This is a genomic window from Kibdelosporangium aridum (genome assembly GCF_900176515.1).
Lineage (GTDB): Bacteria > Actinomycetota > Actinomycetes > Mycobacteriales > Pseudonocardiaceae > Kibdelosporangium > Kibdelosporangium aridum.
Genome location: NZ_FWXV01000008.1, coordinates 287,645 through 345,103 on the forward strand (window position 1 = coordinate 287,645; position 57,459 = coordinate 345,103).

At 66.4% G+C, this 57,459-nt stretch carries 51 protein-coding genes (2 of these 51 only partly in view); 32 read left to right on the forward strand and 19 right to left on the reverse strand.

Annotation, left to right across the window (positions count from 1 at the left end):
• A protein-coding gene (locus B9C43_RS37180) for an MBL fold metallo-hydrolase (RefSeq protein ID WP_033384754.1) crosses the window boundary here: on the reverse strand, nt 1–290 show its 5' end (the start). 328 nt of this gene lie to the left of the window's left edge; only the first 290 of its 618 coding nucleotides appear in the window; the start codon lies at nt 288–290; the stop codon falls past the left edge of the window.
• Between the two features lie 83 nt (nt 291–373).
• Nucleotides 374–562 carry a hypothetical protein gene (locus tag B9C43_RS55945; RefSeq protein ID WP_143446866.1) on the reverse strand — a complete coding sequence of 63 codons (189 nt, stop codon included), beginning with the start codon at nt 560–562 and terminating at the stop codon, nt 374–376.
• A gap of 476 nt (nt 563–1,038) precedes the next feature.
• On the opposite strand from B9C43_RS55945, the gene B9C43_RS37185 reads away from it, so the two are divergent.
• The 3 genes from B9C43_RS37185 (at nt 1,039) to B9C43_RS37195 (ending at nt 3,649) form a co-directional block, all read left to right on the forward strand.
• Nucleotides 1,039–1,506 (forward strand): DUF5994 family protein, encoded by a 468-nt coding sequence (locus B9C43_RS37185; RefSeq protein ID WP_084431529.1) that lies wholly within the window; start codon nt 1,039–1,041, stop codon nt 1,504–1,506.
• Between the two features lie 20 nt (nt 1,507–1,526).
• Nucleotides 1,527–1,844, forward strand: coding sequence for a hypothetical protein (locus tag B9C43_RS37190; RefSeq protein ID WP_143446867.1), 318 nt, complete (start codon nt 1,527–1,529; stop codon nt 1,842–1,844).
• A 263-nt stretch (nt 1,845–2,107) separates the two neighbouring features.
• On the forward strand, nt 2,108–3,649 hold the full coding sequence (locus B9C43_RS37195) for a B12-binding domain-containing radical SAM protein (RefSeq protein ID WP_084431533.1): 1,542 nt from the start codon (nt 2,108–2,110) through the stop codon (nt 3,647–3,649).
• An 8-nt stretch (nt 3,650–3,657) separates the two neighbouring features.
• Here the strand turns inward: B9C43_RS37195 and B9C43_RS37200 are convergent, their stop codons facing one another.
• Nucleotides 3,658–3,858, reverse strand: a complete 201-nt coding sequence (locus B9C43_RS37200; protein WP_084431535.1) for a hypothetical protein — start codon at nt 3,856–3,858, stop codon at nt 3,658–3,660.
• An 89-nt stretch (nt 3,859–3,947) separates the two neighbouring features.
• Between B9C43_RS37200 and B9C43_RS37205 the strand changes: the two genes are divergently transcribed.
• From B9C43_RS37205 to B9C43_RS37215, 3 genes are all read left to right on the forward strand, one after another.
• On the forward strand, nt 3,948–4,787 hold the full coding sequence (locus tag B9C43_RS37205; RefSeq protein ID WP_200825867.1) for a hypothetical protein: 840 nt from the start codon (nt 3,948–3,950) through the stop codon (nt 4,785–4,787).
• 332 nt (nt 4,788–5,119) lie between these two features.
• On the forward strand, nt 5,120–6,088 hold the full coding sequence (locus B9C43_RS37210; RefSeq protein ID WP_084431537.1) for a protein kinase family protein: 969 nt from the start codon (nt 5,120–5,122) through the stop codon (nt 6,086–6,088).
• 883 nt (nt 6,089–6,971) lie between these two features.
• On the forward strand, nt 6,972–10,220 hold the full coding sequence (locus tag B9C43_RS37215; protein ID WP_084431539.1) for an ATP-binding protein: 3,249 nt from the start codon (nt 6,972–6,974) through the stop codon (nt 10,218–10,220).
• Nucleotides 10,221–10,232: 12 nt separating this feature from the next.
• On the opposite strand, the gene B9C43_RS59710 is transcribed toward B9C43_RS37215, so the two are convergent.
• From B9C43_RS59710 to B9C43_RS37230, 4 genes are all read right to left on the reverse strand, one after another.
• Nucleotides 10,233–10,355, reverse strand: coding sequence for a hypothetical protein (locus tag B9C43_RS59710; RefSeq protein WP_268811604.1), 123 nt, complete (start codon nt 10,353–10,355; stop codon nt 10,233–10,235).
• 170 nt (nt 10,356–10,525) lie between these two features.
• Nucleotides 10,526–11,698, reverse strand: coding sequence for a TerC family protein (locus tag B9C43_RS37220; RefSeq protein ID WP_084431541.1), 1,173 nt, complete (start codon nt 11,696–11,698; stop codon nt 10,526–10,528).
• A gap of 426 nt (nt 11,699–12,124) precedes the next feature.
• The gene (locus B9C43_RS55955; protein ID WP_143446868.1) at nt 12,125–12,421 is read right to left on the reverse strand and encodes a hypothetical protein; all 297 of its coding nucleotides are present in this window, start codon (nt 12,419–12,421) and stop codon (nt 12,125–12,127) included.
• A 255-nt stretch (nt 12,422–12,676) separates the two neighbouring features.
• Nucleotides 12,677–13,555 carry a serine hydrolase gene (locus B9C43_RS37230; RefSeq protein ID WP_084431930.1) on the reverse strand — a complete coding sequence of 293 codons (879 nt, stop codon included), beginning with the start codon at nt 13,553–13,555 and terminating at the stop codon, nt 12,677–12,679.
• A gap of 362 nt (nt 13,556–13,917) precedes the next feature.
• Here B9C43_RS37230 and B9C43_RS37235 point away from each other — a divergent pair, with 362 nt between their 5' ends.
• The gene (locus B9C43_RS37235; RefSeq protein ID WP_084431932.1) at nt 13,918–15,012 is read left to right on the forward strand and encodes a PQQ-dependent sugar dehydrogenase; all 1,095 of its coding nucleotides are present in this window, start codon (nt 13,918–13,920) and stop codon (nt 15,010–15,012) included.
• Between the two features lie 126 nt (nt 15,013–15,138).
• Here the strand turns inward: B9C43_RS37235 and B9C43_RS37240 are convergent, their stop codons facing one another.
• Together B9C43_RS37240 and B9C43_RS37245 are read right to left on the reverse strand one after the other, a co-directional pair.
• Nucleotides 15,139–16,668, reverse strand: a complete 1,530-nt coding sequence (locus B9C43_RS37240) for an AMP-binding protein (protein ID WP_084431544.1) — start codon at nt 16,666–16,668, stop codon at nt 15,139–15,141.
• Between the two features lie 67 nt (nt 16,669–16,735).
• Nucleotides 16,736–17,791: an NAD-dependent epimerase/dehydratase family protein gene (locus B9C43_RS37245; RefSeq protein WP_084431546.1), complete on the reverse strand. Its 1,056-nt coding sequence runs from the start codon at nt 17,789–17,791 to the stop codon at nt 16,736–16,738.
• Between the two features lie 291 nt (nt 17,792–18,082).
• Here B9C43_RS37245 and B9C43_RS37250 point away from each other — a divergent pair, with 291 nt between their 5' ends.
• Genes B9C43_RS37250 through B9C43_RS37285 form a run of 8 tightly spaced genes read left to right on the forward strand, consistent with a single transcriptional unit; the run spans nt 18,083 to nt 27,705 of the window.
• Nucleotides 18,083–18,910 (forward strand): formylglycine-generating enzyme family protein, encoded by an 828-nt coding sequence (locus tag B9C43_RS37250; RefSeq protein ID WP_084431547.1) that lies wholly within the window; start codon nt 18,083–18,085, stop codon nt 18,908–18,910.
• A 50-nt stretch (nt 18,911–18,960) separates the two neighbouring features.
• Complete coding sequence (locus tag B9C43_RS37255; RefSeq protein WP_084431549.1) at nt 18,961–20,130, forward strand: ROK family transcriptional regulator; 1,170 nt, start codon at nt 18,961–18,963, stop codon at nt 20,128–20,130.
• Nucleotides 20,127–20,930 (forward strand): ABC transporter permease, encoded by an 804-nt coding sequence (locus tag B9C43_RS37260; protein WP_084431551.1) that lies wholly within the window; start codon nt 20,127–20,129, stop codon nt 20,928–20,930. The genes B9C43_RS37255 and B9C43_RS37260 overlap by 4 nt, the downstream gene beginning before the upstream one ends.
• A complete protein-coding gene (locus B9C43_RS37265) occupies nt 20,927–21,700 on the forward strand; it encodes an ABC transporter ATP-binding protein (RefSeq protein WP_033384738.1) in 774 nt (257 codons plus the stop codon). Before B9C43_RS37260 ends, B9C43_RS37265 begins: the two co-directional genes overlap by 4 nt.
• Nucleotides 21,701–21,725: 25 nt before the next feature.
• A complete protein-coding gene (locus B9C43_RS37270) occupies nt 21,726–22,700 on the forward strand; it encodes an aliphatic sulfonate ABC transporter substrate-binding protein (RefSeq protein ID WP_084431553.1) in 975 nt (324 codons plus the stop codon).
• Nucleotides 22,697–24,181 (forward strand): sulfatase family protein, encoded by a 1,485-nt coding sequence (locus tag B9C43_RS37275; protein WP_084431555.1) that lies wholly within the window; start codon nt 22,697–22,699, stop codon nt 24,179–24,181. Before B9C43_RS37270 ends, B9C43_RS37275 begins: the two co-directional genes overlap by 4 nt.
• Nucleotides 24,163–26,460, forward strand: a complete 2,298-nt coding sequence (locus B9C43_RS37280; RefSeq protein WP_084431557.1) for a glycoside hydrolase family 43 protein — start codon at nt 24,163–24,165, stop codon at nt 26,458–26,460. Before B9C43_RS37275 ends, B9C43_RS37280 begins: the two co-directional genes overlap by 19 nt.
• A gap of 9 nt (nt 26,461–26,469) precedes the next feature.
• Nucleotides 26,470–27,705 carry a hypothetical protein gene (locus tag B9C43_RS37285; RefSeq protein ID WP_143446870.1) on the forward strand — a complete coding sequence of 412 codons (1,236 nt, stop codon included), beginning with the start codon at nt 26,470–26,472 and terminating at the stop codon, nt 27,703–27,705.
• Between the two features lie 27 nt (nt 27,706–27,732).
• Here the strand turns inward: B9C43_RS37285 and B9C43_RS37290 are convergent, their stop codons facing one another.
• Nucleotides 27,733–28,644: a LysR family transcriptional regulator gene (locus B9C43_RS37290; RefSeq protein ID WP_084431559.1), complete on the reverse strand. Its 912-nt coding sequence runs from the start codon at nt 28,642–28,644 to the stop codon at nt 27,733–27,735.
• Nucleotides 28,645–28,754: 110 nt separating this feature from the next.
• On the opposite strand from B9C43_RS37290, the gene B9C43_RS37295 reads away from it, so the two are divergent.
• Together B9C43_RS37295 and B9C43_RS37300 are read left to right on the forward strand one after the other, a co-directional pair.
• Nucleotides 28,755–29,573, forward strand: a complete 819-nt coding sequence (locus tag B9C43_RS37295; RefSeq protein ID WP_084431561.1) for an SDR family oxidoreductase — start codon at nt 28,755–28,757, stop codon at nt 29,571–29,573.
• Between the two features lie 125 nt (nt 29,574–29,698).
• Complete coding sequence (locus B9C43_RS37300) at nt 29,699–31,102, forward strand: tol-pal system YbgF family protein (RefSeq protein WP_084431563.1); 1,404 nt, start codon at nt 29,699–29,701, stop codon at nt 31,100–31,102.
• Nucleotides 31,103–31,252: 150 nt separating this feature from the next.
• Here B9C43_RS37300 and B9C43_RS37305 read toward each other — a convergent pair whose 3' ends face one another.
• Nucleotides 31,253–32,002, reverse strand: coding sequence for an SGNH/GDSL hydrolase family protein (locus B9C43_RS37305; RefSeq protein WP_235039074.1), 750 nt, complete (start codon nt 32,000–32,002; stop codon nt 31,253–31,255).
• A gap of 113 nt (nt 32,003–32,115) precedes the next feature.
• On the opposite strand from B9C43_RS37305, the gene B9C43_RS37310 reads away from it, so the two are divergent.
• The 3 genes from B9C43_RS37310 to B9C43_RS37320 are packed head-to-tail and all read left to right on the forward strand — an operon-like array spanning nt 32,116 to nt 34,660.
• Nucleotides 32,116–32,790: a response regulator transcription factor gene (locus B9C43_RS37310; RefSeq protein WP_084431567.1), complete on the forward strand. Its 675-nt coding sequence runs from the start codon at nt 32,116–32,118 to the stop codon at nt 32,788–32,790.
• Complete coding sequence (locus tag B9C43_RS37315) at nt 32,787–34,193, forward strand: sensor histidine kinase (protein WP_084431568.1); 1,407 nt, start codon at nt 32,787–32,789, stop codon at nt 34,191–34,193. The genes B9C43_RS37310 and B9C43_RS37315 overlap by 4 nt, the downstream gene beginning before the upstream one ends.
• The gene (locus B9C43_RS37320; protein ID WP_084431570.1) at nt 34,190–34,660 is read left to right on the forward strand and encodes a hypothetical protein; all 471 of its coding nucleotides are present in this window, start codon (nt 34,190–34,192) and stop codon (nt 34,658–34,660) included. The genes B9C43_RS37315 and B9C43_RS37320 overlap by 4 nt, the downstream gene beginning before the upstream one ends.
• On the opposite strand, the gene B9C43_RS37325 is transcribed toward B9C43_RS37320, so the two are convergent.
• Both B9C43_RS37325 and B9C43_RS37330 read right to left on the reverse strand, forming a co-directional pair.
• Nucleotides 34,608–35,837: an acyltransferase family protein gene (locus B9C43_RS37325; protein WP_084431572.1), complete on the reverse strand. Its 1,230-nt coding sequence runs from the start codon at nt 35,835–35,837 to the stop codon at nt 34,608–34,610. The two genes, B9C43_RS37320 and B9C43_RS37325, sit on opposite strands and share 53 nt — an antisense overlap.
• A gap of 125 nt (nt 35,838–35,962) precedes the next feature.
• Nucleotides 35,963–36,676 (reverse strand): flavodoxin family protein, encoded by a 714-nt coding sequence (locus B9C43_RS37330; RefSeq protein WP_084431574.1) that lies wholly within the window; start codon nt 36,674–36,676, stop codon nt 35,963–35,965.
• Nucleotides 36,677–36,874: 198 nt separating this feature from the next.
• Here B9C43_RS37330 and B9C43_RS37335 point away from each other — a divergent pair, with 198 nt between their 5' ends.
• Together B9C43_RS37335 and B9C43_RS57815 are read left to right on the forward strand one after the other, a co-directional pair.
• Entirely contained in the window at nt 36,875–38,470 is a 1,596-nt protein-coding gene (locus B9C43_RS37335; protein WP_084431576.1) for an NAD(P)/FAD-dependent oxidoreductase, read from the forward strand.
• Complete coding sequence (locus tag B9C43_RS57815; RefSeq protein ID WP_084431577.1) at nt 38,467–39,798, forward strand: hypothetical protein; 1,332 nt, start codon at nt 38,467–38,469, stop codon at nt 39,796–39,798. Before B9C43_RS37335 ends, B9C43_RS57815 begins: the two co-directional genes overlap by 4 nt.
• Nucleotides 39,799–39,827: 29 nt before the next feature.
• Here B9C43_RS57815 and B9C43_RS37345 read toward each other — a convergent pair whose 3' ends face one another.
• From B9C43_RS37345 to B9C43_RS37355, 4 genes are all read right to left on the reverse strand, one after another.
• On the reverse strand, nt 39,828–41,132 hold the full coding sequence (locus B9C43_RS37345; protein ID WP_084431579.1) for a lanthionine synthetase C family protein: 1,305 nt from the start codon (nt 41,130–41,132) through the stop codon (nt 39,828–39,830).
• The gene (locus B9C43_RS37350) at nt 41,129–44,185 is read right to left on the reverse strand and encodes a lantibiotic dehydratase (protein WP_084431581.1); all 3,057 of its coding nucleotides are present in this window, start codon (nt 44,183–44,185) and stop codon (nt 41,129–41,131) included. The genes B9C43_RS37345 and B9C43_RS37350 overlap by 4 nt, the downstream gene beginning before the upstream one ends.
• Nucleotides 44,186–44,330: 145 nt before the next feature.
• Nucleotides 44,331–44,507, reverse strand: a complete 177-nt coding sequence (locus tag B9C43_RS56990) for a hypothetical protein (protein ID WP_160096951.1) — start codon at nt 44,505–44,507, stop codon at nt 44,331–44,333.
• A 422-nt stretch (nt 44,508–44,929) separates the two neighbouring features.
• The gene (locus B9C43_RS37355) at nt 44,930–45,190 is read right to left on the reverse strand and encodes a hypothetical protein (RefSeq protein WP_084431583.1); all 261 of its coding nucleotides are present in this window, start codon (nt 45,188–45,190) and stop codon (nt 44,930–44,932) included.
• Between the two features lie 217 nt (nt 45,191–45,407).
• On the opposite strand from B9C43_RS37355, the gene B9C43_RS37360 reads away from it, so the two are divergent.
• The 4 genes from B9C43_RS37360 to B9C43_RS37375 all read left to right on the forward strand — a co-directional run bounded on the left by B9C43_RS37360 (nt 45,408) and on the right by B9C43_RS37375 (nt 48,186).
• The gene (locus B9C43_RS37360; RefSeq protein ID WP_143446871.1) at nt 45,408–46,424 is read left to right on the forward strand and encodes a medium chain dehydrogenase/reductase family protein; all 1,017 of its coding nucleotides are present in this window, start codon (nt 45,408–45,410) and stop codon (nt 46,422–46,424) included.
• 193 nt (nt 46,425–46,617) lie between these two features.
• On the forward strand, nt 46,618–46,863 hold the full coding sequence (locus tag B9C43_RS37365) for a hypothetical protein (protein ID WP_084431585.1): 246 nt from the start codon (nt 46,618–46,620) through the stop codon (nt 46,861–46,863).
• Nucleotides 46,844–47,452, forward strand: a complete 609-nt coding sequence (locus B9C43_RS37370; protein WP_084431587.1) for an RNA polymerase sigma factor — start codon at nt 46,844–46,846, stop codon at nt 47,450–47,452. Before B9C43_RS37365 ends, B9C43_RS37370 begins: the two co-directional genes overlap by 20 nt.
• A gap of 146 nt (nt 47,453–47,598) precedes the next feature.
• Nucleotides 47,599–48,186: an Hsp70 family protein gene (locus B9C43_RS37375; protein ID WP_143446873.1), complete on the forward strand. Its 588-nt coding sequence runs from the start codon at nt 47,599–47,601 to the stop codon at nt 48,184–48,186.
• 31 nt (nt 48,187–48,217) lie between these two features.
• Here the strand turns inward: B9C43_RS37375 and B9C43_RS37380 are convergent, their stop codons facing one another.
• Entirely contained in the window at nt 48,218–50,245 is a 2,028-nt protein-coding gene (locus tag B9C43_RS37380; RefSeq protein ID WP_084431591.1) for a HelD family protein, read from the reverse strand.
• Between the two features lie 101 nt (nt 50,246–50,346).
• On the opposite strand from B9C43_RS37380, the gene B9C43_RS37385 reads away from it, so the two are divergent.
• From B9C43_RS37385 to B9C43_RS37410, 6 genes are all read left to right on the forward strand, one after another.
• On the forward strand, nt 50,347–50,991 hold the full coding sequence (locus tag B9C43_RS37385) for a TetR/AcrR family transcriptional regulator (protein WP_084431593.1): 645 nt from the start codon (nt 50,347–50,349) through the stop codon (nt 50,989–50,991).
• A 582-nt stretch (nt 50,992–51,573) separates the two neighbouring features.
• Nucleotides 51,574–52,989, forward strand: a complete 1,416-nt coding sequence (locus tag B9C43_RS37390; RefSeq protein ID WP_084431595.1) for an ATP-binding protein — start codon at nt 51,574–51,576, stop codon at nt 52,987–52,989.
• A complete protein-coding gene (locus tag B9C43_RS37395; RefSeq protein ID WP_033392965.1) occupies nt 52,979–53,434 on the forward strand; it encodes a roadblock/LC7 domain-containing protein in 456 nt (151 codons plus the stop codon). The genes B9C43_RS37390 and B9C43_RS37395 overlap by 11 nt, the downstream gene beginning before the upstream one ends.
• Before the next feature lie 19 nt (nt 53,435–53,453).
• Entirely contained in the window at nt 53,454–53,846 is a 393-nt protein-coding gene (locus B9C43_RS37400) for a DUF742 domain-containing protein (protein ID WP_033392966.1), read from the forward strand.
• A complete protein-coding gene (locus B9C43_RS37405) occupies nt 53,836–54,387 on the forward strand; it encodes a GTP-binding protein (protein WP_033392967.1) in 552 nt (183 codons plus the stop codon). The genes B9C43_RS37400 and B9C43_RS37405 overlap by 11 nt, the downstream gene beginning before the upstream one ends.
• 88 nt (nt 54,388–54,475) lie before the next feature.
• A complete protein-coding gene (locus B9C43_RS37410; RefSeq protein ID WP_084431597.1) occupies nt 54,476–55,744 on the forward strand; it encodes a styrene monooxygenase/indole monooxygenase family protein in 1,269 nt (422 codons plus the stop codon).
• A 78-nt stretch (nt 55,745–55,822) separates the two neighbouring features.
• Here B9C43_RS37410 and B9C43_RS37415 read toward each other — a convergent pair whose 3' ends face one another.
• Nucleotides 55,823–57,459: the 3' portion of a cellulase family glycosylhydrolase gene (locus B9C43_RS37415; RefSeq protein WP_200825868.1), read on the reverse strand. Its footprint extends 196 nt past the window's final position; only the last 1,637 of its 1,833 coding nucleotides appear in the window; its start codon lies beyond the right edge, outside the window; the stop codon is at nt 55,823–55,825.

A 57,459-nucleotide genomic window follows, 5' to 3' on the forward strand; every position in this document is an offset into this window, starting at 1 on the left:
ACATCCCAGAGCATCCGGTCCGCGGGGTTCAACCAGATCGGTGCGCCCGTCATCTCTCGCAGGTCCACCGCGGCGGTGATGTGGTCGTTGTGTCCGTGGGTGAGCACGATCGCCTTCACCCGGCGACCACCGATCGCCGCGACAATGGGGTCGGCGTCGTGCGGTGCGTCGATGATCAACACTTCGTTGTCGTCGCCGACCAGCCAGACGTTGTTGTCGACGTCGAAGTGCTGACCATCCAGGCTGAAAGTGCCGGAGATGACGGTTTTCTCGATCCGCGCGACGGTCATGGCTCGACTCCGGGTTCGCTGGTTGTCATTGCGTTCGTTCGCCCGTCGGGCACTACGGCCGAACATCGAGGCCCGCGAACGCCTCAACAGCATTGATACACGCCACCAGGACCGCTGTGATCACCAGGTGGCCTGCGACTGCAGCTCGTGTCAGGGACGGCGACGGTGAGATCCAGGAACCGGGTCAGCAGGATGGCCAGTGCCATCCGCAGTTCCGTGCTGGCCATTTGGGCGCCGGGGCAGAACTGTCGTGGCCCCGTCGAATGGGTCACGGAAGAGACCGTCGCGCGAGATGCGGTGGTCAACGACCGGATAGTTCGTCTCGCGCGGGTTGTAGGTGTACGGATGGCTGAACAGGTCCGGCGTGAGAACGGCGCCGGATGTGGTTGAAGTGCTGATGCTTGTCCTTTCAGGACCTTGAGTTTCCTCTGTCACCGGTCACACCGGCACGGCTGCGTCGAGCAGCGGCGGGGGACACGGACTCGAGGGAAAATATGCGAACTACAACTTATTCAACTCTAGTGGCTCTGCGTTTGTTCCCGCCAGCGGACTGCGACGTGTGTCGCAGGGGTCTGCATCGGCTTGACGCTGCGGCGGCCATGATCGTCTTCGGGATCGAGGCGGTACAGCCGCTGAAGGCGTATCGTGTGGAGTTGTCGAGAGCATTTCGTGCGCAGATATTCGAGTTTGCGCCGTCCTCGGTTCTCTCACATCGGTCGCGAGGCGGCCAGGACGGAGCACTGACGTCATGTCAGTCTCATCCACACCGATCATTCCACCGCTCAACCCGTCGCGTGAGCGGACCCGGTTGCGGCTCAAGCCCGCGGGGTCGATCAGCGGTTACGTCGACGGCGCCTGGTGGCCGCGATCGCGGGATCTGGCCGCGGAGCTGCCTGCTCTCGCCGAGGTGCTCAGTGTCCGGCTCGGGGTGGTGTGGCGGGTGGTGTACGCCCTGACCTCGTGGGAGCCCGCGCCACGCCGGATCCGGCTCGACGGTCGTGACGTCCGTTTGGAGGGATTCCGGTCGCAGGACGGCAACGTCATCAGCGTCATCGCTTCGGACCGGCGGCGTATCCGCCTGCTGGTGATCCCCCAGGACATGACCGAGGTGGCCAGTCATGACGCGATGATGGCGGCCGCTGGCCGCGACAACTCAGACAGCCCGACGATGATTCTGGCCCTGGACAACCGCCATCCCGGTGAGCCGTCGGCGTGAATACATTCGGAGAGACTAGAATGACGCAACTTGTAGGCAAACCCGTGTCCGAATGGACACATCACGCGGCTGAACGGGCGCATGGCATCAACGACGACGTGCGTGAACGGATTCACCTGGCTGGCGACGCCTTGCTCGGGCGTCGGCCACGACGCAACTGGCTGGAGACTGTCGGCATACTCATGCTGGGTATCGCTGTCGGCGTGCTAGTCGCTTTCGCCACTCTCCGTCGTACACCTCCGCCGCCGGAGCCGGCCATCACCGACAACGAAGACGAGGCGCCGCAACCGGCGTCGGCAGTGCCGCTCGAGACAGCAAGGGCAAATCGATCCCGCTAGACCGGGCGTACCTCTCTGTCTATTGAGGACATTGACAAGAAGAACCTCATGACCACAACCCGGCCACCCGTATCGGTCCGCCGACGACTTCCGGGTGAGGTGCTGCGGACGGAAGTGCCGGATGAACCCCGTTGGCGTAGCATCCACTTGATCGCTGTTTGCTCTAGACCCTGGTGACGTCGCTGTCAGCGCGTGTCAGTCGTGCTCGTCGCTGATCGCCGTTCCCTGGCCGAACCCGGCGAGCTACCCGAGGGAGCCGCGCAGTGAGAGTAGGGATCCTCGATCTTCTGGGTCCGCCGGTGCGGCGTCCGGTGGATCTCGGCTATCAGCTGTTGATCACCAAGCAGTACGCGAGCATCACCCCGCAGGCCATCTCGGTGTGGTGCCGCCGAATGGGGCATGAGACCTTCTACGCCACCTATTACGGCGTGGGCAAACCGCATCGCCTGTTGCCCGCTGACCTGGACGTGGTGTTCATCTCCTGCTACACGCAAGTCAGCCATCTCGCGTACGCGCTGGCGAAGCTCTATCGCGGTGCCGGTGTCCGCACGGTGATCGGCGGCCCGCACGCCAAGGCGTTCCCGGTGGACTGTCTGCGTTTCTTCGACCTGGTCGTGGGGGAGTGCGACCCGCCGCTGGTCGCCGACATCCTGGCCGGGGACTTCGATCCGGGCACCTTGGTCTCGGCCCGCCAGCCGTTCGACGACGTGCCGGCCGTCGAGGAACGGATGCCCGAAATCCGCTCGTCGGCGTTTTTCTGGGGCCGCAAGCCGCTGCTGCTGTCGGCGGTGCCGATGCTCGCGAGCATGGGCTGCCCGTACCGATGTGACTTCTGCATCGATTGGAACAGCACCTACCGGGCACTGCCCGCGGAGCGGCTCAGCGCCGACCTGCGCTACCTTTCCCGGCACCTGCCAGGCACGCTCACCGTGTTCCACGACCCGAACTTCGCGGTGAAGTTCGACGAGGTCTTCGAGACCCTGGAGGCCCAGCCGCCTGGCCAACGGCCGCCGTACATCATCGAGAGCTCGCTCACCGTGTTGCGCGGCGACCGGCCGCGTCGCCTGAAGGAAACGAACTGCGCGATGGTCGCGCCGGGTGTCGAGTCGTGGACCGACTACTCGAACAAGGCCGGCGTCGGCCGTACCGGCGGGGTTGCGAAGGTCGACCGGGTCGCCGCGCACTTCGCGCAACTGGCCGAGAACGTGCCGTACCTGCAGGCGAACTTCATGTTCGGTCTCGACACAGATCAGGGTGACGAACCGGTCGAGCTGACGAAACGGTTCATGGACCTGGCCCCGTTCGCCTTTCCGACGATCAACATCCCCGTACCGTTCGGCGGTACCCCGCTGCACGACGAACTCGCCGCGAACGGACGGATCCTCTCCGCCATGCCGTTCAGCTTCTACTACGCGCCCTATCTGGTGACCACCATCAAAAACTACGACCCGATCACCTATTACGAGAAACTCATCGAGCTTTACTCGCACGCCGCATCCCCCACGATGCTGCGTCGACGGCTGCGCACCACATCCAATCGCGCCGTCGGATACGTTCACCGGGCACGCACAGCGGGTTTCCGTTCCGACATCATGAGCTTCCGGCGGATTCTGGGAATGCTGCGATCAGACCCGGCGTTTCTGGCGTTCCACGAGGGCAGAACCGCCACCCTGCCGGGGTTCTACCGCCATATCAGCGAGCGCATGCTGGGCCGCTACGGTGAACTGCTGTCGCCCGCCGACCGGACCCCCGACCTCTCACCGGCTGACCACCAGCCACACCACTTCACCACCAAAAAGCGGTAAGGCGCGGGCTATGGATGCCCGCGCTCGGACGTGACGGTACGTGCCGGCGTGAGGGCTCTGGCGCCGAGCGCTGACGCCGTGACCAACAGCGCGGGCAGCAACAGCGCGGCTGCCAGACCGACGTAGTCTGCGAGACCGCCGACGGCGTCCTTGATCGCGGGTATACAAGCGGCCCAATTGGCGAAGACGAACCCGGTCAGTCTCGTCATCGAAGGCCATTTGGCACGTGATGCTGAGCCCTTCGTCCCTGCTTGAGGAATGCCAGGGCGGGAAACCTCGGTAATGAGGTGATATCACCATGAGTACGAACTCTTCCGAACGGCCCGCACGCAAGCGCTGGCAATGGATCGCCGTGGCCGCGACAGTTCTGCTGATCGTGGCGACCGCGGTCTTCGTGGTCGTCCTGACCGGTGATCGGCGTGATCAAGGCGTCGCTCCGCCCGGCACGCCGATCGCTGGTTCGAGCACGGTGTCGCCACCGGCCTCGACGACGGTGTCCGCGTCGACGACGAGCACCATGTCCTCGCCGATCGAGGGTTACCAGATGCTGTATCCGTTTGCCAGTGTCGCTGATGCGAAGCAATGGCAGGCCAGTTACCGGCAAGGCGGTCACCAGCCGTGGCATCTCGACGCCGGGATGACCGCCCTGTCGTTCACCCAGGCCTACCTCGGGTACACCACCATCGACCGGATCACGAGTACGACGGTGGCCGGTTCGCAGGCCTGGATCGGTGTCGGATACGCCCTGCCCGACGGTGGTACCAGCACTGCCGCGACGGTCCACCTCGTGAAGACAGGCACTGATGAAGACTCGCCGTGGGAGGCCGTCGGCACGCGGGACAAGGTGTTGACGCTCACGCAGCCCGCCTACGGTTCGACGGTCACATCGCCCGTCGCAGTCGGTGGCCGGATCACCGGCGTCGACGAGAGCCTGGACGTGCAGGTACTGGCCGGCAAGCGGATCGGCGGGACCAGCATGATCCCGGCAGGCGGCACGAACGTGGCATGGCAGGCGAATGTGTCGTTCACCGCTGCAGAAGGCACAACGCTGACCATCGCCGTGGCGACCGGCGGACACGTCGCGGACGTCGAGTTGTTCGCGATCACTGGTGTGCGCACCGGCTCCCAGCCGCAGTAGTAGTCACCGCGCGAGGTGTAGCCCAGGTTCTCGACCGGCTCAGGTTTCCCGCGGTGCGGGAAACCGGCGACAATACCGGTCGTGCTGGCGTGGATGGCTGCTGAATCCACTGTGGATTTACCCGGCTGCACTGACGCCCACGGCTTGTGGAACGGCCGGCACGGGCTGGCAGCTGGTCTTGTTGTCCAAAGTAGATAGTAGTGGTCTTGGCCGGCCGGCGACTCGTGTCCAGTCTGAAGCGGCCGTGTGACTTGGGTCCTTTGAGGTTTCGGACTGTGTGGTTCCGGGCATACGGTGAACTGGCTGAGGACGGAAACTGGCAGGGTGGACGTATGGGTGGCAGGTCGCGGGTGGTGGATGGGTTGCTGCCGCCGGACACCGTGATTGGCGACGGACGTTACCGGTTGCTGGAACCCGTCGGCGCGGACGAACGGGACGGCGCGCAGTTGTGGCGGGCGCGCGACGGCAAGCTCGACCGAGATGTCGCATTGACCGTTCTGACTGGTGATTCCTCGGGCCCTGACACTGTGCGGCACACGTTGCAGCGTGCCGCGTCTGTGTCCCGCTTAGTGCATCCCGGCGTGGCGCCAGTGCTGAACGTGTTGAGCGTCGGTGATGGCGTGGCTCGCGGCGAGGGCATCGTGGGCATCATCGCCGCCGAATGGACCCGGGGCACGGGCATGACTGACGTGGTCGCACGGGAGCCAGTCACACCGGTCCATGCCTGTCTGCTGCTTGAACCCCTCGCTGACGCGATGGACCGGGCTCATCGACGCGGTGTGGTGCTCGGCGTGGGACACCCGCTGCGCATCCGGGTCACTCCTGCGGGCACGCTACGGCTGGCGTTTCCCGGCCCACCGGCGGGAGCAACCCTGACCGACGACGTGCGCGGCCTCGGCACGATCCTGTACTTCCTGCTGACCGGCAGTTGGCCAGTGCCGGGCGGCCCACTCGTCTCGCCTCGGGAGTTGCAGCCGGAGGTCCCGGTCGACCTGTCCGAGATCGCGATCCGCAGTATCGCCGACGTCAGTGCCGGCGGCATCCGTACCAGTGACAGCATCCTTCGGGTTCTCCGGTTGGTGTCCGAGAACGCCGAACGCGCCACCACGCTCGCCGCGCTGCCCGACGACAACGAAAACACCCCTGACGTCGAGAAGGACGGCGCGGTCTGGATCACGAAACCGCCAGTCAACGACGCCGCACGGCGCAAGAAGGTGGCCATCGCCGCCGCGGTGCTCGTGCTCATCTCGATAGGTGTGATTGTGTGGGTCGGCGCCACCGTGATCGGTATGTTCCTCTGAGAAATCCACGGAACAGCGGATGACCACACCAGCCCCCTCTCCACAATGGACATAGGGCTGCGGAAGTACCGACGGCTCGGCGCCACCTCCTACCGCTACCGCGATGAGACGGTCCGGATTCCATCGGGCCAGGCTCGGCACGCTTGAAGCGATGTCTGGTCGAGTAAGCCGTGTGTGCATGCGTGGGTGGCTGTCGAGTGCGTTCAACGCGAACGCGGCTGTGGCCGTTGCCTGCCGATTCAAGCGAAAACCAAGAAGTTGCCCCGTTCGGCCGGGCACGTTGTGGCGAAGTGACCCGGCGCGGGCCACAACAAGTGGGCCACGCCGGTTGATGTTACGAATGATTGACAGTTTCGAGAGGGGAATGTCATGTCGTTCAAATCAGTAATGGCCGGCGTCGCGGTTATGGCGACAACGGCGGCAATGTCGATTGCTCCGCAGGCTCACGGAGCTCAAACTGCTGCCGGGAACGGTGACGTTCTACCCGCCGTGCAAGTGCCTCAGCCGGACAGCAGAGTCGACCGAGGTATTCGAATCTTCCGCGAGTACACGGGAACGGGATACAAGATCTGGGCCGAGGTGGCAGACCGGCACAGCGCCTTCTACGGGCATTTTCATCTGTGGGGTCCGGGATTGGATGTCAACGCCCCAGCGCATGGTGAGGCGTTCTGGAAGTTCGAACAGGACACAAGTGAATATCATGGATCCGGGAACGGTTGGGCGTGCGCTGAAGGCTGGCGGTGGACCGACCGCTGGGAGTCAATGGGACGGCCGTGCATCCCGGTTTAGCAAGGTGCCCGGCCGGACGGGGTAGTTTTTGGTTTTCGCTTGAAACGATCGGTCAGCACCGCTATGCCTAGGGGTGGGGACAGGGGAGGAGTCGATGTTCGAATGTCGCCTGCTCGGCAGCGTCGAGGTCCGCGTCGATGGCCGTCTCGTGGACATCGGCCCTCCCAGACAACGGTGTGTCTTCGCGGTGCTTGCGGTCGAGGCCAATACAGCGGTGTCCGTTGATCAGCTCATCGACCGGGTCTGGGCTGATCATCCACCGCTGCGCGTGCGCAGCTCGCTCCACAGCTACCTGACGCGGCTGCGTCGCGCACTCCGTTCGACCGGGATGCGCATCATCCAGCGGTCGGGCACGTACGTCCTGGCCGTCAACGAGCAGGCGATCGACCTGCACCGGTTCCGCGATCTGATCAGCCAGGCTCGCGCCGAGGCCGATGACGAACTCGCGTTCGTCCTGGCTGAGCAGGCCCTGGAATTGTGGCGCGGTGAGCCGTTCGCCGGCCTGGACACGCCTTGGCTGGTGGGCGTGCGCACCGGCCTTGAGCGAGAACGAGCCACTGCCCGACTCGACCACATCGACGTTGCGTTGCGCTGTGGGCAGCACGCCCGACTGCTGCCCACACTGTCCACATTGGCCGATGAGAACCCGCTGGACGAACGGCTTGCCGGGCAACTGATGCTCGCGTTCTACCGCACCGGACGCCAAGCCGATGCCCTGGCGCACTACCAGTACACCCGGCAGCGCCTGGCCGAAGAACTGGGCACCGACCCCTGTCCCGACCTCCAGCAGCTCCACCGGCACATCCTCGCCGCTGATCCGAGTCTGACGTTGGTGGCGGCAACCGGAGCCCGTGCGCGCGGCCAGCCGCCCCTCGCTCAACGGCCGCGCACCAACCTGCGTCCCGCGCTCACTGAGTTGATCGGCCGCGATGGAATGGTGGCCGAACTGCGGTCACTCTTGCGGACCGCCCGTCTGGTCACCCTCACCGGGCCGGGCGGGGTGGGGAAGACCCGATTGGCGTTGGAGGCCGCGTCGCAGCTGGTGGACGAGCTCGCCGATGGCGTGTGGCTGGTCGAGCTCGCCGCTGTCGACCGTACCGGCGGGCCCGGGGTCGCCGGTGAGGTGCTCGCAGTGCTCGGGATCCACGACACCGATCCGGGACCGATGCTGGACAAACTCGCGGTCGTGCTGTCCACCCGGCAGGTGTTGCTGGTACTGGACAACTGTGAACACCTGATCGAGTCCGTTGCTGAGCTGGCGGAGAAACTCCTGCTGGCCGCACCGGACCTGCGAATCCTGACTACCAGCCGGGAGCCGCTCGGCATTCCCGGTGAGGTGGTCTGGGGTGTTCCAGCGCTGGATGTGCCGGATCCGGCCGACACAAGTGATCTCGACCGGTACGGCGCGGTACGGCTGTTCGTGGCCAGGGCCGCCGCGGCGGCACACGGGTTCGCACTCGACGCTGGAAACCGGGCGGCCGTGGCGCAGTTGTGCATCCGGCTTGACGGAATCCCTCTGGCACTTGAACTCGCGGCCACCCGCGTACGGACGGTCGGCGTGCACGGGCTAGTGGAACGGCTCGACGACCGGTTCCGCCTGCCGGCCGTCGATCACCGGGGCACGCCCGCACGACATCGGACGCTGGCTACTGTGATCGACTGGAGTTGGCAGTTGCTCACCGAGCCCGAGAAGGCGGTGCTGCGCAGGCTGGCCGCGCACAGTGGCGGGTCCACAATGGATGCCGCCGAGGCGACCTGTTTCGCGGCCGACGTCCCCGCCGCCGATGTGATGGACCTGGTGACCCGGCTGGTCGACCGTTCCCTCGTGGTCATGGTCGACCAGCCGGGCGGTCCGCGGTTCCGGCTGCTGGAATCCATCGCGGCGTACGGCGTCGAACGGCTACGCGAAGCTGGGGAACTCGACGAAGTGCGCGCTCGGGTCGCCGAGTACTACGCGGATCTGGCCGTCCAGGCCGACTCGTCGCTGCGCGGCCCTGAGCAACAACAGTGGTTACGGCGGCTGGACGCCGAATCACCCAACATGTACGCCTGTCTGAACATTGCCATCTCCACCGGTGCAGTGGACTGCGCGCTGCGCATGGTGAACGCGTTGACCTGGTACTGGTTCCTGCGTGGCCGGCTGGCCGACGCCCGCCGGTCACTGGCCGCGACGCTGGCCGTCGTGCCGCCTGCCAGTGGGAACACGACTGCGGAGCACAGCGCACGGGCATACACAGCGCATGCCGCGATCACTTTGCTGCAAGGCGATTCCGCCGGCTGGGCGGCCCGGCGGCAGGCTGTCCTCGACAGGTGCGATGGCATCGCGGACACTGACACGAAGGCCAGGGCGCAGTATTTCCTGGCCCTCGCCGAGGCCGAAGTCGGCAACGTGGACGGCGCCGAGCGGCTGCTGGCACAAACGCTGGACGCCTTCGACAAGACCGGTAATCGGTGGGGGACGGCAGCAGCGCTGGCCACGCGGGCGAAACTGGCCCATACCCGAGCAGACACCACCGCGCTGGAGCGCGACGGAACACGCAGCGCCGAACTGTTCCGGACGCTTGGTGACCGATGGGGCTTGCTGCAGGCGACAGAGTGGCTCGGCGGACTGGCCGAGATGACTGGGGACCATGAGCGGGCCACCCGGCTGTATCAGGATGGGCTGCACCTCGCCGAGGAGTTCGAACTGTGGCCCGCAGTGGCCCGGCACCTCAGCTGGCTCGGGTGGATCGCGCTCGAGTTGGGCGACCACATCCGTGCGCGGGAGCTGTGCGAAAAGGCGATGCATTTGGCCATCCAGCAGGATTCCCAGCCCAACATGGTCTTCGCCGAACTGGGGCTGGGTTTCTCGGCGCGGCGGGCCGGAAAACTCGACATCGCCGAGACCCACCTGCACAACCTGATTGAGTCAGCCACGCGTCAGACCGACGGCCCGCACGCGATGCACGTCGCCATGGTCCTGGTCGAACTAGGGCTCATCGCCGAGTCGCGTGGGGACCCGGAGACGGCGCTCGGACTGCATCTAAAGGCGTTCGACGTCGCCCACCAACGCGGCGACATCCGGGACCTCGCCTTCGCGACAGATGGACTGGCCGGAGCCCTGGCAATGACCGGGCGGCATGTCGACGCGGCCCGGCTGCTCGGCGCTGCGGCAGCGTGCCGTCTCACCCTCGGCCTGCCACTGGCGCTCGATGAACGGGAAGATGTCAATCGAATCACCGCCGCGGTACGCGCGGCCCTCGGACCAGACCAATTCGCCGCCGAGTTCCACCACGGCCACCAAGCCGGCGCCGTCAGCCTCCGAGCCACCCTGCCACCCACGGGCCGTCTACGGCCGACCTGACAACCAGACGCCTCAGCCGCCGAAACAGGCGAACGCAAGCCAACGCACTGTGGTGGTGTCCATTTCGCTTGTCGTGTCGTCGTGGGACCACCAGACCGTGGTCGCGGTCAGCGCGACCACGACACCTGCGGCCACGAATCTGCGTTTTTCACTATCAAGCCCCCACTCGAGTTGCTGAAACGAACCTCGCTGGGGGAGTCTCGTGAAGCTGCCTTCAAACCCCTTCAACCCGGTTTGAAGATTTGCTGGACCGGCAGGGCAGTGGCGGCGTGAGTCCTTTGTGGATAGGGCAAGCCGGGGTTGGGCTAGGTGCGGGCCTGTTCGGCGTGAGCTCGTTTGAGCAGTGCCATGAGTTTCTCTTCTTCGCGGATGCGGGCACGGTATTTCTCGGGCAGTTGCTTCAGCTGCTCTTCCTCTGCGCGCAGCTTGGCGTAGATCTCCGCGCGCAGCGCGGGGTCGTTCTCGACCTCGCAGTACTGCAGGGCGTGTCGTCGTGCTTGGGCGATGACGTTCTGCGCGCGGCCCCATGTGCTGGTCAGTGAGGCGATGACGGTGATGAGCAGGACGCCGAAGATGACGGTCAGCGACAGGCCGGTGCTGATCTCGGCGACGTTCACCGGTTGGCCGTTGTTGATGAAGGGCACGTTGTTCTCGTGCAGGGCGTGCAGGATGAGTTTGACGCCGATGAACGCCAGGATGGTGGCCAGGCCGTAAGCCAGGTAGACCAGCCGGTCGAGCAGGCCGTCGATGAGGAAGTAGAGCTGGCGCAGGCCGAGCAGGGAGAACGCGGTGGCGGTGAAGACGAGGTAGACGTTCTGGGTCAGACCGAAGATGGCCGGAATGGAGTCCAGGGCGAAGAGCAGGTCCGTGCCGCCGATGGCGACCATGACCAGGAGCATCGGGGTCATGACTCGCCGGCCGTTCTCGAGGGTGAACAGTTTGTCGCCGTCGTAGCGATCCGAGGTGTGGAACAGTTTGCGGGCCAGGCGGACCATGAAGTTGTCCGCGGTGCGGTCCTCGCTGCCGCGCGGTTTGATGAGGTTACCGGCGGTGATCAGCAGGATGAGCCCGAACAGGTAGAAGACCCAGGCGAACAGGTTGATCAGTGCGGCGCCCAGTGCGATGAAGCCAGTCCGGGCGATGAGGGAGAACACGATGCCGAACAGCAGCACCTTCTGCTGGTCGGCCCTGGGAACCTTGAAGCTGGCCATGATCACGAGGAAGACGAAGAGGTTGTCGACGGACAGCGCCTTCTCGGTGACGTAACCCGCGAAGTACTCGAACCCCATGGTCTCGCCGCCGAACAGCCACACGCCGAACCCGAACAAGATCGCGATCCCGACGTAGATGGTCGACCAGATGGCGGCTTCACGCAGCGTGGGCACGTGTGCTTTGCGGACATGGGCGAAGAAGTCGAACAGCAGCAGCCCGATGATCCCGACGACCGTCAACACCCAGACAACGACTGGTACGTCCACGCGCTACCTCCTGGTCCGCACAGAGTGGTGTCCAAACGTGACGCAAGCCCGCCGGCGCCCCGGGATACCTCAGCATCGGCAGGCCGCAACCGCAACCGGACCTGCACGACGCTCACACGAGTCTGAGTCCCGATCACGTCCTTGCGCTGCATCCGCTCAGAGCGCGGCCCGCGCCCCGGTGCCACGGCGCCGTTGAGGTAGCCCTGGCTGTCGGTCGACGTGTGCTCGCCGGCGAAGTGCACACCGCCCTCACTCCTCGAACGCGGCCAGAGTCTCCCGCACGATCGGATCGGGCGCCCGTTGGTGTGGTATGCGTAGCGGAGCGTCCGCCGCGGTACACGAGTGTGTCCGAGGGGCGTTGTGCACTATCCACACGGCTCATTCTCAGTCGTTCGTCTTGGGGTGACGCCGCACGGAGGTTTCGCGTCAGCTGCCGCTGATCGTGTGTTTGGGTGCCGTACCGGCGAACACGAACGCCGCGATGGCGAGGCCGATTGAGGCGATCGCGAGGAGCCAGCCCAGGAGACGCCGGTTGCGGAAACCGATGACCCCGGAAGCGATTCCGAGTCCGCTCAGGCAGAACCCGATGATCGCCTGTGTGCTGCTGGTTCGGGTGATCCCGATCAGCGTCGCGACGGCGATGACGCAACCCATCGTGCCCAGCCCGGCGATCCATTCACGTACTTTCGCGAGCAGGGCGCTCGCGACTCCGTCCTCTTGCACGACCAGTCGTCCTGTCTGTCGGGAGTTAGCGTCGGCGAATGCCACGGAAGATGGGGCCGTCGTCGTTCGGATCGTCGTTGTCGTCGTTGGGGGCACGATGTCCAGGCGGTGTGCTTCGTCTATTCCAGACAGGATGGCCGACTGACTCTCCTGGTAGAGCCTGTTGCCCTTCATGTAGCGCTCCACTTACGGTCCGAAGCCGATCCGACCGGGCAGCGTAACGGAGTGGGCAGGAAGAACCAGACCCGGCGAGGTTCAGGTGCCGCTGGCGGCGAGTGAACGCTTCACCGCGCCGGTTGCGGCGGTGAGCGCTGAGGTCGCGGTGGGCCAGTCGATGGTCTCGTTCCAGGATCCCATCACCGCGACGGCGAAGGTCCGGGACGCGATTCGGACCAGGCCCGTCGTGTTGAGCACCCGCCGCCTGTCGGAGCGGCCCCAGCCCTGCTTCATCGCCCAGTCCGCGTCTGGGAACGCGCGGGGGATGCCGAAGTGCTGGTCGAAACCGTCGGCGGCGCTGCGCGGGGCGCTTTCCATCGCCTCGGTGAGGAAGTCACGTTCCTCTTCGGACAGTCCCGCTGTGATGTGCCGGTAGACCGTGATGACGTCGGTGGGCGACATCCGGGTGGAGCCCCATTGGCCAGCGTCGGTGGCGGGCGAGGTGTGCGCGAGGCCCAGCTTCCGGGCCTGCCGCCGGACGATTTCCGGCCCGCCGTGCTGTTGCCACAGGCGGCTGGCGACGCGATCGTCGCTGGCAGCGAGCATGTCCTGGACGGCCGTCGCTTCGCTGCCCGAGGGCACTCCGGAACGGTCGATCAGGTCGAGCGCGATGAGCAGCTTCACCACGGACGCGGTGGGTTGCGCCTGGTCGGCTTTCCAGCTCAGCTCCACCGTGCACGCCTCCAGATCGACGACCGCGATCCCAAGATGGGGGTCGTTCCCGTTGCGCAGCAACGCGTTCCTGGCTTCGGCGATGTCGCTTGCGTGCTTGTCCGCCGCTGCGGCCGGAGTCGAGATGCACCCGGCGTGCCAGTCATCAGAGTCGTTGTTCAGGGCAATCGCGGCGAGCAGACCTCCCGTCAGGATGAGCGCGGCGATTCCCGCGCGTACCTTCACCGTATTCAGTTTCTTGAGCAACGGTCCACCTCCGCCGGACACGCGAGCAATCCGAAGCTATCCAGGACGGGGATCGCGGGTATCGGCCGATGAGCCGGTTGATGTGGGCCAACCAGCGGGAAATCGCGCCGGAGCGGGCACGCGTATCGGCCGGATGACCGATACACGCAGCCAGACGTACCACGGTGTCCGCGTGTTGGACGTGGCTTTTGGGCAGCGGATCTTTGGATCGCAACCTGCGTCACCGGCTGTCGTCAAGCTGTCAGGAACGCGCTGCGGGTACGCCAATCGATCGACGCCTTTCGCGAATCTTTCGACTGTGGCTGATCACCTGGACGCGCCGGTGATCTCCGGTGAAACGACCCTGTTCGAGGAGGCCCATGATGGCGTACGCGCCACCGCTGCGGTGGACCACTGCTGCTCTGATTGTCTTGTCTCTCACCGGTTTAACCGCCGTCGAGGGGGCGTCGGCCGCTCCCGCACCACCGGCCAGCACCTCGTCGCACAAACCGAACCTCAACGCCGCCCCCGAGGTGATCGCCACCGACATCCAGATGCCGTGGGGCCTGGCAATTCTGCCTGGCGGCGACGCCCTGATCACGGAACGGCAGACAAGCCGCATCCTGCGCATCCGGCAGGGGCACGCGCCTGAGCCCATCCGCACCATCCCTGACGTGTACATCCCGGGAGGTGACGGCGGATTGCTCGGCCTGGACATCTCACCGCGGTTCGCTCAGGACAACCTGGTGTACGTGTTCTTCACCGCCGTCGGCGGCGAGTCCCGCATCGCCCGGTTCAAACTGGACTCCGACGAACCTCTTGAGGTCATCCTTGCCTTCACCCGCGGGGAGAGCCACAGTGGCGGGCGCCTGAAGTTCGGTCCGGACGGCATGCTCTACGCCACCGTCGGCGATGGTCACCTGAGCGGAAGCTCGCAGGATCTCACCAACCTCAACGGCAAGATCCTGCGCATCACCCCGGACGGCCGTCCCGCGCCGGGCAATCCGTTCCCCAACTCTCCCGTTTGGACTTACGGTCACCGCAACCTGGAGGGCCTTGCCTGGGACGCCCAGGGCCGGATGTACGCATCGGAATTCGGCGAGGACGCCGTCGACGAGATCAATCTCATCCGTCCCGGCCGCAACTACGGCTGGCCGATGGTGGAAGGCTTCGGGGACACCGACAACGGCCGCCTCACCAACCCGCTGATCACTTTCCCCACCGCCGACGCGTCCCCTGCGGGCATCGCGATCTCGGGCAACACGCTCTACATGGCAGCCCTGCGCGGCGAACGACTGTGGACGATGCCACTGGTCAAGGGGCGCATCGGTCAGCCGACGGAACACTTCCAAGGGGTCTACGGCCGTTTGCGGACCGTTGAGATCGCCCCCGACGGTGCGCTTTGGCTCACCACATCGAACCACCCGCGCCAGCCTCGCGAGGGCGACGATCGCATCCTGCGGTTCCCCGCCCGCTGACCGGAAGTGTTGCACGCCGCGGGAAAGCGGCGCCTCGGCCACAGGGCAGGAATCACCGGACGACGAGCATCGGCGTCGTGGGTTGCCGCCCTGTGGCCGGGCTGCACGGGGTCAGCAGTGTGCACGTCAGCTTCCTGCCTCGGCCGGCCAGTACTTCTCGCGCAGGCGGCGCTTGAACAGCTTGCCGGAGTCCTCACGCGGCAGACGTTCCTCGAACACCACGACCTTGGGCGTCTTGTACTTGGCCAGATTGCGCTGGACATGCGCCCGCACGTCCTGCGCCGTCACGGTCGCATGGGGGAGCAGTTCCACGTGCGCTGCCAGCGCCTCGCCGAACTCCGCGTCCGGGATGCCGAACACCGCCACGTCCGCGACACCCTCCAGCCCCTGCAGCGTCGCCTCGATCTCCGCAGGGTAGATGTTCACCCCAGCCGAGATCACCATGTCGTTGAGCCGGCCGCTGAGATGGAGAAAACCGTCTTCGTCGACCCGGCCGATGTCGCCGAGGGTGTAGAAACCGTCGCCGCCGTCGATGGCACGTCTCTTGTCGTCATCGCCGAGATACGTGAAGTCCGGCCAGAACGACGGAGAACGGCCGTAGATGACGCCTGTCTCGCCGACCGGAACCTCGATCATGTCAGGACCGACGATCTTGATCGCCGCGTCCGCGACCGGCGCACCCACCGTGCCGGGGTGCGCCAGCCACTGATCGCTCGTGCAGGCAGTCCACGCGCCGCCCTCCGATCCGCCGTAGTACTCGGTGATGATGGGACCGAACCAGTCGATCATCGCCCGCTTGACGTCCGGCGGGCAGGGAGCTGCTGAGTGCGAGACGTTCTCCAGCGAGGACAGGTCGTATTTCGACCGAACGTCCTCTGCCAACCGCAGCAGTCGCGTGAACATGGTCGGCACCATCTGCGCGGCGGTGACCCGGTGCTCCTCGACGGTCCGGAGGAACTGCTCCGCGTCGAACCTCGGCATGATCACGAGATTCATGCCCATGGCGAGCGCGAACGTCGCGGTTACGTTGGGCGCGGTGTGGTAGAGCGGCGCGGGGATCACCGCGGTGCCGCCGGGCCGGAAACCCACCACCTGGCGCATCATCTCGGCGATCTCGCCGACCTTCTCGGGCGCGATCGGGTCGCGCAGCACGCCTTTCGCCAGTCCTGTGGTGCCCGATGTGTAGATCACTGACATGGGCGGGGTGAGGACCGGCTCCGCTGGCGGTTCGTTGTCCTCGATCATCTCCTCGGCGGTCGGATACCGGCCGCTCGGCACCACCACCTCCAACGCGTACTCCGCGATGACCTCCGCCGGAACCGCGACCTCCACGATCCGCAGCCACTCCGGTTTCTGCGCCTCCACAACCGGAACGAGGTCGGAGTGCACCAACGCCACTTTGGACTGGCTGTCGCTGAGCAGATGCCGTAAATCGGCGCCGGTCCAGTGCCAGTTCACCGGCACGGGGACCGCTCCGATGAGCGACGCGGCGAACGTGGCCTCGAGCATGCCAGTCTCGTTGCGCATCACGATGGCATACCTGTCTCCGGGCTCGACACCCATCCGCTGCAGGCCCGACGCCAGACGAGCCGCGCGTTGTTTCATCTTGGCCACAGGCAAGACGCGTCGACCGGAGATGACCACGGGTTCGGTCACTTTTTCTGCCTTTCGTGAACTACCAAGGGAATTTCACAGGGAACGCGCGACCTCGTTGGCTCCGCCGCTACACCCAGCTGTAAGACCGTGCACGAAGCCAGGACTCGTAGTGGTCGAGTACGGTCTCCTCGGCCGGCCGGTAGGTGATGCCGAGTTCTTCCACGCTCCGGTGGTTGTCGACAAGGAAACGGATGCCGAGGTGTTTGCGGATGTAGTCCTGTGTCAGCCCGAAACGCGGGCCGAGGATGCGTACGGCGAGATCGGGCACCGGGTGGCGCGGGATGAGCAGGCGGCGTGGGTGCTTCGCGCGGATGATGCGGCCCATCTCCAGAAAGGAGATCATCTCCGGGCGCGCGAGGATGTAGCGCCCTGACGCGGCGTCGTTCTCGGCGGCGTTGATGTGCGCGGTGGCGACGTCTCGCACATCCACGAGGGTGAAGCTGAATCCGGGCGCACCATAGAAGAAGTAGCCGTTCATCAGTTCGTTCATCAGGAACAGGCTGCCTGAGTGGGAACTCGGCGTGAACGAGGGCCCGAGTACGAGGCCCGGGTTGATGGTGACGAGCGACCAGCGTTCCTGCCGCGCGGCGGTGTCCCAGGCCGCACGCTCGGCGACCGTTTTGGCGTAGTGGTAAGGGTTGTTCTCCAGTGTGCTCGTTGTGTTGAAGTACTCTTCGCTGAGCGTCTGGTCCTTCATGCCGAGTACGTCGATGTAGTCGCCGAAAATCGCGCCGACGGTCGAGGTGAGCACGACCCGCCGCACCGTGGGCGTGCGCTCCACGCTCGCGAGCACGTTGCGCGTTCCTTGCAGCGCCGGTTCGAGCACGTCAGTGCGCCCGTCCTTGATCTTTTCGGGCATCAGGAACGGCGAGGCGACATGGAAGACGTGGCGGCACCCGCGCATTGCCGCGTCGAAAGAGCCGTCGGTGAGCAGGTCGGCCTCGAACAGATCCAGCCGGCCGGGGAATTCCGCTTGCATCCGTTCCAGCGGCGCGACCTTCGCCGAGTTGCCGAGACGCCGCACGGTGCTGTGCACGGTGTAACCACGTTCGAGCAGTTGCCGAACCAGGTGGCTGGCCACGAACCCGCTGCCGCCGGTCACCAAGACCGTCGTCTCACCCATCCATGCCTCCGCGCGAAGGAGTCCACACCATGCTCAACCTAGGAACAGAAGCGCGAGTCGACAATGGCGTGCGTGGCAAGTTCACTTTTCTCACGGGGAAAGGCCGAGCCGGTGATCCGGTCCGGTAGTCGTGCGGTGAGGTGCTCAAGCATGCCCCTTCGGTCCATATAGGACGGTACCGTGGGACTCGGCAATTTTTCGCCAGTGGGCGCACTGTGATAACCGTCTACCGTGAACGCTTGCTGTCCGCCCTCCCGCGGAGCCGAATCCGGGTTCGCCGGAGCCACGCCAATGTCCCAAGACGGGGACACGGTGGGCATGGTGTTGCTGCCGGGTGGGTCGTTCCTGATGGGCACCGATGACGCCGAGGGATTCCCCGAGGATGGAGAAGGACCGGTCCGTGAGGTGACGCTGGCGTCCTTCTGGATCGACGCCTTCGCGGTCTCCAACGAACGGTTCGCTCGGTTCGTCGACGATACCGGTTACGTCACTGACGCGGAACGCTTTGGCTGGTCGTATGTCTTCGCTGGTCTCCTGCCCGCGGCACTGCGGCGGGGTGCACCGCGGCCGGACGAAGCGCCGTGGTGGTGCGGAGTGAGCGGTGCGTATTGGCGTGCACCCGAAGGGCCGGGGAGCGGACTTGGCGGACGAGCAGACCATCCCGTGGTCCATGTGTCGTGGCACGACGCAGTTGCGTACTGCCGCTGGGCGGGCACACGCCTGCCCACCGAAGCCGAGTGGGAGTACGCCGCACGCGGTGGCCTGGTGCAACGCCGCTATCCGTGGGGCGACGAGCTGACTCCGGACGGCGAACACCGGTGCAACATCTGGCAGGGCAGGTTCCCCACTCGCAATACCGCCGAGGATGGCTACAGGTCGACCGCACCCGTGGATGCCTTCCCGCCCAACGGATTCGGCTTGTACAACATGGCGGGCAACGTCTGGGAATGGTGTGCGGACGCATGGCGTGCCGACCATCCGGCGAAGGTCATGCGCGGCGGCTCTTACCTGTGTCACGAGTCCTACTGCAACCGGTATCGCGTCGCGGCTCGGACTTCGAACACCCCGGACAGCACCGTCGGCAACCTGGGATTTCGCTGCGCCCGGGATGCGGGTTAATTTTTCCGGGTTATTGACAATAACCCGAGGCGGTGGGAACACTGGCCCGCATGCAACGGCGCACCGGTCCTCTGGCGCAGCTCAGGCGCGGGCACGAAGAGCTCGTGCTCGGGCTGCTGCGCCGCAACGAGCCGATGAGCCGCGGTGAGCTCATGCGGCATTCCGGGTTGTCGCGCACCACGTTGTACGACATCGTCGGGGCGCTGCAGGCCAGCGGTGCCATCGTCACGGCCGCCCAGGACTCCGGCCAACGTGGACGTGGCCGGCCCGCCGAGACGCTGACGCTGAACCCGGATGCCGGGCACGCCATCGGAATCGACTTCGCCCGGCGTGCGACGCACGTGGTCGTCGTCAACGTCGCGCACGAAGTGGTCGGGCAGGCCACCGAGCCGCACAACGCCGACGTGGCCTGGGATGAGCGTGTCGAACTGGCCGAGCGGCTGGTCAGTGATCTCGCCGAAGGCACGTTGCGGCTCGGCGCCCTCAGCGCGGTCGGCGTGGGCGTGGTCGGCCCGGTCGGAGATCTCGGCGAGCAACGTCGTCTGGAGGAAGTCCCTCGGTTGCTGCGCAAGCGGTTTGGCGTCCCGGTGCTGCTGGACAACAACACCAGGCTGGCGGCACTCGCGGAGTCGATCTGGGGCGCGGCAGCTGGCGAGCAGAACGTGCTGTACCTGCGGCTGTCGCACGGTGTCGGCGGCGGGCTGGTCGTCGGTGGCGCCCTGCACCGCGGCGCGCACGGGTTGTCCGGCGAGTTTGGGCACATCACCGTCGACCCGTTGGGAGCACAGTGTGGTTGCGGTGGCACAGGATGCCTGGAGACCGTGGCATCAGTCCGAGCCGTGCTTGACGCGTATCACGAAGCAGGTGGCCGCGCCACGGACATCTCCGGGTTGGTGAACTCCGGTGACACTGCCGCGCAGGACGTGCTGCGGTCCGCCGGTACGCAGGTCGGCAATGTACTTGCCGCGCTGTGCAACGCGGTCGGCCCTGGGGTGATCGTGATCGGCGGCGAGTTGTCCGAAGCCGGCCAAGATCTGTTCGATCCGATGAAGCAGGCACTGGACGCCAACATCATGCCGATCTCGCGGAACAAGGTGAGCCTGCGCCGCGCCACCCTCGGCGACGTGGGCGGCGCTCTGGGCGGTATTGCCCTGGTATTGCACGAATCCCCGTTGCTGTCCAACTACCCGGCCGAACCGGATGCCGAGGAGGCCACATGAGTGTGGTCACCGTTCCTGACGAAACAACGCCCGCTCAACCTGCCGCGCGGAGCAGGACCGGGCGCACACTGACCCTGAACATCGCCGCTGTCGCGATTGGACTGGCGGGATGGTCGGCCCTCGCGGCGATCGGTGTGCAGGGCCTGCCCGGGCCGATCGTGGTGGCGCAGCGGGCGGGCGAACTGATTGCCGACGGCACGCTGGCCGGCGATGTGCTGGCGAGCCTGCGCCGCGTCCTCATTGGATTCACGCTGGGCACCGCACTGGCCGTGCCGGTCGGCTTCCTGATGGGCTGGTACGCCGTGGCACGCGGGCTGTTGGAGCCCTACGTCCAGTTCTTCCGCACCATCCCGCCGCTGGCGATCATTCCGCTGGCGATCGTGCTGCTGGGCATCGGCGAGGTGCCGAAGATCTTCGTGATCTTCCTGGCCGCGTTCCTGTCCAGTGTGGTCGCCGCGTTCCAGGGCGTTGTCGGGGTGGACCGCACGCTGATCAACGCCGCGCGGGTGCTCGGCGCGTCTGACCGGACCATCTTCATCAAGGTCGTCATCCCGGCATCCACCCCGTTCATCCTGGTGGGAATGCGGGTCGGGCTCGGCTCGGCATGGGGCACCCTGGTCGCGGCCGAGTTGATCGCCGCGCAGGAAGGGCTGGGCTTCCGGATGCAGCAGGCCCAGCTGTACTACGACCTGCCCACCATCTTCGTCGGTCTGATCACCATCGGCGTGCTCGGACTGGCGATGGACCGGCTGCTGCTGCTCGCCGACCGCCATCTCACCGCCTGGCAGGAGCGCCGATGAGCACCAAGATCTCCTTTCGGGACGTGCACAAGAGCTTTCCGGTGAAAGGCGGCATGTTCACCGCGCTGCAGGGCGTTTCGCTGGACATCGCCGACGAGGAGTTCGTGACCGTCGTCGGGCCGTCCGGGTGCGGCAAGAGCACGTTGCTCGGCATGGCTGCCGGGCTGGTCGAGCCGACGGCCGGTGACGTTCTAGTGGACGGCTCACCGGTCACCGGGCCAGGACCCGAGCGTGGCGTGATCTTCCAGCAGTACGCGCTGTTCCCGTGGCTGACCGTGCGCCGCAATGTCGAGTTCGGACTGAAACTCACCAGCCTGTCCGCGGCCGAGTGCCGCCATCGGGCCGAGCGGGCCATCGACCTCGTCGGGCTCGCGGATTTCGCCGACGCGCTACCCAAAACACTGTCCGGCGGGATGAAACAACGTTGTGCGATCGCCCGCGCCTACGCGGTCGATCCGCAAGTGCTGCTGATGGACGAACCGTTCGGCGCGCTGGACGCGCTGACCAGAGTGCAGCTGCAGGAACAGTTGTTGCGGACCTGGAGCCAGGAGCGCCGCACGGTCATGTTCATCACGCACGATGTCGACGAAGCCGTCTTCCTGGCCCGTCGGGTGGTCGTGATGGCGGCCCGGCCTGGCCGGATCCACACGATCGTCGACGTCGGCCTGCCTTATCCCCGTACCGAGGAGATCCGGCTCTCACCGGAGTTCGGCCGGATCCGCAACGACGTCTGGCACGCCGTGTACCACCAGGACGCGCTCACGGCCTAAGCACTGACGAAAGGACCGCACCGCCATGCGTGTACTTCGACGCGCCCTCGCGACCGTGCTGGCGGTAACCACGTTGACGCCCAGCGTGTCGGCGTGTTCCGGTGACGACGGCACCGAAGTCCGCTTCGGCTACATCAGCGACTTCAACGGTGCCAGCCTGTTGGCCATCGCCGAGAAGCAAGGGCTGTGGAAGCAACACGGCCTCACCGCACAGATCAAGGTCTTCACCAACGGCCCGCTGCAGATCCAGGCGCTGGGCGCGGGCGACCTCGATTTCGGCTACATCGGCCCAGGCGCCTTCTGGCTGCCCGCGTCCGGCCAGTCGAAGATCGTCACGATCAACACGCTCACGTACGCCGACCGCGTCATCGGCCAGCCCGGTATCACCGCCATGACCGATTTACGCGGCAAACGGGTCGGGGTACCCGAGGGCACCTCCGGCGACATGGTGCTCAACCTCGCGCTGCGCAGGGCCGGGATGACCGTGCAGGACATCCAGAAGGTGCCGATGGATCCGTCCACAGTGGTCTCAGCGTTCGTGTCAGGGCAGATCGACGCGGCGGGTATCTGGTACCCGCTGATCGGGACGTCCATCAGGCCAAAGGTGCCCGGTCTTGTCGAGGTCGCGAGCACGCGACAGTTCCCGGACACCGCTTTCCCCACCGCGTTCGTGGCCCGAAAGGACATCGACACCGCATTCAGCAAGAAGGTCATCACCGTGCTGCAGGCGGCCAACGACTGGCGGGCCGCACATCCCGACGAGGCGATCTCCGAAGCAGCCGCCTTGCTCAAACGGGACAGGGCCGAGGTCGCCGCCGACGCGGCGAACGTGCGCACCATGACCACCGCCGACCTCGTCAGCAAGACCAGGGACGGCACCGTTCGGAGGTGGCTGACCGGGCTGAGTGACTTCTTCGTCCAAACCGGGCAACTGAAGTCCGCTCCGGACCCGGCCGAGTACTACACCGCCGAGCAGTACATGGAGGCGTCCGGCCGGTGAACATCCTCTTCCTGATGACCGACCAGCACCGGGTGGACACCTTGGGCTGCTACGGAAATCCACACGTCGACACGCCGAACCTGGACAGGCTCGCGGCGAGCGGCACCAGGTTCGACCGGTTCTACACACCTACGGCCATCTGTACCCCCGCCAGGGCGAGCCTGCTCACCGGACAGGCGCCGTTCCGGCACCGGCTGCTCGCCAACTATGAGCGCAACGTCGGTTACCTCGAGGACCTACGAGAGGACGCGTTCACCTTCCCCGCGGCACTCGCCGAGCGCGACTACCAACTCGGGCTGATCGGCAAGTGGCACGGCGGCGTACGCCGCAACGCGGCGTCGTACGGCTTCGACGGCCCAGACCTGCCCGGCTGGCACAACCCGGTGGACCATCCCGACTACCTGGCCTACCTCGCCGAACGCGATCTGCCGCCGTACTCGATCTCACAACCCATTCGCGGCACGACACCCAACGGCAATCCCGGCAACCTCCTGGCCGCCCGGTTGCACCAGCCCGTGGAAGCGACGTTCGAGCACTACCTGGCCACCCGTGCGATCGAGTACCTCGACCGGTACGCACGGGACGGGCGGCCGTTCTTCCTCGCCACGCACTTCTTCGGACCACATCTGCCTTACCTCGTGCCCGACGAGTACTTCGACCGCTACGACCCGGACCTGGTCGAGCTGCCCGCGTCGATCGCGGAGACCTTCGACGGCAAACCCCCGGTGCAGCGCAACTACAGCGCCCACTGGACGTTCGACACGATCCCGATCGAGGTGACGCGCAAACTGGTCGCGGTGTACTGGGGCTACGTCAGCCTGATCGACGAACAGATCGGCCGGATCCTGACCCGGCTCGACGAACTCGGCCTCACCGAGGAGACATCGGTGTTCTTCACCGCGGATCACGGCGAGTTCACCGGTGCGCACCGGTTGCACGACAAGGGCCCGGCGATGTACGAGGACATCTACCGGATTCCCGGCATTGTCCGCATACCAGGCGCCGCGCCGCAGGTCCGGCACGAGTTCGTTACGCTCACCGACTGCACCGCGACCATCCTCGAGCTGGCCGGCGCCGATGTGGCGTCCGCAGTGGACAGTCGCAGCCTCGTGCCGCTCGTGCGCGGCGAGCACCCGCGGTGGCGGACGGAGCTGGTCGCCGAGTTCCACGGCCACCATTTTCCATATCCCCAGCGGATGATCCGTGACGAGCGGTACAAGCTCGTTGTCAACCCGGAGTCGGTGAACGAGCTCTACGACCTGTTCGACGATCCGCACGAGCTCAACAACCGGTACGCGCACACCGAACTCCTGCCAGTCCGGCAGCGCCTCATGCGGCGGCTGTACGACCTGCTGCGTGAGCGGGGCGACAACTTCTACCACTGGATGACGCCGATGTATGACATCGGCACCGCCGACCACGACCCGACCCTGAGTTCCTTCGAACCCGCCAGGGAGGCGACATGGCCCGCAGATGGCTAGCGCTTTCGACCTCAGGATTACTCCTTTGTGGACTGACAAGTGCGATCGACACGCCGGTTGCGGCGGCTGCGGCCACGTACGCCAACCCGGTGACCAACGGTGTGGTCGACACGTTTCCCGACCCGGTGACGATCCGCGGCAAGGACGGACTCTGGTATGCCTACGGGACGCAGAACCCGGTGTTCCAGTCCAAGGGCGAGGACGGCGAGCGGATGCTACCCATCCTGCGCTCCGCCGACCTGGTGACCTGGCAGTACGCCGGCCAGGTCTTCACCCCGCAGACACAACCGGCCTGGCACAACGGTTCCCGGCTGTGGGCACCGGACATCCGTTACGTGGGCAACCGGTACCACCTGTACTACTCGGTCCCAGGGCGCAACACAGTCGGACTGGCGACGTCACCGACGCCCGCTGGGCCGTGGTCCGACGCTGGCGCCGTACTGTCGACTCCGAGCGGATGCCCGACGGGCAACATCGACCAGGCGCTGTTCACTGACACCGGCGGCGCCCATTACCTGTACTGGGGCAGCTACGACACGGTCTGCGTCGCACGGATGAACGCCAGCGCGACCCGCATCGAGGGCCCGGTCACCCAAGTCGCCCGAGGCCGTCGGATGGAAGGCGCGTTCGTCGTCAAACGCGACGGCTTCTACTATCTCTTCTACTCCGACGCGGGCTGCTGTGACGGTGCGTTCAGTGGCTACCAGGTGAAGGCTGGTCGTGCGACGAACCCGTTGGGGCCGTTCACTGACGACGAGGGCGTCGACCTGATGGCGCTGACCAGCAAGGGCGGGGTCGTCGCGGGCGCCACCGGCAACCGCTGGATCGGTCCCGGCCACAATGGACTGCAGACCGACCTCTCCGGCCAGGACTGGCTTGTCTACCACGGCATCCCGGCGGACAACCCGGATCTGGCCCCCGCCTCCGGCGGCACGCTGAAGCTGACCAGGCGACCCATGCTCATCGATCGGCTGGACTGGATCAACGGGTGGCCGGTGCTGCGTGCCGGCGCGGGCCCGTCGGAAGGAGCCCAGCCTGCGCCCGTGACCACACCGGTCGCCGGCAGTACGTTCAACGACCGGTCGATCTCCGGTATGCGCGCGGACGGCGTGGCACGGACCGGCTGGTCCGCCGCCCAAGGCCACCTTTCCCACGAGGGTGGCGGGCCGGAGCCTGCGTACCTGGCCACTGAGACCAAGGCGCCTGCCGACGTACGTGCCGAAGCAGATCTCCGGATCACTGCGGGGACTGGAGCGGTCGGGCTGCTGGTGAACTTCGTCGACCGCCGCAACCATGTTGTCATTTGGCTTGACCGCTCTCGCAACGCACTCATCAGCAGGGCTGTGGTTGACGGCCGGACCCGGAGCGAAACCGTGACCGCACTGCCAGCCGGATTCCGGTTCGAGGACTGGCACAACGTCGCCGCCGAGGTACGCGGCAGCCGGATGGTCGTCGAGGTGAGCGCCGACCGGTTGCGTGATTCCGTTGCCACACAAGAAGTCGAGTTGCTCGATACGCGACTGGGCGCTGTCGGTGTAGCCGCCCGAGGTGGCCAGGTGGACGCCGACAACCTCAGCGCGGCGCCGCTCTACCAACCGGTGACCACACGCCTGCCACAACCGTCGCCTGGCGAGCTACTTCCGCAGTACACCGACGAGTTCAACGGCACATCAGTACCCGGGACCGAACCGGACTCGCCCTGGCGTTGGGTGCGCGGCCCGGCCACCGGCACCACGATGGTCGACGGAACCCTGTCCTGGCCAACCCAGAACGCCGAACTGCACCTCGGTAGCAACACCGCGTCCGTGTTGCTCCGTGACGCTCCACCAGGCGACTACACCATCGAGACAAGGATCCGGTTCGCCCCCGAGTCGGCGGCGCAGCAGGCCGGAATCCTCTTGTACGAGAACGACGACCGATACTTCAAGCTCGTCCACTCCGTACTGCCGTTGAACCGTGGCGGCGGCGCGCTCGTGCATGTCAGTGAGTTCAGCAAAGAAGGCGAACGGCCCACGACCACACCACCGACCCCAGTGGCGAACGCCCCCATGTTCGGCGGCCCCACCGCGACGACAATGTGGTTGCGGCTCGCGTATCACGCCGACACAGCCGGTCGTCAGGCCGAAGTACAGGCGTTCACCAGCCGCGACGGCACACACTGGGTGGCTAACAGCGTCTGGACTTTGCCTGCCCTCGGCACGCTCAAGATCGGCCTGGTGTCCATGAACCGCGCGGGCGCCGAAGCTCGGTTCGACTATCTGCGGACGTACCGCCCTTGAGAGGAATCCATGAAGGACACCACCTGGTCGGAGAACGCCGCCAGTGGAAGCGGACGGCGTCTGTCGCGACGGCGAGCGATGGAGCTGGTGGGCTTATTGGGGATCACGGCATGGAGCACCCCTGGCTGCGCCGCGGCGGCCGGTGCGCCGTCCCACCTGGATACCCGTGTGGTCGCACCTCCGCCGAAGAATGTGCTCGGCGCGAACTTCAACGGCGCCAAGGACTGGTCGGACTTCGGCCAGTTGCGGGACGTGTCGGCCACGTGGCTGCGCGGCTTTTTTCCCGTGCCGGATGCCGACAGGGGAGTGGTCGCTGACCAGCCCGTGGTTCGTACTGTGCTCTCGGCCGCACAGCAGGGGTACGGCACAGTCCTGTCGCTGAAGTTCCCGTACAGCGAGCAACCCATCCCGGTGCCGGGCAGTGCGGCCATGTCCACCGCGTTGAACCGGCTGGACAAGGTGCTTCCGGCCGTGATGGGCAAGGTGGACATCCTGGTCGTCGGCAACGAGCCGTTCATCGAGTGCCGGCCGGAGGACCGGAACACGCCGCAGCTCAACGCCTTCTACGAGGTGATCGCGCGCCGCGTCATCGCGTTCCGCGACCAGCACGGCGGCGCGTCCGACAAGACCAAGCTCTACATGGGCGCGCTCAACCGCCTGAACGATCCCGCCTGGCGGACCGCCGCCACGGATCGCTGGATGTCCTTCACCCGTGCCACCGCCGCGCTGGACGGGGTGGACATTCACCCGCACGTGGCGGCTGTTGAGGAGGTGCAGGCGTTCCTGGACTACGTCGTGCCCCGGCTGCGTGCCGGCCAGAACTTCCTGGCCTTGGAGTTCTCCCTGGTGCACCACTGGCGGGCACACCTGAGCGATCCGGTCTCCGGAGCATTCGCGGCCAAGTACGGTATCCCGGCCACCACTCGGGTCTGGGAGGTGATCGCGGACGCGATCCGGCGTCCCTTCACGCAGCAGAAGTGGACCGACTTCCTGGCGATGTCCCCGTGGTTCGCCGATCGCCGGCAGTTCCTCCGCAACGCGGTGCAGCGCTTCCGGGCCACTGGCCGGCTGGCCGTGGCCACCTACGGCGTGTCCCAGGACGCCGCCATGGTGGCCAACTTCGGGCCGGAGTCGACTCCATGGCTGCTCAACAGCATGTTCTGCCCCTACACGGTGCAGCCGGGCCCGGGTGGCCTTCCTGGCCGGAACACCGCATGGACCACGAGCTTCCGGGACCTGCAGTGACACTCTCCGCGCAGCGAAAGCAACTTCTCAGCTCAGTCGGTCGCGGAGGTCTGCCGCTGCCTCGCGTAGTGTCTTGGTCACGGCCTTCGCGTTGGCGGACGGGGTCGAGCGGGTGACGGCCATCGTGACGCGGCCTCGCCATTTGGGGTCGTTGACGCGGACGAGCACGACGCCGGGCGGGACCGAATAGGCGGCCAGCTCAGGGATCACGGAGATCCCCAGGCCGGCGGCGACCAGGCCGAGGCGGGCGGGCCAGCCGCGGACGGCGTATCTGATGTGCGGGTGGGTCAGCGTGGGCCACGCGCCGAACTGGGGATCCGTGCCCGATTGTTCGCCGACGATCCACGGCTCGCGGCGCAGTGCGGCGACATCGACCCGTCCGGCTCCAGCCAGACGGTGACGCGCGGGCACCGCGACGCAGAGGTCGCCGTCGAACACGACCTCGCCGGCGAGGTCCTCGAGGTCCCAGTCGGGCAGGCCCGCGCCTGCCCCGATCACGGCGACCTCGATCCGGCCGCTGCGCAGCTGCCGCAGCAGCGATGGTGTCGCACCCTCGTGCAGGGTGACGTCCAGGCCGGGGTGCCGCCTGGCCAGCAGGCCCAGCGTGCGGGGGACCAGCACCGAAGTGGCTGTCGGGAACGCGCCGAGCTTGAGCCGTCCGGCGAGCCGGTCGCTGAGGCCGGACAGTTCGTGTTCCGCCGCTTCGAGGGCGGTCAGGACGTCCGCGGCGTGTCTGGCGACGATCTCGCCAGCCGGACTGAGCACGACGCCGCGGGCACCCCGGGTGAACAGCGTCGTGCCGGCCGCCTCCTCCAACGCGGCCACCTGCCGGGACACGTTCGGCTGCGAGACACCCAGCGCCTCCGCGGCGGCGGTGAAGGAGCCCGCGGACACGACCTCTTGGAAGACCCGCAGTCCGGCAAGGCTCCAGTCACGCACCCGGCGACTCTAGATATGCACATCGCGTATGGCAAGCATCTGAGCTCTGCATATTCGAAATGGCTCGATGCTGGGCGACGTTGACAAGGACGAACCCGAAAGGAGAAACCATGAGCAGGACCTGGTTCATCACCGGCACATCCAGCGGCATGGGCCGAGAGCTGACCGAGCGTTTGCTCGAACGCGGTGATCGCGTGGCTGCCACGCTGCGCCGCCCGGATCGACTGTCCGAATTGGTCACCCGCTACCCGGGTCAGCTGTGGGTCCGAGAACTGGACGTTGCGAACAACGCGCAGATCGTCGAGGTCGTCGACGAGGCGTTCGCAGCCATGGGCCGGATCGACGTGGTCGTCTCGAACGCCGGCTACGGCGTCTTCGGCGCCGCCGAGGAACTGACCGACGACGACGTCACCGGAATCATCGACACCAACCTGACCGGCTCCATTCGCCTCGCCCGGGCGGTGACCCCGCACCTGCGCCGTCAGGGCAGCGGGCTGATCATGCAGATGTCGAGCATGGGCGGGCATCTGTCGTTCCCCGGTTTCGCTCTGTACAACTCGAGCAAGTGGGGCGTCGAGGGATTCTTTGAGGCGTTCGCTGACGAAGTCCAACCGTTCGGGATCCGCACGATCCTCATCGAGCCAGGCGTTGTGCGCACGCCCTTCTTCGACGCCGCCGGCCGCGCCGACGCTCTGCCGGCGTATGAAAACCACCCCGGCATCAGCCGAGGCGACCTTTCCTCGGACGAAATGCGGGACGACCAAACGAAGGTCGTGCTGGCCATGATCGAGGCCGGCGACATGGCCGACCCACCCCGGCGGATGCTGCTGGGCACGGATGCCTACGAACTCGTCACCGACGCACTGCGCCGCCGCCTCGCGGAGGCCGAGGCTCAACGCGAGCACGCTGCCGTGGCCGATGCGGACTGACCGCCATGATCGGCGGCGCACTGGCCGATCAGTCGGCACCGGGCAGCTGATCGTGGCGTCCTACGAGTCTTGATCAGGTCCGGCAGTTTGGGACCGCTCCCGGCGGGGCGGGTGACGATGAGTACATGTACTACCCGACGCCTGAGCCTTACTACGAGCCAAAGCCCGAGTTGGCGCGGCAGGACCGGCTGGCGGTCGCCATCGGCAACGCCTCCCTGCTGGGTGTCGGTTATCTGTTGCTGGGCAGGCGGGCGTGGGCGGTCGTCACAACGCTGGTCACGATCGCGTTTCTGGTGCTGCTCGGGACCGCCGTTCCGGGAGTGTGGTTCGAGGTTCTCTTTCTGGTGTGGTGGGCTGCGCTCGTCGCGCATGGGTGGTACCTCGCGCGTATCCCCGCCCGCCTGCCATCTGTGCGGTGGCCCAGGACGGTTGCCTTGCTCATCGCGGTTCCGGTGCTGGTGGGTATCGGGTACATGCGGTTCGACGCCGCCAGCATCGAGGACAGGATCACCGAGGCACGCGACAGCGGAGACTGCGGGAAAGCTCAGTCCGCTTTGGACATGATCTGGTTCGGTCATCATGTCGTGGACGGCCCGATGACGGTTCGCGGTGAGCGGACCGCCCAAGCGTGCGCCCGCTTGGCAGATACCAAGGGAGCACTCGAAGTCGCGGCATCGAAACGTGATACCCAAGGCTTGCGATCGAGTTACGACGAACTCGGTGCGGTGCTCACCGACCTGCCCGGCCACGACAGGATGGTCAGCACTGTCCTCGACGGCTTCCTCGACAGCCTGTCCGGCCGCGAACCGTGCGACGTCGCCGAACTCGCCGACTGGCTGCGGCAACGCCCTGCGAGCAACAACCTGCTCGACCGGTCCGCCGACGTCCTGCCGAAGATCGCACCGGCCGCGCTCGTGGGGTGCGGGGACAAACGGGCGGAAGCTCGCGACTGGGCCGCCGCAAAGGCGCGTTACCAGCAGATGTTGGACCAGTATCCTGGCCACGAGCTCACCGCCAAGGCCCAGGAGGGCGTCAAGCAAGCCACGCTGGGGCTCGAGCTACAGAACCTCGCCAGGCTGGGCAAGGGCTACTGCAAGACACCAGTGGTCTATAGCGGCGCGGCCCCATACGCGAAGGGAGCCACGAACCGCGCGGTCGTCTACCACGACGACGATTTCGACGACATGTACATCAAGAAGCTGCCCGCCGAGTGGCAAGCAGACAACAGCCAGGCCGTGATGGTCGTCTGCATCGGCGAGCGGGAGGCGGGCGCACCGGTCAGGACGTGCCCATACCGGGACAGGTCGGACGGCCGGGTGCGGAACGTGACGTTCAGCAAGATGGCATATCCGGTCAAGGCCTACGAGCTGCGGACCGGCAACCTCGTGGCCGACACCAGGGTGGAGATCGCCGGTGCGGCCTGTCCGCCGACGGTCACCAGCTTTGGTGACAACGACCCATTGCGGATGGTCGTTGAACCGTCCGACTCGGATATTCGGGCTGCGTTCGCTCCAGTGTTCACGCCGTAACGGGAGGCGTCAGGTGGGATTCCGGCGCCACGGCGAAGTAAGCCGTGGCGCCGGACGATCAAGCCACCTCATCTTTCGGTGGTGGTGATGCCAGGTGACGTGAGTGCATCCGTCGACCTCGGTGGGCACGGTGTGGGCCTTGGCAGCGGGTCAGCAGCCCTTGAAGTGGTTGTCGGCGGACCAGCCGGTATTGGCCCAAGCCTGCGCGGCCGCGGGGGTGAAGCCGGGGAACAGTCTCGCCAGTTCGGCAAGCAACCAGTGGGTGAAGCGAGCGGCGCCTTGTGGGCAGGTGTGGATGCCGTCGGCGCTGCGGTCGGCCTTGCCGTCCTTGACCTGCAGGTAGGTGGCGCCCCACACCGCGCTGGCGTCGAGCACGTTCGCCTGGCCCGGGGCGTTCGCCGCGACGGCTCGGGCGACGTTGGGGGAGCGGTCCAGGGCGGCCATGTGTGGTTTGTAGAAGTCGTCAGGCCTGATCGGCGGCGCGGTGACGAAGACCAGTTTCGCACCGGCCCCGGTCACTGTGGTCAGCAGCTTGCCATAGGCGGCCTGCTGCTCCTGCTCACTGCCCCAGTCGTAGGTGGTGAGCTGGTAGATGACCACAGCCGGTTTGGCTGAGGTGATCTGCCCTGGCAGTTTCTCCCAGTTCTTGTCGGAGAAGGGGCCGACCACGTTCCCGCCACCCTCGGAGGCGATGGACTGGAACCCCACGCCGCTTGCCTGGAACGCGGCGGCAAGGGGCAGCGCCTCGCCTGCCGCGATGGAGTCGCCGAGGAACAGAACTTTGGACAGTCCCGCTCCGGCGGTCGTGTCGGTGGTCGCGGAGTTGGACTGGTTGGAACAGGCACTCGTCAGCAGGAGCAACCCGGCCAGGCCCAGCGTGAGATTTCGTGTCTTGATCATGTCTTCGACGGTGCCGTCGCCGTGTCGCGGCGTCTCCGCTGCCATGTCGCGGTTGTGTCGCAGGCATCCACCACGACCGGCGGCCGGGCCCTGGATTTGTCCATACTCGACGGGTGGCGGCGATTTTGCTCATCGAGGACGACCCCCTTGTCCGACGTGGTCTCCAGCTGGCGCTGGGCAGACACGGTCACGAAGTCCGCACGGCGGACACCGGCGAGGACGGGCTGCGAGAGTTCCGAGCGTCCACACCGGACTTGGTTGTGCTCGACCTGATGCTGCCGGGCATCGACGGGCTCGACGTGTGCCGCCACATCCGGGCGGCAGGCGAAGTACCGGTGATCATGCTGACCGCGCGTGGCGACGATTTCGACATCGTCGGCGGGCTCGAGGCGGGAGCGGACGATTACGTGGTCAAGCCCGCGCAACCCACTGTGCTCGACGCGCGTATTCGCGCGGTGCTGCGTCGCAGCACGGGGACATCCGAGGGTGTGCGAGTACACCGTGATTTGCAGGTCGACACCACGGCGTTGACAGTCTCGTTGCACGGCAAGCCGGTGTCCTTGACGCCGACCGAGCTGCGGCTGCTGCTGACGCTGTCCCGGGCTCCTGGCCGGGTGTTCAGCCGGCAGCAACTGCTGGAGGAGGTATGGGAGCACGATTACCTCGGTGACTCCCGGTTGGTCGACAACTGCGTGCAGCGGCTGCGGGCGAAGATCGAGACCAACCCGGCGGTACCGGAGTACGTGCAGACCGTACGAGGGTTCGGCTACCGGTTCGGACCGGTATGACCAGATGGTTCTGGCCGCGGGGGCTCCGCGTCCGGTTGCTGGTCGCTTTCGCGCTGGTGACCGTGCTCGGCGCCGCCGCAGCGGCCTGGTCGAGTGCCGGATCGGCGAGCACCGCACTGGTCTCCTCGGCCCAGCAACGGATCACTGAGACCGTCGTCGGCCAGATCCGTGCGATCACCCCTCAGCTGACCTATCCGCCGGGCCAGGACGCGCTCGACCGGCTGCGCGCGGCCGTCGTCGGGGACACGCTGGTGACGTATCAGGACCTGAGGTCTGCCAATTTCACTGGCCCCGATCTGGTCACCGCTGAACTGCGCACCGCTGTGCGCACCCGGAACCGGCTTGTGACGCAACGGATCACCGTCAACGGTACGCCTTGGCTCCTGGTTGGCACGCCGATCATGATCACCGCGCCGGACGGCGCGCGTACGCCGTCCGGCATCGAGGTGTACTCCGTGCACGACCTCACCAGTGTCGAGGAAGAGATCAACGGCCTCACCAGGTCCGCCGTCAGCACTGCCGCATTGGCGTTGCCGCTGGCTGTACTGCTGGCGCTGTTGGCTGCGGGCAGCGTGCTGCGCCCGGTGCGCCAGCTTCGCAACACCGCGCGTCGATTGGCCGCGGGTGACCTCAACGCGCGCTCGGCACCTCAGGGCGCCGACGAGTTGGCCGAACTGACCGTCACCATCAACGAGATGGCTGAGTCGGTGCAGACCTCGATGGCGGCGATGCGGCGGATGCAAGCCGACGCCAGGAGATTCGCCGCCGACGTCTCGCACGAATTGCGCACCCCGCTGAGCACCCTCACGGCAGTCGTGGAGGTACTGGCGACCACGGCTGACGGGATGGAGCCGGACGCCCGGGAGTCCGCGCAGTTGGCGATCACCGAGACCCACCGGCTGGTCCGGCTCGTCGAGGACTTGATGGAGGTGTCCCGGTTCGACGCGGGCACGGCTCACCTCCGGGTCGAGGACGTGGACGTGGCCGGCGCGGTGCGGGACTGCCTGCGCGCCCGAGGCTGGCTGGACCAGGTGGAAGTGTCGGCACCAAACGAGATCGTGCTGCGGCTGGACCGGCGGCGGCTGGACGTCATCGTGGCCAACCTGGTCGGCAACGCGCTGCGGCACGGTGGACCGCCGGTCCGCGTGCGCGTCTCGGCGTCACGCGAGCAGGTGCGGATCGAGGTCACGGACAGTGGACCTGGCCTGCCTGAACACGTTTTGCCGCACGTGTTCGACCGCTTCTACAAAGCCGATGCCGCTCGTGCCCGCACGCCAGGCAGTGGGCTCGGGTTGGCGATCGCATTGGAGAACGCGCGCTTGCATGGCGGTGATCTCACCGCGAGCAACACAGCTGCGGGCGGGGCACGGTTCGTGCTGTCCCTGCCGAGGGAGGACGCGTGAATCGGTTGTGGCTGGCAGTAGCCGCTTTGTTGCTCGCGGGCTGTGGAGTCCATCCTTCTGGTGTGACCGATGCCGGTGACGCCCCGACGGGCGTCGCGCCTGGCGTGACTTTGTACTTCGTCAACGCGCGCAACGAACTCGAGCCGGATCTGCGGCCAACCGAGCGCTTGGGCTCGATCTCCGAGGCGATGTCGTTGCTCCTGACTGGGCCTGGCAACTCGGACCTGCACACAGAGATCGCGTCAAACGCGCCAAGGCAGGTCGTGGTGACCACCACGCCGGAGGTGATCCAACTGACTGTGCCATTGGCGATTCGCGAAGTGACCCCGCGGGGCATCGACCAGATCGTGTGTACCGCGCTTGGTGTTCACGTGCAGAGCGGGGGATCGAGGGACACCAAGGTGCAAGTCCACTTCACCCTGACCACCCCGGAGTCGGACAAGCTGCGGACATGCCCAGTTCGGTGATGTCGATGGTGGCCGGAGCCGGGGCAGGCAGCAGAATCCACAGCGCGGCCAGTCCGATCATCAGCGCCACGAACGCGAACAACCCGCTTCGTCCAACGGCCCACCTGGCGCGAAACCGAATCGGGTCTTCTACGAGGTACTTCGACAACGCCGCCAAAGCAATCGACATGGCCAACGCTGCCACCGTCTGCACCCAACCGCGTTGCGGCGACAGCAACACGAACACCGGCCAGTGCCACAGGTACAAGCTGTAGGAGATCAACCCCAACCACCGGATCGGTTGCCAAGCAAGGACTTTGGCGACCAACGCCTGCGGTGCCTGTACGCACAGCCCGATCAGCAGTGCCGAGGCCAGCGAGTGCGCGAAGAGCCCGCCGGTGAACAACCACACCGAGTTGACCCCGTCGACCAGCAACCACGCCGTGCCGATGCCGACCGTCAAGGTCAACACGACAACCCCCCGCCGGCCGACCACACGGGCCAGCATGGCGCGCGCCGATCGCGTGGCGACCATTGCTCCCAACAACAAGGAGAACGCTCGAGTGTCAGTGCCGGTGTAGACGCGGGTCGGGTCGACGGAATTCACGAGGGCGATCATCAACACCAGCGAGGCCACAGAGGCCAGGGCAGCGATGACCGCGACCCGGCCGTCCACCCGTCGTCGGCCACACCACGCGATGGCGAGCAGGAGCGCCGGCCAGACCAGGTAGAACTGCTCCTCCACCGCGATGCTCCACAGGTGTTCGAACACCCTGGCTTCGCCTTCGCCGAACCTGTCCCAATAGCTGGCCTCCTGGGCGAGCAGGTGCCAGTTGACCAGGTTCAACTGCACCCACGGGCCGTCTGAGAGAGTCGTGCGCACCATCTCCGGCGACCCCGCCGCCCAGACCACCACGGCGGTAACGGCGAGCATCGTCGCCAGCGCGGGCAGCAGCCGGCGGATCCGCCTGCCCCAGAAGGCAACCAGTGACACCGCCCCGGTCACCTCGATCTCGCGCAGCAGCAGATCGGTGATGAGGTAGCCGGACAAAGCGAAGAACAGGTCCACGCCAAGGAAACCACCGGACAGGTAGTCCGAGTGGAACAGAAGCACTCCGAGGATCGCGACACCTCGTAACCCGTCCAACGCGGGCTGATGCGCCTTGCGAGCGATTCCGGTCGGCTGGAGCTGTGTCATGGGGCCGACTCTGCAGCCTCCGTGTCGACGTGACGTCCCTGTCAAGTCGCAGTCTTGTCGTTGTCGGTAGGTGCGGCGCTCCGCACCAAGCCTGGCTTAGCTCATCCAGGTGGAGCGGGCCTCTTTCAGCGGTATCCGGGATTGGGGTTGATGAAGTCGAACCGCTCACCCCGGTCCCAGGCCGCCCGCTGGTTGCCGTGCGCCGGGATTCCGCCATGGGCCTTCAGCATCGAAGCCAGGTGCATGAGGTTCCACGTCATGAACGTGGTGTTGCGGTTGGTGAAGTCGTTGTCCGGTCCACCGGACCCGGCATCCAGGTAGGACGGTCCAGGTCCGATCGCGCCGATCCACCCCGCGTCGGCCTGCGGCGGAATGGTGTAGCCCAGGTGCTGAAGGCTGTACAGCACATTCATCGCGCAGTGCTTCACGCCGTCCTCGTTGCCGGTGATCAGGCAGCCGCCGACCCGGCCGTAGTAGGCGTACTGGCCTGCGTCATTGAGCAGGTGCGAGCACGCGTACAACCGCTCGATCAGCTTCTTGGTCTCCGACGAGTTGTCACCAAGCCAGATCGGTCCACACAGGACCAGGATATCGGCGGCCAACACCTTTTCGTACAACGCGGGCCATTCGTCACTGGCCCATCCGTGCTCGGTCATGTCCGGGTACACGCCGACCGCGATGTCGTGGTCGATGGTCCGGATCACCTCGACCTCGACGCCTTCCCGCGCCATCAGGTCCGCGCTCACCCGGATGAGACCCTCCGTGTTGCTGGGCTCAGGCGACCGCTTCAACGTCCCGTTGAAGAACAGGGCACGCAACCCCTCGAACCGAGAACTCACTGGTCACTCCTATTGCGACGGTTGGTCGCCTGCCGAGACGCCTGTGCCAGGCATGGTCCGACCGACTCTAGGCATCGTCCAGCGCCCTGACCATTAACCACTGATTACGCTACGCCGTGAGTGTTCTGTAAGGACTTTCCCGAGCGGATCGTGTCAGGCTTTCTTCTGTTGACCGGTGTGACGGGAGGGTGCTGGCTCATGCGTGACCTGGTGGTCGGCGCGGTCGTTGGGTTGCTTTGTGCCGTACCGGTGTTGGCTGTACAGGGGATGTCAATCGGGTGGTACAGCCTTTATGCAGTTGTGGCCGGTGTCGTCGTGGCGCTGGTGAGCGGGCACGGGCGGTCCAACGCGGCGGTCGTCGCCTCCAGCGGTGTGCTGGTGGGTGTGCTCGGCTGGTTGCTGGTCGTGCTGACGCTGGAGCCGTTGCTGCGGGGTGAAACACCGACCTGGTCGGCTACGGCCGTACTGCAGTCCTATCCATTTCTGGTCGGTGACGTGTTGCACGGCGGGCTGACCGGGCTGGTGCTGGCCGTCGTGCCGAACGTCCACAAAGAACAACCCGTGCGGGAAGCGGCCAGGATCGTGATCGTGGGTGGCGGATTCGCTGGTGTGGCTGCGGCAAAGCGCTTCGAGCAGCTCGCCGCCCGCGGTGCGCCGATCGATGTGACGCTGATCAGCGACTCGAACTTCCTGCTGTTCACGCCGATGCTCGCCGAGGTGGCGTCCGGAGCGTTGGAACCGGCACACATCAGTGCACCGATCCGGTCGGCCGTCGCGCACACTCGTTTTCGAAACGGACGTGTGCGGAAATTCGACACCGGGTCCCGAACTGTTCAGCTTGGTGACGACGTGATCCCGTACGACCACTTGGTCCTCGCGGTCGGTTCTGTGCCGCATTCGTTCGATCTGCCTGGCGTGTCGGAGCACGCTTGGACATTGAAGAACCTCGCCGACTCGACTCGGTTGCGCAATCACGTGATCAGGCAGCTGGAACTGGCCGACAGCGAACCCGATCCCGTGCAGCGCAGGCAGTTGCTGACGTTCGTGGTCGCCGGTGCCGGGTTCGCGGGCACGGAGATGATCGCGGAACTGTTCGACCTGGTGTACCGGACCGCGCACTACTTCCCGGGGGTCGGCCTCGACGAGCCGGATTTCCTGCTCGTGCACCCCGGCGACCGGATTCTGCCCGAGATGTCGGCGGAACTGGCCGACTACGCCTTGGAGAGGCTGCGCGCACGAGGAATCCGCTGTCGGCTCGGTGTACGCGTCGCCGAGGCGACCGCCGATGCTGTCAGGCTGGACGACGGCGAGTGGATCGCCACGAACACCTTCGTGTGGACCGCGGGCAACCGCCCGAGTCCTCTGGTAGGCGCCAAGGCGATAGCGACGGACTCGCGACTGCGCGCTGCCGGCCTTGAAAATCTCTGGGCTGTGGGTGACTGTGCCCGGATTCCCGACCCGGATGGCACGTACTACCCGCCGACCGCACAGCACGCACTGCGGCAAGGCAAGGCGGTCGCCGACAACATCGCAGCAGTCCTCAGTGGACGCGAGCCTGCGGAGTTCCGATTCCGGACTCTCGGCCTGCTCGTCGCACTCGGACATCGAACGGCGGCGGCGGACATCCGTGGCCGCCGGTTCTCAGGCTTGGCCGCATGGCTGCTGTGGCGCGGGATCTACCTGGCGAAGCTGCCAGGGCTGGAGAAACGGATCAGAGTGGCGTTCGACTGGGGACTGGACCTGGTTTTCCCTCGCGACATCGTAGTCACGAGCCCGGATGAGGTGCCCCGATGAACGCGGCGGCGCGGGGTGCCATCGCGGGCGTCGCTGGCGGACTGGTGTTCGGCGTCTCCATGGCGGTGTACGGCATGCTGCCGACAGTCGCCTCGATCGTGCGAACCGACTCTGCCGTCGTGGGATTCGCGGTGCACATGGTGTTCGCGGTGATCATCGGCGCCGGGTTCGGGCTGATCGTGTCCCGGCAACGAGAGCTTGTCCTCTGGGGGCTGCTGTACGGGGCCTTCTGGTGGTTCCTCGGCCCGCTGACGTTGCTGCCGCTGTTCCGCGGCGAACCTGTGAGCTGGGATCTCTCCTCGGCGCGGGCCTTGCTGCCCAGCCTGATCGGCCACCTCTGCTACGGCATGGCCGTGGCACTTGTCTACATGGTCCTGCGAGGTGACCAACCCTCAACTCGACCGCCTGCCACCGCACTGGTCCGTGGTGGCCTCGCAGGTGTGATCGCGGGAATGCTCAGTCACCTTGGTTGGGGCTGGTTGATAGGACTGGCCGCCGGGCTGCTCTACCCGTACCTGTTCCGCGATCGGGAGAACACCGGGCCTGCCTTGGTCCGCGGCGCGGTTTACGGGTTCCTCTGGTGGGTCCTGTTCGGACTGACCGCCGAACCCTTGCTGCTCAACGTGAAACTGGACTGGGCAAGGCCGCCGGTCGACCAGTTGCCGGGCTACCTCCTGCTGGGCGGGCTGACCGCGGTGCTCTACACGTGGCTGGGTTCGGTGGCACGTGGGCTCTTCGTCGACGACGTGCGCATGTTCCCGGTCGAATCGCCAGGAGCCCGGGGGTTCCGCGCGGTTGGCTACGGCGCCGTGGCAGGCTTGGTGGGCGGTGCCCTGTTCACCGTTGTCATGGTTGTGGTGGGCGTACTGCCGTTGGTCGCGAGCATGGTCGGATCGTCCGAGCCGGTCGTCGGCCTGATCGTGCACCTGGTGATCTCGCAGATCATCGGGGCGTCCTACGCGGTGTTGTTCCGGCGCCAGAGCTTCGACGCGGTCTCCGGCATCGGGTGGGGCCTGTGTTACGGGTTCTTCTGGTGGATCCTGGGCAACCTCACATTGCTGCCCGTCTTCACCGGAAGCCCGGTCCGCTGGGATCCGGCCGCACTGGCCGCGGGTTTCCCGTCACTGGCCGGGCACCTGGCGTACGGAGCAGCACTCGGTGCGGTCTACTACTGGCTGGAAAGCCGTACGAACCCCTGGTGGATGACGCGCAACGCAGCGGAACAGGCCCGAGTGCAAGGCCGTAGACAGCAGTCACTGGGATCGGCGCCAGCCCTGTGGACGTTGACCGTTTTCATCGCCCTCACCGTGCCTGTACTGATCCCGTGACGCCAAGGATCAGCGAGACCCGGTAACCGTCAGCTGATCAGCAGCGGTGCGTCCCAGCCGGTGACCGGTGGCCTGCCGGTGGCGTGGCAGTGCAGGGCGAGCGCGATGCCCGCCGCGCCTTCCAGGAAACCGGGGCGGTCGAGGGGCCTGACCGAGCCGGGGTAGTCGTACCGGAAGCCGAACGGTGCCTCCGGGTCGTAGGCCTTCTCAAGCCGCACAGCGAGTTCGTCCGCGGTTTCGGTGTAGTACCGGTCCCCGGTGTCGAACGCCATCCGCGAGGCGATCTGCAGCAAGCCTGCCCAGCCGTGGCACAGCCCGGAGTCCCGGATCCGGTTGTGTCCAGTGAGGGCGATGGTGAACGCGCCTCTCAACGCGTCGTGTGCGGTTTCGCGCCACGACGCGTCGTCCAGCGCGGTCCCGGCCAGGAACAGTGCGCGTCCGATACCGGCGGCGCCGTAGCACCACACCTCGCGGTACCTGCCCGGGGGAGAGGGCCCGTCCAGGGTGACCGAATACGGCCAGAACGGGCCTGATTCGTCGTCGAGTTGCCACTTCCGCATCAACGACAGGATGCGCAGCATGGCCTCGTCGTGCCGGGACACTGCCACCCCGGCCTGCCAGGCGAGCGCCAGCAGTGCCAGCGGACCACCCACGCCGTGTGCCATCCCGAAGTTGAGGTGTCCGCCCCCTTCGGCCGGGATTCCCGCCGTGTCGTGGTGGTTCCACCACGCCGGCATGCGCCGTCCCCGTACGTCGATGTCGCCGGCGAGCGCGATGTCCACCAGTGTTGCCAGCACATCCTCCAGGGCGGCCAGCACCGCCTGGCTCCCCGTCAACTGGTAGCGGGCCAGCAGGTGCCTGCCGACACCGGTGATGCCCACGGGCACGTCGTAACCCGACCACCCGCCGATCGCCTGGCCGTTGGCGATCTTCGCACGGTCACGGGCGGCGAGTGCCTGGCATTCCCGGCTGATCGCCTGGTCGAACTGCGTGAGCATCGCCTGGTAGCCACCGGACTCCGTTGCTGCCGCATGTGCCGCGAACGCCACTGCCGCAAGGCCGCCGAACAGACCGCCGCCCGGTCGTGGGGCGGTCGAGGCGATCGCGGCCCGCAGATGGGCGTGGGTGTGCTCACGCAGCCCGGGATCACTCGCGCTGAGCTCGGCGTACAGCAGTGCCAGCGCGGGATGACCGTCTGACAATCCCACCGGGGTCCACAGCGTGAGGTCGCCGTTGTCCGTCCGCAACGCGTTGCCAGGAGCGTCTGTCGTCACCGCCACCCGGGCCGGGTCGACGAGCCGGTCGGCCAGTTCGGTCACGATGTGCGTGGTCATCGGCGTTCCTGTCGTTCGCGGTCCTGGTGGGCCTGCACGACACCGCGGGCGATGGCGTAGGCGTCACGTTCCTCGTCGAGGCTGGCGCCGCTCAGGCGGTTGTGGTGCACGTGAAGCATCGAGGCGAACGCGCTCGACACCTCGCCGCTGTCGGCGTCGCGCAGCGCTCGCGCGTAGTCCCGTAGCAGCGGAGCCCGACGTCGCCAGCTGTCCAGCAGTTCCTGGCCGCCCGGCAGTGCGGTGAGATCACTGGGATCGAGCAGCCGGACGGCCTCGCGCCGGCACTGCTGGAACGCCTTGTGGTGCTTGTCTTTCGCGAAGGTGGCGAGCAGCCAGTCCTGCCACCCGTCGTCGCCGTGCAGCAGCCGCGCCAGTTCGAGGTGGTTGGCGGCGAGCAGAAGACCCATCGGCAGCTCCAGTTTTCCTTGCTCGCGCAGGATGAGCTGCTCCAGTACGCACTGCGAGTCCGCGTGGAACGCGCGTTCGGCGGCGTCGATCGCACTCGGCCCGCCGTATCGGGTGATCTCCGGCTGGTAGGTGCCGGTCGCCAGCTCCGCGATCAGTCCGGCCTCGATCAGCTCGGCCGCCCATCGGTGCGCGATGGGCAGCAGTTCGCTGTTGAGCGCGTCCGGGTCACCGTGGAACCGGACGCGCAGATGATGAGCCGGGTCGGCGTAGCGCAGGAAGAACCACCGGTCGCTGAGCGGCTGTGCCCGCGCCACCAGTACGGGTAGGTGGTGGGTGAGCAGCTCGGTGTGTCTGCCACGGTGGGCGTACACCTTGAGGTACAGCCATTCCCCACCCGGTGGGTACGACCGGCTGACGAAGGGGCGAGAGGCGGCCGCGGCCCTTGCCCGTGGCCGGGCCGGGCGCAGTGGCACGACCGGCACGACCACCTCAGCGGCGTGCCCGCGTGCCCAGCCGGAGCCGAACTCACCGCCGGCGGGTTCCTCTCGCAGGACCAGTGCCGGACGCTTCCTGAGGTCCGCGCGCAGCAGCTCCACGGCGGCAGCGGAGTCAAGGTCGAGCCGGATCCGGCGGTCGGCCGCGGTGGTGGCGTACACGATCCGCGGCACAGACCAGTCGGCTCGCCAGCGCTCGAAGAGCCGGGACCACTCGCCGCGGCCGAGATCCGCGCGCAGCCGGGGGTCGGGCAGCCAGCGCGCCGGGCTGAGCACTGTGCGGCCGTGGCGGATCCGGGGCAGGTACGGCAGATCCGCGGCGGCGCCCCAGTGCCATAGCGGCCAGGAGGGAGTGCGGCTCTCGCCGATCTCGATCAGCAGGCGCACCGCGTTCGGCACGGCGAGGTTCGGGTTGAGCGAGTGGAACACCAGGGGCGCGATCTCCCGTCCGTCCCGCAGCGACACCACGGCGAACCGGTCGAAGTCCGCGGTGATCCCGAGGTGGTCGAGACTCAGCTCGGACGGGCGCTCGGCGTACGCGCCGAACACCATCGCCTCACTGGTCAACCTGGGCACCTGCGTCACGTTGGCCATCCGGGGATGCAGCGGCGGCGTGACCACCTGTGCCGGGGTCACCCCGTCCTCGGCGACGAGGTCCGCGGCCACCGCGCCGACCTTGTCCCGCAGCTGCGGGACCAACGGCAGGAACCGGCCGAACAACGCGCCGACCCGGGTGAAGTTCACGTCACCACCGCCGACGAGCCGGAACTCGCCACGCCGCAAGGCGTCTTCGGAGTCGGCGAGCAGCTGCGCGCAGATTTCCGCGTACGAGCCCCGCTCTCCGGGGGCGCCCGGGCGGGCGAGCCGCTCGATGGTGTCCTCGTCCAGCAGCACCTCACGCTTGTCCCGCGCGACCGCCTGCTCGGCCAGTGCGAGCAAGGTGACATCGCGCTCGGATTCGCCGGGGCGCCCGGTGCTGACCGACCGGTTGCCCGGCGGCAACAGGTACCCGGCCGGCGGGCCGATACCACGTTCCGCGTCGAGCAGATCCTTGATGCCCACAACGGTTCCGGTGCCGTACCGCTCGATGAAATCCATGCGGTAGGCCGCGAGCGGGTCGGCAGGGGCCAGCCGCGGCGGGGCCACCCGCCAGGCGACTTCAGCGGCGGCGGCCAGCTCGTCCGCGACGGCGGCGGGCAGCACGAGGTCGGCATCCATGCCGAGATCGACGTGCAGCAGCTGCGCCTGGTCGTGGATGCCTCGCATGGTGGCCGTCACGGCGCGCAGCGCGTCGAGTCCCTGGCCGACCGGGGTGGCGGCATAGCGGTCGAGTTCGTCACGGACCTTTGCCAGCTCGGGCGCGGGACCGCCGCGGGCGAGCACGTGCGCGATCGGATCCTCGGTGGTCGCGGGCGGGCGCAGGTCGGTGACCAGGAACTCCAGTGCCACCAGTTGCGTGACCAGTTTGGTGAGCACCTCCTCGCCTGCTTGCGGGAACTCCGCGCCGAGCCGCGCGAGCAGTACCGGAAAGGTGATCGGGGTGTGTGCGGCCGCCAGTGCGGCACGCACCGGACGGGTGTGCCGGACGGTGCGCTCGCGGTCGTCCGGGCCGCGAACGCCGCTTTCCTCCGGTACCAAGGGAAGCACCAGCCGGTCGCCCCGGAGGAAGCAGAGGTCGTTGCGGACCACTCGTAGCCGGCAGAGCACCGCCGGATCGGTCTCGCGGGGCCGGATCACCTCGGCCAGCCAGCTCAGGTCGACGCGTACGTGCCTGCGGTGCCCGGTCCCGACGCGGATCTTCGGCTGGTCGTCGAACTGGGCGGCTGCCACGCCGGCCATCAGTCCGAACGGGGTCGGCCGCTGCGTCATCCTGGCCAGGTACCGGTTGAGTGACAGCGCGGCGCGGCGCCGCCTGGCCGGATCGGTGAGTGCACCAGAGCTGATCTTGTCCAGAGCAGCGGCGAGCGACGGGCTGGACACCTCGATCGCCTCGCGGACATAGGGATCAGCACACACCTCGCGCAGGAACGCGTTCACCGCCTCGGGGCGGTCCAGTTCCTGCGGTGCCGGGTAATCCCCGTCGCCCGACGATCGTGCTGAAAGCCGCACGATCGCGAAGTCGAGCGCGCGAAACCGGGTGCTGGTTACCATCACAGCCCTCCTGGGTCGTTTGCTCGAAGTGGACGGCCGTTGCTCGGTGATCCGGCTGGCGGAACGCCTCGACGCGGGCCCGGACGTGGGCCCGGACGCACCGTCGGCGCGTCCGGGCCGTCACACGGTCGTCCGGCTCAACTGGTCAGCACGAACCGGAATGAGTGCACGCGACAGATGTGCACGGGGATGTGCAGGTGTTGAGCGCGGCGCTGTCGTGCTCGGGGTGTTCCGCCAGCGCGACACCGGACTCGTTGAGATGCGCGGCCCAGCCTGCGCCCGCCACACCTTCGATTTTCAGGTCGAGATCGAATTCACCCACGGAGTTCACTCCTTTACTTCGGCTGCCGCGTCCGCGCCTCCCGGTACGAATTCCGGCAGCTGTGAAACGAGGACAGCCAGCCCGCCAGTGCTATTTCCGCTGGCGCCCCGTGACTCGCATCACACCCCGATAGTGCTTGTCCGTCAACGACATTCAGGCTTGAGTGAAAGCGCGTCGGGAAAGGTTTACGGCCCGGCCGGAGTGGTTACACGCTGGCGAATGCGGCTGCCGGTCCGACGTTCGAATGTGCCTGCGAAAGGCGAAGAAGGGGCCACCGGCCCGCCGACATCAACGTGCACGCACAAAACGGACGCTACGATTGGCGTCCGCGTCTTTCGCTGAGGTGAGGATCGACAACGCGGCGCAGACCGTTCTCAGGAGTCGCTCATGCAGGCGACGATCTTCATGTCCGCACTCGTAGCTCAGGTGATCAGCGCCGGACGTCGCTGCTCGCTGGTTTTGCGCCCGAGTCGCCAGGCCCAGCGCCATCCGGCCAGGACGGCGACCATCGTGCCACTGAGCGCGAGCGGGACTGCGACCGCGGCTGGCCCGTCGAAGCGGGCAGTGGTCAGCACGATGGCCATTGCCCAGATCTGTATCACAGTGAATGGGATAGCCACCCATGCGGCGAGGTATCCGCGTCGCCATCCTCGCGGGTCCGGTGCGGGAGTGTACGGGTCCATGATCTGTACCTCCTCGTGATGTCGTTACCGATCATGAGACCGCATGCGCGCCATCTGATCTGCGTCACGTGACACACAGATCCACATCCGCCGTCCGGCTGGCGAGCTGCTCGTGTCCAGGTAGGACAGTCGCGCCGTGCCAGCGTGACGATTTCCCTGAGGAAACCCGGCGCAACCTTCAGTCTTGACGACGTAATGTCCGTTCCAGGAGGCCTAGATGCAGACCACCCAGATGCGCGCGGTCAACCGGGACGCGGCCAACTGCCTGCAGGTGCGCGAAACCGAGCTGCCTGCACCCCCGGCCGGGCAGGTCCGGGTCCGGGTCGAGGCGGCCGGTGTGTCCTACGGCGATCTGCTGTTCCAGCGCGGAGTGGTCCCGGGCGGCCCGAAAACCCCGTTCATACCCGGCTGTGACCTCGTCGGTGTTGTCGACGCGGTCGGCTCCGGGGTCACTGACCTCGAACCGGGGCAACGGGTGTGTGCGCTCGTCGTCTCCGGCGGTTACGCGGACGGCATGAACCTGCCGGCCGAGCGGGTGGTGCCGGTGCCGGACGGCATGAGCGCCGTCGACGCTGCGGCCGTATCCCTCAACTACTTCATCGCGCACCAGATGCTGCACCGCGTCGGCAAGGTCACCAGCGGTTCCCGCATTCTCGTGCACGGCGCGTCCGGTGGCGTCGGCCTCGCGTTCCTGCAGTTGGCCGAGCACATCGGCGGCGTGACCGTGTTCGGCACCGCATCGGCGGCGAACCTCGACCTGCTGCGGCGCCACGGCGCCATCGCCATCGACTACCGCGCCGATGACTTCGCCAACGTGATCCGGGACAACGGCGGCAAGGTCGACGTCGCCTACGACCCGATCGGCGGCACCCACTTCATCCGCTCGTACTCGGTCCTGCGCCGCGGCGGCAGGCTGGTCGCCTACGGCCAGAACGACGCACTGCGCAACGGAAAGCCGTCCCTGCGGATCGGCGCTATCGGTTTCCTGGCAGGCATCGCCGCCCCGAAGCTGATCCCCGATGGCCGCACGACCGGCTTCTACAACGCGTTGGCGCTGGAGAAGACGCAGCCGCACGCCTACCGCGAGGACCTGACCGAGGTCCTGTCCCTCGCGGCCGCGAACAAGATCGCCGTCCGCGAGCTGATCACCGTCCCCCTGCGCGACGCCGAGGAGGCGCTACAGAGGGTGGAGGCGGGCGTCGCGGGCAAGATCGTTCTCGACTGCACCGCCTGAGCCACGACGGTTCCGTGATTTTTGTATAGATCAAGTCTATCGACACCCTGAAGGATCTGGTGAACGCTCTGCGACCTTCCGTCGCACCCGGCGTCGCTGGTACCCAGCGGTCAGAAGTGTCCAACTAAACGGTTCAGGCGTGGCATTGGACGTATCGAGTGTGACGATGTCAGCAGCGACGATTCGTGGTCTGATGTCCTGGTCTGTCAGTGGTGGTGTGGCGCTGTACTCCTGGCAGGCCGGGTGCGTGGTCGCAGCACTGTCGTTGGGAGTGGACGTGGTGCGGTTGGTGGCCGAGTGGCGGCGGGATCGGGTCGTGTTGGATCTCGTGGAGCGGGCGCCGTGCGGCACTGTCGTCAACATTTACCCCGCTGAGCTGCTACAGGTGTGGGTGGGATCAGTGGAGAGGCAGGTGCGCGATGCCCCACCGGATCAGTGAGTGGGACGCGCGCGAGGTAGGTGATTTCTACCGTCAGGAGGCGAAGGCGCTGTTTCGATACGGATACCGATTAATGCAAGGAAACCGTGCCGCTGCCGAGGACATCGTCCAGGAGACTTTCCAGGAGGCAGCAAAGCGCTGGACGATGCTGCGTGCTCTGGAAGATAGCCGTCGACGGGCCTGGCTGTTCACGGTGGCGCGGAACAAGGTCGCGGACAGGTGGAGGATCGACCTTCGAGAGGCTCCAGTTCTGGACGTACTGTCCCCGGCCGACAAGATGTGCGATGGCGTGGATGTTCACCAGCGCGTCATCGACTCGATCGTGCTGGACAAGTGCTGGAAGGCCATTAAACAGATGCCGTCGCGTCAGCACCAGGTCGCGTGGTTGCGGTGGCATGACGGCTGCGACACAGCACAAATCGGGAAACTGCTGGGGATCAACTCTTCAACCGTTCGCGTACATCTGCGGAACGCCCGAACGGCATTGAAGTCGGCGGTCGGACCTGAGGTCCGTTTCCTCGATGAAGCTGCCGACAGAAATCAGGAGGACGCCGACTGCAGAGATCCGATTGGAGGCGCCGAAGCATGAACGAAGGGCAAGAGGGCGTCGGGTCGAGGCCGAGGTGCCCAGAGCACGGGCCGCAGGAGCCAGCCCAGGTGATCTGTCCGGCGTGCCTGAAGCCACTCGAGACACGCGACGATGCGCAGCGGGTGTCGGGCGCAAGTATCGGGTCGGTGCCACTGGCCGACATCTATCGGCGTCTCGGCGACGCGGTGGAACGAGACATCGACGAGTTCGACGTGGACAGAGGAGCGGAACGGCTCGCGGCTTGGATGCAAGCACCTGCCGACGCCGAACCGGTGCCGGACTTGTCGGCGACTGCTCTGTCGTCCAGAGCGATCGGGGTGAAGGCCGTTGACTCCCAGGATCCTCTGGCCGTGGACAACCCAATCAGAGCCAAGGCGATCATCGTTCACCTGCTATCAGCGAACACGCCACTGCCCGCTGATTCGGGTCCATATCCCTTTAGCACAGCCGTGCGGAACCAGCGTTTGCTGGAGATCGAGATTTGGGAGCAGACAGGTCCCGTCGAATCGTCAGACGTGGAGCACAATATCCAAATCGGACGTGGGGTGTTGCGCCTGCCGCCCGGGCTGCCCGCCCACTCGTCGATCGAGATCACTTTCTCCCTGTCCGAGGCTGGCACCCTGGGCGTGCACGCTGTCGAACCGAATTCAGGTGCACAGGGCCGCTTCGAACTGCAAATCGGTGAGACGGTAGCGGCCGTGCGGGCCGACATTGTTGGTGTGGAACTAAAATGATCAGACTCACTGGAGTCGCGGGATGCATTGGTCACGTCATCGCCGGTTCCTGCGCCAGTGGTTCGGGCAGACGGCCGGTGTGGATGACATGCAGGGTGCTGACCGCTCGCGTCAACGCAACGTAGAGCCGTTGCAAGCCACGCTGTTCTGCCTGGATGATGCTGGCCGGTTCGACGACTACGACCGTGTCGAACTCAAGGCCCTTGCTCAGGGTGACCGGCGCGAGGGTGAGGCGGTCAAGGTTCGTGCCGTCGACGCCCAGCACAGTGTGCTGAAGTCCGTTGGCCGACAAGGCTCGATGAAGTTCTGCGATGTCGTCGTCGGCAGCGATGAGCCCTACTGATCCTTCCCGTGCCAGAGCGGAAGCACAGGTTGTGATGGTCGCCGCGATCTTTTCGTCTGGCGTTGTCTCGACGATCCGGAGGGCATCGTCAGACTGACGAAACGAGGCCGGGGAACCCAATTCCGGGGCGATGTGCGGCAGAAGACGCGCCGCGAAGTCGATGACCTGCGCCGGCACGCGGTAGCCGCGAGTCAGCTCCTCGATGTGGCCGCCCGGTCGATCGAGGTGTGTGAGGACCTCGGTCCACCCTTGAACGGCCGACGGGCTCGTCGCCTGTGCCAGGTCGCCAAGGACAGTGCACGAGCCAGCCATGCGGCGGGAGATCGCCCGGATCTGCATCGGACTGAGGTCTTGTGCCTCGTCGATCACGACGTGGCCGAGTTTTCCCGGCCGGTCGACCAATGCCGCGACCTCGTCACGGAGAGCCAAGTCGAGGCTGCTCCACCGCATCGCCCGCACACTGCGCGGCCGAGGCGTGAACAACAGGGCGCGCTGCTCGTCGACAGAGAGGACGCTGTCCGCGGCACGAGCCAAATGTGCTTGGTCGGTAAGGAGATCGAAGACCACGCGGGCTGGATCGATTGCCGGCCACATCTTTCCGACGGCCCGGTTGATCACCCTGTGGCGACGGAGCTGATGCAGCGTGGCGCTCGCGTTCCCGGCCTGCTCCATCTGACGCAGCACGAGATGTGCCAGCCGCTGAGCCAGCAACTCGCGTCCGGCACCGTAATCAACCTCGCGGCCAAGGACATCGTCGATTTGCTCGGCAAGGTCCTCAGTGGACAGACGCCACGTGCGGTGCTGATGCTTGATCTCGACCGTCTCGTCCAGGGGGCGGATCCGTGACCACAGGTGACGTCGGATGACCTCAGCCATCCGGGCATCACCCTTGACCCGGGCCGCCTGCGGATCGTCGACTCGCTCGACCGCGATGCCCTCGCCGATCAGCTCGTCGATGGTCGTCTGTGAAACCGCGACTTCACCAAGAGCGGGCAGCACATTGCGGATGTACGAGAGGAACGAGTGGTTAGGCCCGATGACGGCAACCCCACCGCCCTTTCGCAAGCGTTGCCCCTCGGTGTAGAGCAGGTATGCCAGACGGTGTAGCCCCACTGCGGTTTTGCCTGTCCCGGGCGCTCCCTGGATGCACACCGTACGGTCGATTGGCGCGCGTACCAGGCTCATCTGCTCGGGCTGGATCGTGGCCACGATGTCGCGCATCGGTCCTTTACGCGGACGTTCGATCTCCGCGGCCAGCAATCTGCTGGACTCGACCTGACGATCGATCGGTTCGTCCTCGAAGGCGGTCACCACACCTTCGTGGTCGAAGCCGTACCGCCGACGAACCTTGACGCCCATCGGATCCTGACGGCTGGCCTCGTAGAACGCCCGCGCCAACGGGGCACGCCAGTCGATGACCATCGGCTCGCCGTCGTCGTCACGGACACCACGGCGCCCGACGTACACAAAGTCGCTGTTCGGGTAGCCGAGACGCCCGAAGAACAGCGGCGCGCCTTCCACGTCGGACAGTTCCTCGACGACCTGGATGCGGAACTGGCGCAACACGTGGTTGAAGTATTTGTCCCCAACGGCTTCGCCCTCGCCCGCGCCGGTGGCCAGCATCGTGCTGACCTCCTCGCGCATGCGGGCGAGTTGGGCACGACAGACGTCCATGTAGTCGCGTTCGGCGCGTATCTCGGGCTCGACAGAGTGCATGGCCGTGCCAGACCTCACAGTGCGGGAAGGAAAACTTAACTTAGTCAAGTATACGACTTGGTCAAGTTGTTTACTGGGGAAAGCGGGACTACGCTCTTCACATGGAGGAACTCGGCCTGCGTGAGCGCAAGAAGCGCCGTACCCGTGACGCGATCGCGGAGGCAGCTCTTGCCCTGTTCCAGGAGTCAGGCTTCGACAACGTCACGGTCGCCGACGTCGCAGCGGCCGCAGAGGTGTCCAAACCGACGCTCTTCGCCTACTTCCCGACCAAGGAAGACCTGGTCCTGCACCCGTTCCTGGACACAACGAGCCCCGCGGAGGTCGTCCGGAACAACTCCGGTGTGCCCGCGCTCACCGCCCTGCGTCAGAGCTTCCTCGATCGCCTCGCCAACCGGGATCCGTTGACCGGCCTGAACGACTCGCCGTCGACGATCACTTTCCATGACCTGCTGTACTCAACGCCAACCTTGATGGCCCGCCTGGCCTTCTACATGATCGACCAGGAAAAAGAGCTGGTCGCGGAACTGCGGGCCGCCGTCCCGGACGCCTTCACGGCCCGGGTGCTGGCCGCCCAGGTCTTCGGCACCCAGCGAATCCTCTCCACGCACAACGCGCAGGAGATTCGAAACGGCCGCACCGCCGACACTGTCTACCCCGCGGCCGTCGCCCGGACGGAAGCCGCCTACACGTTCCTGGAATCCGGCCTGGCAGCACTCGGCGCCTCGACGACGACGGCCCGCAACTGACGAGATCACGTAGGCAGGTCGGCCGCGCCGACAGTTCCGGCGGTAGCCGCTCGGTCACATACCGCTGGGGATCTGTCACGCAAGGGAAGAGGCGCGCGTGATGTTCTTCATCCTATCGAGGGACAAGTGAATCGTTTCCCGGATTCGGCTGCCCCGGCGGCCCTGTTCTCAAGTGGACATTCGAATTGATCGAGTGCGGACCCTGGGATTCAGAAGATCGTTTCTGATCGAATCGTCCGTCAGGCGACACCTTATGGAGATATATGCAGCTGTTATATGCGAATACCGTCCGAAAAGGACATTGAAGACCGGTTGTGCCGGTTTCACGTTGTCCATGGTGGGAAGTTTCCGGAGAATGGTCTTCTGGGGCGCTGGGGCAGGGCGGCTGTGGTTGTGGCGCACTTCGCCGATGGAGTCTGTAACGGTGTGACGGTACGACGTTTTGGTCACGATGAGTGTGCAATTTGCAACGCTTTCGGGTGGACGTAATGCACGAACGGAGTACCGTCCCGGCGGACTAACCGGGGGTACTGTGACGCGGACGTGGAACGCCGACGACCGACACGAATCTGACGAGTGCGAATGGTGAATAACCACTACCTGAACACGTTGTTGCAGAATAGTCGCCTGGCGCGCCGATATCGCCCCGTGGTGGAAAAGGTCCGTGCCACCTATCAGCGTGAAGGTCTCGAAGGACTGGTGCGACAGGGCCGACGGGTCACCGCCCGGCTGCTGATGCCCAAGGACCCCGCCCCTGGCTCCGCCGGAGCCCGCGGCGCGGCGCACACCGCCATCGACCCTGCCGTCGTCAACGACATCCTGTCGAACCTGGCCATCCGGGACTGGCGGATCGTGGGCCGGCTGCTGGCGTTGTTCGACGAGATGCACCGGCAGAACCCGGACCCGCGGGTGACCCAGATGCTCTTCCAGCTGGACGAGCTGGTCACGCAGTTGCGGCACGACCATCGCAAGAAGCTCGTGCTGGCAGGCAGGCGGCCACCCGGCGGGCAGCCGGTCGCCCAGCCGATGCTCGCGGTGATCCGCGGCGGCATGTCCAGCGCCCCGGGGTACGCGCGGGTGCGGATCCGTGATCTGGTGCCGCTGGCCGTGGTCGGCGATGCCGCCAAGGACGTCAGCGGCATCCTCACCGAACTGATGACCAACGCGCTGCATTTCTCCCCGCCGGAGTCCCCGGTCACCGTCCACGCCAGGATGGCCGACGGTGGCGCCGTGTTGCTCCGCGTGGAGGACGAGGGCATCGGCATCGACCAGGCCGAGCTCGATCGGCTCAACGGCGAGCTGCTGCGGCCGCCGGTGCGCAGCCTGCTCGACCTGCGGGACCGGCAGATCCTGCAGCACCTGGGCTTGGTGACCGCGACCATTCTGGCCAAGCCGCACGGCATCGGGCTCAGCCTGGCCCGCCGGGACCCGGCCGGTGTCGTGGCATCCGTCCTGCTGCCACCGGATCTGCTGTGCGATCCGGCGATGGCCGAAGCCGAGACGAGCGCGGCCCGCGCCGAAGCCGAGACGAAGCCCGCAGGCCGTCCCCAGATCGCACTGACGTCCGATCATGCCGAGCGCGAGCACGAGACGACTCCGTTGGGCCTGCCCAAACGGACGACGCGTCCTTCTCCCCGCGTAGGGACGACGCCCGAGGACGACGCCACCGAGCCGGGGTCGCAAGGGCGCCATGCCCGCACAACCGATCTGCCGGAGGACGCGCGCACCACTGCAGGCGGGCTGCCCGTGCGCAGGCCCGGCCGGGTGCGTGAGTTCTCCGCCGCGGACACCGATCCTGGCCTGGCCGAGCGTGAGCCCGTCGAGTACACCGAACTGGACCCGGCGCAGTTACGACGGCGTGCGGCCGCCATGACGCGCGTCCGGCACGCGGCCGCCGACGACCCGTCGGACAAGCCCGCGCGGCCGACGCCCTACCCGAAGGCCAAACCCGACACGAATCCCTTGTTCACGAGTTCCGAGGACCGTAATGACGCCTAACGCCGCACAGATTCCCGACGCACTGCGGGAGGAATTCGGGTGGCTCGCAGACAACTTCGTCAGTGATGTTCCCGGTGTCGTCCACGTACTGGTCGTCTCCGCCGACGGGCTGAAGGTCGCCAAGAGCAAGGGTCTGCACGACGACGCCGCCGACCAGTTCTCGTCACTGGTGGCCATGATGCTCTCCATCGCCAAGGCGTCGGCCGGGCTGTTCGGCCGCGGTGGCTTCCAGTACAGCGACATCGTCATGGGGGACAGCTTCATCGTCTTCCAGCAGATCAGTGAACACAGCGGCGTCGCGGTGCTGGCCAGTGAGCACGACGGCGGGCAGCTGGAGACGGTCTGCTTCGAGCTCGCCAAGTTCGTCAACCAGTCCCGTCGGGTGCTCAACCCCGGGATGCGCAGGCAATCGCACACCACAGCCACGCCAACGGGACAAGGCTGACTGCCGAGGAGGACATCCGGTGGACACCACCGAGTCGCCTGAGGGCGAATGGGTCCGGCCGTTCGCCGTCACCGGCGGGCGCGCCATCATCGAGCAGGACCTGCTGCTCGAAACGATCATCTCCGGATCGAACGGCCGGGGGGACGACGACTTCGCCGCGTCACTGGACCCGGAGACGCGTGCGGTCTACCACCACGTCAGCCGGACGAGCTTGTCGCTGGCCGAACTGTCGGCGCAGCTGAGGCTGCCGCTCGGCGTGGTGCGCGTGCTGGTCGACGACCTGTCGCGTGCCGGCCGCGTCCGGGTGCACCCGAACGCACAAGGACGGGAACGCGATCCGCAGGTCTACCTCCGGGTCATCAACGGGCTGAAGCGAAAGCTGGAGGAGGACAGGGCCAGCCATGCGATCTGACCCGGCGTCAGTGAAGATCGTGATCAGCGGCGGTTTCGGGGTCGGCAAGACCACGCTGATCGGGTCGATCTCCGAGATCCCGCCCGTGCACACCGAAGAGGTGATGACCGAGGCGTCGGAAGGCGTCGACCCGGCACCGGTCGAGGGCAAGACCACCACCACGGTCGCGTTCGACTTCGGCCGGCTCACCCTCGACGAGAACTTCCAGTTGTTCCTGTTCGGCACGCCCGGGCAGGGCCGGTTCTGGTTCATGTGGGACGACGTGTGCCGCGGTGCGCTGGGTGCGCTCGTGCTCGCCGACGTCAACCGGATCACAGACGCGTTCGCGGTGATCGACTACTTCGAGCGGGAGACCGACATGCCGTTCGCCGTCGCGGTGAACTGGTGGAACGGCGAACAGACGCATGAGCTGGACGAGATCCGGCAGGCCCTCGCACTGCCGGACCGGGTTCCGCTGTTCCCGGTGGACGCGCGGGACAAGTACTCGGTGAACATCGCGCTGCAGGAGCTCATGGAGTACGCGATGAAAAGCGTGAGCTGAACACGCCTTCCCCGACGGCCGCCCGTGCGACCACCGGGGAAGGCGACGCATGTCGAGTGGCGGGCCATCCACGACAAAGGGGACTGCGATGCGTGTATTGGTGGTGGGCGCCGGGCAGGCCGGGCTGGCGACTGCGTGCGGCCTGGCCCAGACGGACGGCGTCGAGGTCACGGTGATGAGCCACAAGACCCCGGACGAGATCCGCAAGGGCCATGTCCTGTCCACCCAGGTGATCTTCGGCCACGGGCTGGCGTTCGAGCGTGAGCTGGGGATCAACTTCTGGGAGGAGAAGACACCGGACATCGGCGGGATCGGCCTGTCGGCGATGGCGCCGGGCGTCCCGATGGAGCAGCAGCCGGCCATCGACTGGTGGGCGCCGCTTGAGCTGACCGCGCAGTCGGTTGACCAGCGGATCAAGTTCGCCGGGCTGCTGGAGTACCTCAAGGGCCTGCCGGGTGCCACCGTGATCACGAACTTCACCACGAGTGGCGAGCTGGCGCGCACGGCCGGCAAGTACGACCTGGTCCTGGTCGGCGCGGGCAAGAGCGAACTGGTCAAGATGTTCGGCCGCGACGACGAACGCTCGTCCTACACCAAGCCACAACGTGCGTTGAGCGTGGTGTACGTCAACGGCGTCGAGCCGGGCGCCACCGATCCGGACCACCCGATCGTCCGGTTCAACGCCACCCCGTGGGGCGAGTTGTTCATGATCCCCGGGCTGACCAAGAGCGGTCCCTGCCACATCCTGTTCATCGAGGCGCGGCCGGACGGCCCGCTCGACCGGTTCGAGCCTGACATCGGCGAACGCATCCTGTCGCCGGACGAGCACCTGCGCCGGTTCAAGGACGCCCTGCGCGAGCACTTCCCCTGGCAGTACGAGCGCTGCAGCAAGGCGGAGCTCACCGACCCGACGGCCTACCTCGCTGGCCGGTACGTGCCGACCATCCGCAAACCGCTCCTGCGGATCGACGCCGAGCACACCGTGCTGGCCATCGGTGACGTGTTCGTCCAGCAGGACCCGATCGCCGGACAGGGCGCGAACATGGCCACCTGGAACGCCAAGGTGGTCGTCGACGCCGTCCGGGAGCGGCTGCAGGAGGGCGGCCCGTTCGACGACGCCTGGAAACTGGCGACCGCCGAGCGGCAGTGGGCGATCGCCCAGCACTCGGTCCGGTTCTCCAACACCTTGCTCGACCCGCCGGAGTATGTGCTCGGAGCGTTGGGTGCGGCCGGTCAGTTCCCGGACGTGCGGCGGTGGCTGGTCAACGGCTTCGCACAGCCGTCCGACTTCGCCGACCGGCTCTACGACCCGGCTGCTCTGCAGCAGTACCTGGCCGGTGTGGCAGGCGCCGCGTAGCACCGTGTTTTCCCCAGTCGCGGGCTGGCCCGGGTCCGGGTCAGCCAGCGACATAGTGCCTGGGAAACCGTCTGTCAGTCAGTGGAACGTTTCGGCCACCCAGGACGCGAGTTCGGAGCGGGCGGACTCGGTGGGCGGGGTCCCTGAGCCGTTCGTGACCAGTGCGAAGTGGACACGACCGGTGTCGGAGGATGACAGCATGAGCCGGTTGACGCCAGGTTCGCCGGGCTCCGGTGCGATGGCGACCGGTTGTGTTCCGGTGTAAGGCGGCAGGCCGGTGGTCGAGGCCAGGTCGCTCACCACTGTTGTGTTCTGTTGGCCGAAGGACGCGGGCAGGTGCAACTCGGTCGGTGCCTCGCTGCCATTGGACCGCCAAACGAACATCGCGTACTGGCCCGTGCCGACGAGCTGGCGGATCGTGGGCATGGTGGCGGGAACAGGGTTCCACGTTCCCACGGACCGGTCTTCATAGCCGAACGCCAGGGTGTCGCCCGCTACCGCGCGGGGAAACAGCCGATCGATCAACCGACTGTCCACAGTTGTCACAAAGCTGCCGTTGCTGAGCCGGACCGCGGAGAAGTGTTCGCCGTTCATGGCGTCCCCCTCGGTCTGGACCTTGTCCGGGTTGTCGTTCATCAACTCGCGATGCCGGTCGTAGTAGATGTCCCAATGCCACTGGCTCGCCGAGAGCGCATGCCCCGATTCCGCGGCGCCGGACCACCAGTTCGCGCCCTTCACCCGTGAATCCAGTGCCTGGTACATCGCTTTGAGCACAGTGGGTGCCTTGTCGGAGGTGAAGCCGGCCACAGGATGGCCGAACTCCGACACGATCCCAGTCGTACCAAGGTCCTTGGCCCGGTCACGGATCCGGTTGAAGTCCGCTGTGTACTCGCCGTCGTTCGCCTTGCCGGGCTTGAGCACGCCGGACTGCGCCTTGCCGTCGTAGAAATGCGAGTTGAACACGAACCGGGAACCCAGTGCGGGCACGGCCGTCAGCCCACCAGGTTCGGCGAAGAACTCCACGTTCTGGTTCCAGAACACCAACGGCTCGACGAAGGCGGCTTTGTCGGCCCAGCCGGCTTGGTCCATCCGCTGGCGGAACTGTTGGTAGAACGGCCACAACAGGTCCCGTTCCCAAGCAGGGCCGTTCTGGCCCGTGTCATAGCGTCCGGCATACGGCTCGTTGAGCGGATCGACGCCCAGAATCAGCCGGAAAGCGTTGGGGGAGAGGTTCTCCTTGAGGAAACGCATGGTTTCGCTTGCCTGGTACAGGAATTCGTCCCGAATCTTGATGGGGCCGGCTGGTGTGGTCACCTCGCGGTTGTGCCAGAAGTCGTACACCGCACTGGTGACAGCTTGGTTGTTCTTCATGTTCTGGCCCCAATGGAAACAGAGGCCACAGGACTCCCGTGGATAGTTCCCGGCACGGACCACCCACTCCGGTGCGCCGTCGCCGGTGTACCAGCTGTCGCGGTTGAACAGGTATCTGGAGTACAGGTCCTGGTGGAAGTCCACGTAGACCCGGATGCCTTGGTCGGTGAAGGCGGCGATCTGCTCGGCCACCGCGGTGAGGTACCGGTGGTCGATCTTTCGCGGCTCTGGTTCGACCCAGGCCCACGTGACCAGGAACCGCACCGCGTTCGCTCCGGTCAGCCGTCGCATCGACGCCGCGGACGAGCGGGCGTCCGTCACTGTGGCGAAGGGCAGCCCCCGCA

Excerpts from the sequence above, each read along its gene's own strand:
- B9C43_RS37185 (WP_084431529.1), top strand. The coding sequence starts at position 1,039 with ATGTCAGTCTCATCCACACCGATCATTCCACCGCTCAACCCGTCGCGT.
- B9C43_RS37190 (WP_143446867.1), top strand. The coding sequence starts at position 1,527 with ATGACGCAACTTGTAGGCAAACCCGTGTCCGAATGGACACATCACGCG.
- B9C43_RS37200 (WP_084431535.1), bottom strand. The coding sequence starts at position 3,858 with ATGACGAGACTGACCGGGTTCGTCTTCGCCAATTGGGCCGCTTGTATA.
- B9C43_RS37205 (WP_200825867.1), top strand. The coding sequence starts at position 3,948 with ATGAGTACGAACTCTTCCGAACGGCCCGCACGCAAGCGCTGGCAATGG.
- B9C43_RS37210 (WP_084431537.1), top strand. The coding sequence starts at position 5,120 with ATGGGTGGCAGGTCGCGGGTGGTGGATGGGTTGCTGCCGCCGGACACC.
- B9C43_RS37215 (WP_084431539.1), top strand. The coding sequence starts at position 6,972 with ATGTTCGAATGTCGCCTGCTCGGCAGCGTCGAGGTCCGCGTCGATGGC.
- B9C43_RS37235 (WP_084431932.1), top strand. The coding sequence starts at position 13,918 with ATGGCGTACGCGCCACCGCTGCGGTGGACCACTGCTGCTCTGATTGTC.
- B9C43_RS37245 (WP_084431546.1), bottom strand. The coding sequence starts at position 17,791 with ATGGGTGAGACGACGGTCTTGGTGACCGGCGGCAGCGGGTTCGTGGCC.
- B9C43_RS37250 (WP_084431547.1), top strand. The coding sequence starts at position 18,083 with ATGTCCCAAGACGGGGACACGGTGGGCATGGTGTTGCTGCCGGGTGGG.
- B9C43_RS37255 (WP_084431549.1), top strand. The coding sequence starts at position 18,961 with ATGCAACGGCGCACCGGTCCTCTGGCGCAGCTCAGGCGCGGGCACGAA.
- B9C43_RS37260 (WP_084431551.1), top strand. The coding sequence starts at position 20,127 with ATGAGTGTGGTCACCGTTCCTGACGAAACAACGCCCGCTCAACCTGCC.
- B9C43_RS37265 (WP_033384738.1), top strand. The coding sequence starts at position 20,927 with ATGAGCACCAAGATCTCCTTTCGGGACGTGCACAAGAGCTTTCCGGTG.
- B9C43_RS37270 (WP_084431553.1), top strand. The coding sequence starts at position 21,726 with ATGCGTGTACTTCGACGCGCCCTCGCGACCGTGCTGGCGGTAACCACG.
- B9C43_RS37280 (WP_084431557.1), top strand. The coding sequence starts at position 24,163 with ATGGCCCGCAGATGGCTAGCGCTTTCGACCTCAGGATTACTCCTTTGT.
- B9C43_RS37285 (WP_143446870.1), top strand. The coding sequence starts at position 26,470 with ATGAAGGACACCACCTGGTCGGAGAACGCCGCCAGTGGAAGCGGACGG.
- B9C43_RS37295 (WP_084431561.1), top strand. The coding sequence starts at position 28,755 with ATGAGCAGGACCTGGTTCATCACCGGCACATCCAGCGGCATGGGCCGA.
- B9C43_RS37300 (WP_084431563.1), top strand. The coding sequence starts at position 29,699 with ATGTACTACCCGACGCCTGAGCCTTACTACGAGCCAAAGCCCGAGTTG.
- B9C43_RS37305 (WP_235039074.1), bottom strand. The coding sequence starts at position 32,002 with ATGATCAAGACACGAAATCTCACGCTGGGCCTGGCCGGGTTGCTCCTG.
- B9C43_RS37315 (WP_084431568.1), top strand. The coding sequence starts at position 32,787 with ATGACCAGATGGTTCTGGCCGCGGGGGCTCCGCGTCCGGTTGCTGGTC.
- B9C43_RS37325 (WP_084431572.1), bottom strand. The coding sequence starts at position 35,837 with ATGACACAGCTCCAGCCGACCGGAATCGCTCGCAAGGCGCATCAGCCC.
- B9C43_RS37335 (WP_084431576.1), top strand. The coding sequence starts at position 36,875 with ATGCGTGACCTGGTGGTCGGCGCGGTCGTTGGGTTGCTTTGTGCCGTA.
- B9C43_RS57815 (WP_084431577.1), top strand. The coding sequence starts at position 38,467 with ATGAACGCGGCGGCGCGGGGTGCCATCGCGGGCGTCGCTGGCGGACTG.
- B9C43_RS37345 (WP_084431579.1), bottom strand. The coding sequence starts at position 41,132 with ATGACCACGCACATCGTGACCGAACTGGCCGACCGGCTCGTCGACCCG.
- B9C43_RS37350 (WP_084431581.1), bottom strand. The coding sequence starts at position 44,185 with ATGGTAACCAGCACCCGGTTTCGCGCGCTCGACTTCGCGATCGTGCGG.
- B9C43_RS37355 (WP_084431583.1), bottom strand. The coding sequence starts at position 45,190 with ATGGACCCGTACACTCCCGCACCGGACCCGCGAGGATGGCGACGCGGA.
- B9C43_RS37360 (WP_143446871.1), top strand. The coding sequence starts at position 45,408 with ATGCAGACCACCCAGATGCGCGCGGTCAACCGGGACGCGGCCAACTGC.
- B9C43_RS37365 (WP_084431585.1), top strand. The coding sequence starts at position 46,618 with ATGTCCTGGTCTGTCAGTGGTGGTGTGGCGCTGTACTCCTGGCAGGCC.
- B9C43_RS37370 (WP_084431587.1), top strand. The coding sequence starts at position 46,844 with ATGCCCCACCGGATCAGTGAGTGGGACGCGCGCGAGGTAGGTGATTTC.
- B9C43_RS37380 (WP_084431591.1), bottom strand. The coding sequence starts at position 50,245 with ATGCACTCTGTCGAGCCCGAGATACGCGCCGAACGCGACTACATGGAC.
- B9C43_RS37385 (WP_084431593.1), top strand. The coding sequence starts at position 50,347 with ATGGAGGAACTCGGCCTGCGTGAGCGCAAGAAGCGCCGTACCCGTGAC.
- B9C43_RS37390 (WP_084431595.1), top strand. The coding sequence starts at position 51,574 with ATGGTGAATAACCACTACCTGAACACGTTGTTGCAGAATAGTCGCCTG.
- B9C43_RS37395 (WP_033392965.1), top strand. The coding sequence starts at position 52,979 with ATGACGCCTAACGCCGCACAGATTCCCGACGCACTGCGGGAGGAATTC.
- B9C43_RS37405 (WP_033392967.1), top strand. The coding sequence starts at position 53,836 with ATGCGATCTGACCCGGCGTCAGTGAAGATCGTGATCAGCGGCGGTTTC.
- B9C43_RS37410 (WP_084431597.1), top strand. The coding sequence starts at position 54,476 with ATGCGTGTATTGGTGGTGGGCGCCGGGCAGGCCGGGCTGGCGACTGCG.